Genomic DNA, 55,038 nt, shown 5'->3' on the forward strand with positions numbered 1-55,038 from the left:
AATCAAACCGACATGAACACCCCGGCGCGTCGCAACATGGGCCAGATAAGACCGACGCCCCTGGGCCAAATCAGAGTGACAGAGTCAGACGTTGCTTGCCGACAGCGAGGAGGTGAGTATCCCGAACTGACCGCGGCATCGTCAGAACAGCCAACCCGCACGGTGTCGAGGAACTCCACTAACAAGCGGGACGTCACCCGCGGTACCCCGCGGGTGTCTGTCGAGAGCCGAGACGATAGCCTTCGCTTGAGTAAAACCAATGACGAGGGGCGTTTGCACAGTTGGAGCTTCACAGCCGGGATCAGTTGCTCCACCTTATCCCTGAGCTCGCCGCGCTCCAGGCGGAGACAGGCTGGGTGGAGTTCAAGGTGGGGAACGAAGACCCCGCCACTATCGGACAGAATATGTCCGCCCTCGCGAACTCGGCCCGGCTCGACGATGAACCCTTTGGGTACATAGTTTGGGGCGTCCGTGACGAGGACCACGTAATTGTGGGGACGACTGCGGACCCCGTCAGTCAGAAGATCGGCAATTCCGAGCTAACGAACTGGCTGGCCACTCAGCTCACACCCCCGCTCCACTTCGAGTTCACGACAATCCAGCTCCGCGACATCAGGTTGGTCGTCCTCACGATCGAAGCGGCAAGCTTTCAACCTGTCCAATTCAAGGGCGTCGAGTACATTCGCGTGGGTTCCTACACGAAGCCGCTCAACAAACATCCGGATTACGCAAGGCGTCTGTGGAAGTCATTCGAGCGAGAGCCGTTCGAGCTCGCATCTGCCCGCGACCGGCTCACCGATGATGATGTGCTGGGGCTCCTCGACTACCCAAGCTACTTCGATCTCATGAATCGACCGCTTCCCGACAACAGAGCTGGCATCCTCGAAGCACTCAGCGCGGAGAGCCTCATCCATCGGATGCCCGGAACTGGCTGGCGGATCACGAATCTTGGCGGGCTGCTCCTCGCAAAGTCCCTCGACAGCTTCCCAACGCTGCGACGAAAGGCGCTAAGAGTCATCCAGTATGAAGGCAAGACGAAGGTCAAACTCGTCAAGGAGCAACTCGGTGTGAAGGGTTACGCCAATGGTTTTGAAGGACTCATCGGCTACATCAACGGGGTCCTCCCAGCAAACCCCGTGATCGGGCAGGCGCTTCGAACCACGACACCCGTGTATCCCGAGTTGGCCGTGCGCGAGTTGGTCGCGAACGCTCTCATCCACCAAGACTTCACGACTGGTGGAGCCGGCCCAACAATCGAGATTTTCGGGGATCGGATCGAGATTGCAAATCCCGGCGAGCCAATGGTGCCTGTCGAGCGGTTGGTGGACGCGCCGCCTCGCAGCAGGAACGAGAAGCTCGCATATCTGCTCCGCCGGATGGGTATCTGCGAAGAACAGGGCAGCGGCTGGGACAAGGTTGCGTTTCAAGTTGAGTTCTACCAACTCCCCGCTCCGATCGTCGAAGCGGGCGCCGGAAGCACGCGGATCACCATGCTGTCCCCCCGAGATCTTCCGAAGATGACGCGGGAAGACAGAGTGCGTGCGGTCTACCTTCACGCTTGTCTGCGCTACACCTCGCGCGAACACACGAACAACGCTTCCATCCGCACGCGGTTCGGGATTGCGACGAAAAACAAGGCAACAGCCTCTCGACTGCTCGGCGAGGCAGTCAAAGCGGGCGCCATCGTCCCGTACGACCCAGACGCGCCGCCCAAGCTGATGCGCTACGTGCCGTTCTGGGCTCAAAAAGAATCGGGGCAGACGGACTTCGTTGATGAGTAGTTGATTCGCGAAGCGTTCCGTCCAGGTAATTTGCGAGCTATCCCTCCGGTACCCGCGAAAAGACGCGAGATTTGGTGGTGCTGATTTTGGTTGATGGGTAGTTGATGAGGAACCCGCCGTTTTGGTACGGAAAGAGTCAGACACGCCGCGTCGTCATTAAAATCCCAGCCAAAGATATCGCCAGAGCGCCACGCCAACGCAGAATCTGTCGGCACGGTTAAGGGCGAACCGTCACCGCACAGCAGAGAGCCGACATACTGCTTTCACGACGGTCGCCCAACACACGACGGCAGCCGTGCCCTCGCTGCGAGGCTAGGGCACGGGCCAGCGTTATCGCGACGTAGACGGACACTCCGGGCTTGCCCTGGATGCTGCCGGCGTCGACTTCCGTGCCGTCGACAGTGGTGAGCATCCGGAGCCGGTACGGTGTCTCGTTCGAGCCGGGTCGCTCGTCGAGAATTTAGTGGCCCTTCGCCCCCCGTTCGACGATCGCGCGGGCTTCGCGACTCGCCTTCCCCCGGCGTGCGCGTTCGACGGCGACGGGGAAGTAGTCGGGGTGTTCGGTCGCGGTCTGGGCGGTCGGCGATCACGTCGGGGTCGTCGTCGAACTCGAACAGGATCGCGGCCTGGTCGAGACTGAGGCCGTGCTGGCCGACGAGGATAGTGGCGGTGTCGCTTCCGGACGGTGAGGCCGGTCTTGATGCGGCCGCGTTTGGTTCCGGTCTTGCGGGCGATCGCGGACACCGACAGCCCGGCGAGTTCCATCTGCTTCCACGCTTCGACGCGGTCGCGCCAGCCGAGGATGGGGACGAGGACGCCGTTGGCGCGGATGCTGTCCAGGAATCCCTTGTCGGTGGTGACCTAGGTGCGGATGCTGGGTTCGATGTCGAGCGCCTGCGGGTCGAGGTGTTCGAGTCTTCCAGTGGTCATTTCTCTTCTGCCTGTGTTGTTTGCCGTGAAGGCACATAGTGCCGGAGCAGGGAGGGTGGGCGGAGTGCCAGGGACCGTGGAATACCGGACGAAGCGCCAGCGGAGGAGGATATGCCGCGAAAGCCCTTGCACGCAGCCCGGCCGACCGTACGATGCCGCAGGCTTCACGGCAAACAACAACCGTCGTCAGCGGCTGTCGAGGTGAACCTTCTCACGGGGCTTCGTGAGATGGCCGACATGGACTCCGCACATCAACGCACAACGGATCGGTCGGTCGCTCCCGTGTCCCGATATTCGATTTGGGGTTTTTTCGGGTGACGGTAGACTCGCGCTCGGAGGGAAGATGCGTGCTGCTGTGCCGTCATGGCGTCCGAGTGACGCTGTGGCGTACGACGAGCTGCTCTCCTCGACCCTCGCGGGCTCACCGACCGCTGACGCAGAGTCAGCGTGGGCGCGCGCCGTGCGAACGCGCGGGTTCGACCGTGCGGCTGTGATGGAGGTCGCAGCGACGATTCCATCGTCTTGCCGTGCGCGTGAGCTCGAATCGCTCGATGCGGCGCGGGTACTCGAGGATGAGATTCTGCCCATCGTCTTCGCAAAGGTCGCCACGTCAGATCATCCGCGCTTGACGCTCCTGGGCGGACAGCGAGGGTCCGGAAGATCACGAGCCATCGGGCAACTCATCGACACCTCCCCCGCGGGGACGGCAGTCATAGCGCCTGACGCCCTTCGGCGCTTCCTGCCACAGTCGGACGCCTCGTCGAGCGAGTCTGCGGCGGACCGTGCGGCAGTGGTCGCCGGCTGGTTGAGCGCGTGTCTGCGATATGCGAGAGATCGCCGCCTTTCCGTGTTGGTGGATGCTCCGCTCCGTTCCGCTGAGGCGACTCACGGGCTGCTGGACACATTCGGGTCGCAAGGGTTCGACACGGTTGTCGCCGTTGTGGGGGTGTCGCGTGCGGAGAGCCTCATCGCGGTGGCCTCGTCCGAGTTGCGAGAGAGTGGGACGGGTCGCTCTGGCGTGAACGTCTCCGCTCACGATCAGGAGTTGGTCGAGACGCGTTCGGTGCTCGACGCGATCCGGCAGAACTTGGCAGCGGGACGCGTGATGGTCATCGACCGCAACGGGACGCCCGTGTTGGACCGGACGCGCGATGCGGGACTGGAGGGCGCGGTGGAAGCGTTCGACCGCGCCGTGTCGTCTCCGATGTCGACTCTGCAGGCGACGCAGTGGTTGAGCGAGCGTCGCCGCATCTCCGAGTTCGTTGCTGACCCTGCTTCTCGTCGATCCGATATGGCCGACGCGATGGTCGCGCTGAACGATCTCGCCCTGCGGGAGGTCATTCCCCGGCTCAACGTGCCGTCGGCATCTCCGGTCTCTCGGATGCTGGAGACCCGTATCGCGAGTGAGTTGGCACCCCAGCGGCGCACCCGTCCGCGTCGCGAACCGCAGATCGCGACGGGCCCGGTCGTGACGCCACCGGCACCTGACCGCGGCGGACCGTCACGGTGAGCCGGATCGTCGGCTACACCCGCATACTGGTCGACGACGACACCTCGGCCGAGACCGCGACGCTGCACGGCGCGGGCGCGATCATGGTCTTCACCGATACGTCGACGGACTGGCCGACCTCGACGCCCGAGCTCGACGCCTGTCTCGCCACGCTTTCTGAGGGCGACACTCTGCTCGTCACGTCTGCCGCGCGCCTCGCGCCGTCAGCTACCCGATTCACCCGGACCCTCGCCGGGATGAGTGCACGCGGCATCCGCTTCCGCTCACTCGCGGAGAGATCGCTCTCGACCGACGACGGCCCGCGGGAGCCGGCGGAGGTTTTCGGGGCCTTGGAGGCACTCCGTGTCGAACTCGCGCGCGTGCGAGGCCGCCGGCGGCTTTCGACCGATGGTGCGGAGAGCAGGCCGCGAGGACGACCCTCTGTGGTCACTCCCGAGCGCCTCGCGATCGCGGTCGAGCTCCGCCGCCACGGCCGCTCCCTCGCACACATCGCCGGCGTCCTCGGCGTGAGCACGAGCGCCGTCCAGCGCGCGCTCGCCCCGATCGACGTCGACCGGATCTAGAAGAGCTCGAGCGGCGATCCGGCCGTCCCGATGAAGAGCGCGCTGATCACCGCGAGAGCGGTCATCACCAGCACCGCTTGCGCCAAGCGCGCCGCGCGCAGGATCTGCCCACGCAACCCTGCAAGGACGATGGCGGGCATCACGAGCACGACACCCATGGTGAGGATGACGGTCGCAACCATCGCGACGACCCCGAAGGTCTGGGGGTTCATGACTGTGCCCCACCGGAATCGATCGCCGCTTCGGACAGGGAGTGTGCGAGGGCTTCGCGGTTCGCGGTCGGATCGATGATGGTGTCGCGAACGAGAGCGCGCAGCCGTTCGAACGTGTCGGTGGGGATGCCGCGGAGGGGCTGGATGCACCAGTCGACGTCCTCCTCCACGGTGTATCCCGGCTCGTGCTCTGGTTTGTCGGAACGGTAGGTGAGTGCAGAAACCGCGACACGGTAGGTGACCGCTTCGGTGTGTGCTCGATCGATCATGGTGATCTCCTTGCTTGAGAGTGTGACGGACACCACTGACACGGCGCGAGACATATCGGAAGCGGTCATCGGCTGAGACCTCCGGCATGCGGGGCGGACGGGGACGTGTGCGGTGCGGCGGGGTCGGGAGTGGCGGTTCGGCGTCGTCCCGTCCGCAGTTGGTTGTTGACGCGACGCCCGATCGCATCCATCCGAGCCTCCTCGGAAGCTCGCACCGCGGCATCGACGTCCGCCTTGCGATCACCCAGCACCTGATCGACACTGCGTCGAGATACGTGCAGGTTGAGCTTCACACGCGCACCCGGGTCGATCGCGAGATACTCGGTGGCTCGAGCACGCGCGCAATCCCGCTGCCACCAGGCGATCAGCTCGGGCGGTGTCGGTGGGCCGTTCAGGTTCGCGGTGAGGCGCTCGGGCGTGAGCGGTCGTGCGAAGAACGCGTCGGCTTCCGCCCTGTGCGCGGCCCGATCGGCGGCCGTGGTGCGATGGCGCCGGTAGGGCGGGAGCCCCGCCTCGCGGCGCCGACGCTCGCGCTCGCGATAGCGACGTTGACGTTCCCGAGACGAGTCCGGCGACGCCTCCCGAGCAGCTTTCCGTTGCGCGAGGATCCGTTCGCGATTCGCGGCATAGTAGGCACGCGCCTTCTCTCGTAGCTCTGGGGCATTGTCGCGGTACTGAGCGCGCAGCTTCGCGTTCTCGCGATCCTTATTCTTGTCGCGCCAGCGCTTGTTGCTCTCCCGACGCTGCGCGAGGTACCCCTCAGGATCCTTTAGCTTCTGCTGCCCTCGCCAGGCACGGGTGGCCATCGCGATCCGGTCGCGGTTGGCGACGTAATACTCGCGGGCGTTGACACGCCGACGCTCAGCGAGCTCCTGCTCCTGGCGCCTCTCGGCTGCTCTTCGCCGCATGTACGCGCGGTTGCGGGCGTTCTCGTAGTCGCGGTGCTCCTCGTGATAGCGGCGGTGATACTCGCTGACGTGTTCTTTGTGATTCGCCTGCCACTGCCGCTTGTACTCGCGGATCTCCTCTCCGTGCTTCTCCATCGCCGCACGGCGGTACCCGCGATACCGATCCGGATCACGCCTGTACTTCTCCCTGCGAGCTCGCAGTCGCTCCTCCCGCGCCGTCGGGTCCTCGGTCGAACCCGCGTCGTGCTCAGACATGACGGCGCGCCAGTTGCTCGATTAGATCCGGGCGAAAGCCAGACCAGTGGTGCTGGTAGTCGCCGTTGACCACCACAACGGGAGCCTCGCTGTATCCGAGATCGTCGGTGACGTACTCACGTGCTGCGAGGTTCTCGCGCAGATCGACGACGACGTACTTAAGGCCGAACTTGTCGGCGCACCGGCAGGTGAGCGTGCAGCGCATGCACGCGGGTCCCGTCGAGTACACGATGAGCGAGGGCGGGTCAGTCATCGAACTGACCGCCGTGGGCGCCGTCCTGCACCCACTTCTCGAGCTCATCGAGCGCGTAGACCACCTTCGCGCCGAGCTTTCGGTAGGGCGGTCCCGTGTGCCGATACCGCCACATCGCCAACGTCTGAACCGTCACGCCCGGCAGCATCTCTGCAACGCGCGCGGGGCTGATAAAGATGTGAGACAGGCCAGGGGCGGCCGTGTTGCTCGTGATGGTCATGATCGCCTCCCGTGTGTGAGTTCGTCAGGATTTGACACGAGTGTGTCATTTATTGATACAGTAAGCAAGAGGTAAATCTGAGATTCCCTGACGCGATAAGACAAACTAGGGAGGTGAAGGTCGACGTGAAGACTCTCGAAGGCGCTCCTATGACCGCGGACGCCACCAGCGAGCGAGTCGGATCAGCACTCCGCATCGCGCCAGGATTCATCGCCACGCATGTCAGCGAAGACGGCGGCGTCCAGACGACCATCGAGGCGCACTACATTCGCATCCAAGGGAGATACGTCGTCCGAGCCACCAGCGTTCGCGCACTTTATGACGACGTCGAGGCGAACGGTGACACCCTGCGCCAGGTCAACGTCCAGCGCATTGTGCAGGCCGCCGCACCTCAGTGCATCGCGCTGACGTTGAGCGACGAACCCTCGGCTCAGTGGCTCACGGTGGCTGAGATCAGTTCCGTCGAAGGCCGCCTCATTCCGCAATGGATGGCCGACGAAGCCGTGAAGCGCGGGCGCAACAATGACTCCCGCATGGACATCGTGGAGATCGTCTACGGCGCAGCAGCACTCTCCGCCTCCGCACCGATCAAAGCCGTCGCGCGCGAACTGCGCGTCCCCCACCGGACCGCGGCAGTCTGGGTTGGTCGAGCACGAGACGAAGGTCGCCTCGAAGGAATGAGCTACATCGTCGGCCGACAGGCGGATGGGTAGCATCCACCCCTACAAGACGACTCAGGGGACTCGGTACTACGTCCGGTATCGGAAGCCGGACCATACGCACGCCGCGAAGCGTGGGTTCACGAGCAAACGCGAGGCTCGAGCCTTCCTCGACTCCGTCAGCGTCGCCATGGGCAACAAGACCTACATCGATCCGACGGATGCCCGAATCACTGTGGAAGAGCTCGGCGAAGCGTGGCTGAAGGACCAGGCCGCGGTGCTGAAGCCTTCATCCCACCACCCCCTCGAATCCGCTTGGCGTATCCACGTGGCACCCGCCTGGGGGCGCCGGCGTGTGGGTACGATCACGCACAGCGAAGTCAGGGCGTGGGTCAGCGAGCTCGCCACCACGCGGGGGGCGACCACCGTAATCCGCAGCTACGGCATCCTCGCGGCGATCCTCGATATTGCAATGCGAGATAGACGGATCGCCGATAACCCTGCACGCGGCGTCCGCCTTCCGAAGAAGCGACCGAAGCCACGTGTCTATTTGACCCACACGCAGGTCGCTGATCTCGCTCGACTCTCCACTCACCCGGACGTCGTTCTCTTCCTCGCCTACACCGGCCTGCGCTGGGGGGAGGCGACCGGACTCCGCCTGCGCGACGTGGATCTCAATCGGCGTCGAGTCACCGTCTACGAGAACGCCGTCTTGGTGAACGGACATCTACACGTGGGATCACCGAAGTCACACGCTAGCCGGGCCGTCCGCTATCCAGATTTCATCGACTCGCTCGTGCGCGCGGCATTCGACGGCAAGCATCACGAGGAGCTGCTGTTCGGAGACGGCCAACTCCACATGCGGTTACCAAACTCCCAAGCTGGATGGTTTGCGAAAGCGGTGAAGCGTGCGCAAGCGCAAGATCCGACTTTCCCGCGCGTGACCCCTCACGATCTGCGCCACACAGCTGCCAGTCTCGCGATCAGCGCTGGTGCGAATGTGAAGGCCGTTCAACGCATGCTGGGCCATGCGTCGGCCGCAATGACCCTCGACACCTACGCAGACCTTTTCGACGACGACCTGGATGCCGTCGCGTTCGCTCTCGGACGAGCGCGGCAGCAGTCACTCACCGTCGTCCACGAGACTGGGCCGATAACGGGCCCTGGAGTGACCGGTCAAAACCCTGGCTGGAGCCGCTGAGAACACCCGATGTTCTCAAATTGTTCTCACTTGCCCGATCTGGGCACGGGAGAAGCCCCGCGATCCCAGTGTTTGCAAGGGATCTCGGGGCTTCTGTGGTGGCGGTGACGGTGGGATTTGAACCCACGGTAGGGGGTTACCCTACACAACTTTTCGAGAGTTGCACCTTCGGCCGCTCGGACACGTCACCGTGGGATAGTTTACGACACGCCGACGTATGCCGCGAATCCGCGCGCTCGCGACGCCGACCCGCCTCGAAGGAGCCGCCCCGTGGACCTCGCCCGCGTCGATCCATCCCTGCGCGAGGCGACGCGCCGGGCACCCAGACTCGACCTTGAGAACCCCCTGGTGCTGTGGCTGGTCTCCAGGCTCTCACGCCTCGCCCCGGGCAAGAAGGTCGACGGCGTCGAGCGCCGGATCGTGAACGAGGGCAGTCTTCGCGTCAGGGTCTACACGCCGCCTCACCCGTCCGGGGCCGGCCTTCTCTGGATCCACGGCGGCGGGCTCGTTCTGGGCTCGGCAGCGGTCGACGACCGCATGTGCGGCGAGACCGCCCTGAGCACGGGTGCCACGGTGGTATCCGTCGACTATCGGCTGGCGCCGCGGCATCCCTTTCCGACGCCTCTGGACGACTGCGCCGACGCCTTCACCTGGCTGACGCGGAACGCCGCGGACCTCGGGATCGACCCCGCCCGCATCGCCGTGGGCGGGCAGAGCGCGGGCGGGGGGCTCGCGGCATCCCTCGTCCAGAAGCTCGTCGACGAGGGCACGCCCGTCGCAGCGCAGTGGCTCTTCTGTCCCATGCTCGACGACCGCACGGCGACCGATCGTGCGCTCGACGCGGACCAGCACTTCGTATGGACCAACCGCTCGAACCTCGTCGGCTGGCGGTCGTACCTCGGCGCGCGCATCGGCTCTCCGGAGCTCCCCGCATACGCGGCGGCCGCGCGCCGCGACGACCTCGCAGGCCTGCCGCCGACGTGGATGTACGCCTCGGACATCGAGCTGTTCCACGCGGAGGACCTCGCCTACGCCGAGCGACTGCGGGATGCCGGCGTCGACGTGACCTTCGAGACCGTCGCCGGCGCGCCGCACGCTTTCGAGGCCTGGGCGACCGACACCGTCCTCGCGCAGGAGCTGCTCGCGCGCGCACGCGATTGGCTGCGCGAGCGCGTCTGATCAGTCCGCGGCGATGAAGCCGCGCACCGCCGCATCGAGGTCGTCGCGATCGCGGATCGACGTGGGCCGCGGATAGCTCGTCGTGAGGAAGTGCTGCGCGTAGGGGAAGCAGGCGACCTCGAACGGCACCTCGTCGAGGAACGCCGCACCGAAGGTGTTGACCCTCAGCTCGACGGCGTCGAGCGGGATGCGGATCGCCTCACGCATCTCATCGGGGTCGAAGATGAGACCGAACGGCTCCTCGCCGGGGCTCAGCAGGCGCCCGCCGTAGTCGACCGACAGATTGCCCTCGATCCAGAGCCGTTGATCGAGCGCGCGCCGTTCGCCCGCCGGGACGGATGCCGTGACGGCGAGATGATTCGCGCGCTCGCGGCTGCGCACGTCGACGACCACGTCGCCCCGATGCGACGTCGTGATCACGGCGCGCTCGGTCGTCGCCGCCGAGAAGCCGCCGCCCGGGTCGTAGTTGATCGTGTTCGACTCGTAGTCGCAGATGACCCACGTGAGCATGCCCGTGCGCGTGTTCTCGGCGATGACGTAGAGCTCGACGCGTCCGCCCCAGAAGACCGAGGTGTGCACCGAGAACGCCCCGACGATCCCGATGTACCGCGGCTGCTCGTCATCGAACATGGACGACGGGATGAGGCGGTATCCCGGCGGGAGCTGCCGCTCGGCGGCCGCCTGGTCACGGATCTCGTACGCGAGGAACAGGCAGTAGGGCTCGACGACGAACCCCATGTACTCCTCGCCCTTCGCGTGTGCGACGATCCAGCGCTGCAGGCGCATGGGCATGCGCGCCAGCATCTCCGCCCGACCGTGCAGGGCACCGACGGCCTTGGGAGACACCGTTCCCTCGGTATGCGAGATGAACGCGTGCAGTTCGGCCGACTCCATGAGGTCAGCGTATGCGCGACACCGTCCTACTCGCTCATCGCCTCCGCAAGCAGTTCGACGACGCGCGACGGCTCATCGATGCCGGTCGAGAACACGTAGGTCGTCGTGAAGCCGAGGGCGGCCAGTTCAGCGGTCTGAGCGGTCACCGAGGCTGCGGTCGACGACGGATCCACGCGGATCATCGCGGTCTTCTCGATGTCGTCGTAGTCGCGGCCGACCGCGTCGCAGTGTCCGCGCAGCACGTCGAGCTTGTGCGCGATCTGAGGGGATGCCGCGAGGTTGCAGGCGTCCGCATACTGCGCCACCATCCGCAGCGTCTTCTTCTCACCGCCGCCGCCGATCATGAGGAACGGATGCGGTCGCGCGATGCTCTGGGGTGAGTTCAGCGTGCGCTGCAGCTGCCAGATCGCGCCGTCGTAAGGCTCTTCCGAGTCCGACCACATCCGCAGGCAGATCTGGATCGTCTCCTCGAGCTGCTCGAACCGCTCCGCGACGGGCGGGAAGCGGAAGCCGAGACCGTCCGACTCCTCTTCGTTCCACGCGGCGCCGATGCCGAGGCCGACGCGGCCGCCCGAGAGCACGTCGAGCGTCGTGACCTGCTTCGCCAGGAGCGCGGGATGCCGGTAGATCACACCGGTGACGAGCGTGTGGAGCAGGACCTTCTCGGTGTGCGCGACGATGAACCCGAGAGTCGCGTACGCCTCGAGCATCTCGTGCTCGACGGGACCGATCCCCGGCAGCTGCCAGAAATGGTCCATGACGGTGATGCGCCGGATGCCGGCAGCCTCGGCGTTGCGCACGTGCGCGGCGAGCGCAGGTCCGAGGCCGGCTGCGCCCGACCTCCACGTGAAGTCGGCGATGTGCAGCCCGTAGTCCATGAGCGTCCCCGTCCGGTCGGCGATCGGATGCGGCATCCGTTCCCCTCCAGGCTAGAACTGCCAGGCCGCCCTCGGGCCGCGGAACGGCAGTACGTTGACAGAGTGACCGAGAAGATGACGAGCCAGCAGCGTCTCGTCGTCGCGATCGCGGCGCTCGCCTCGTTCGTGGCGTTCCTCGACGGCACGATCGTCAACGTGGCGCTGCCGGCGATCAGTCGGGAGCTCGGCGGCGGCCTCGTGACGCAGCAGTGGGTGGTGGACGCCTACCTCATCACGCTCAGCGCGCTGATCCTCCTCGCGGGCTCGCTGAGCGACGCGTACGGCCGCATCCTCATCATGCGCATCGGACTGATCGGATTCGGCGTCGCATCCATCGGCATCGCGATCGCACCGAATCCCGAGATCCTCATCGTCGGGCGCGCGCTGCAGGGCGCCGCCGGGGCGTTCCTGGTGCCCAGCTCGCTCGCACTGATCACGTCCACGATGCGGGGAGCGCTGCAGGCCCGGGCCATCGGCATGTGGACGGCACTCACCACCGGCGCGATGGTCGTCGGGCCCGTCATCGGCGGACTGTTCGTCGACTACCTGTCGTGGCGCTTCGCCTTCCTCATCAACGTCCTGCCCATCGCGATCACGCTGTGGCTACTGACGCGGCTGCAGCATCCAGACCGTCCCGACGCCGGCGCGCGCATCGACTGGCTCGGCGCGATCCTGTGCACGCTCGGGCTCGGGCTCGCGGTCTTCGCCCTGATCGAGCAGCCGAACCTCGGATGGGGATCGCCCGCGATCTGGATGCCGCTCGCCGGCGGCATCCTGCTGTTCCTCCTCTTCCTCCTGCGCCAGCGCACGGTGGCGTCGCCGATCCTTCCGCTCGAGCTCTTCCGCGTGCGCAACTTCTCGTCGGGCAACATCACGACCCTCTTCGTGTACGCCGCCCTGTCGCTCAACGGGTTCGTGGTCGCCGTGTACCTGCAGCAGGGCGCCGGACTGTCGGCGACGCTCGCAGGCCTCGCGAGCCTGCCGATCACGATCATGACGATCGTGCTGAGCTCGCGCATGGGCGCCCTCGCAGGGAAGTACGGTCCGCGGCTGTTCATGACCGTCGGTCCGATCATCATGGCGATCGGCGCGCTGCTGCTGCTCACGGTCGGGGAGGACTTCGACTACTGGTGGCAGGTGCTGCCGAGCATGCTCGTGTTCGGTCTCGGGCTCGCGGTGACGGTCTCACCGTTGACCGCCGCGATCCTCGGCTCCGTCGAGACGGAGCATTCGGGCATCGCATCGGCCGTGAACAACGCCGTCGCCCGCGTCGCGGGGCTGCTCATCATCGCGATGCTCGCCCTGGTGACAGGGGGCGCGCTCGATCTCGCCGGCTTCCACCAGGCGAACATCGTCGCAGCGGTGCTGCTCGCGATCGGCGGCGTCGTCTCGTTCGTCGGCATCCGCAACCCCCGCCGCGAAGTCGCTCCGACGGATTCGTGACGACTGCCGGTCGACCCTGGCCGCGGGATCCCAGGCCCTGCCAGACTGGCGACATGGCAGTCATCGAGAACTCGAAAGTCACCATCGTCGGCGCGGGATCCGTCGGCTCGAGCGCGGCCTACGCCGCCCTGATCCGCGGTTCGGCGCGGCACGTCGCCCTCTACGACATCGCGACCGAGAAGGCCGAGGCCGAGGTGCTCGATCTCGCGCACGGCACGCAGTTCACCGGCACGAGCGACATCATCGGCGGCAGCGACATCTCGGTCGTCGAGGGCTCTCAGGTCGTCGTCATCACCGCCGGCGCGAAGCAGAATCCCGGGCAGACGCGCATCGAGCTCGCGGGGGTCAACGCCCGCATCATGAAGTCGATGATGCCGCAGCTGCTCGAGGTCGCCCCCGACGCGATCTATGTCTTGGTCACCAACCCGTGCGACGTGCTCACAGTCCTCGCGCAGGAGGAGACCGGACTGCCGCGCGAGCGGATCTTCGCCTCGGGCACCGTGCTCGACACCTCCCGCCTGCGCTGGAAGCTCGCCGAGCGCGCGGGCGTCTCGACGTCGAGCGTGCACGCCTACATCGTCGGAGAGCACGGCGACACCGAGTTCCCGCTGTGGTCGAAGGCCACGATCGGCACGGTGCCGATCCTCGACTGGGTCACGCCCGCGGGCGACCGCATGACCCCCGAGGAGCTCGACCAGATCGCGATCGACGTACGCGACGCCGCCTACAAGGTCATCCAGGGCAAGGGGGCGACCAACTACGCGATCGGCCTGTCGAGTGCGCGCATCATCGAGGCGATCCTGCGCGACGAGCATGCCGTCATGCCCGTCTCGCCCGTGCTCGAGGACTTCCACGGCGTGAGCGGGGTCGCGCTGTCGGTGCCCTCGATCGTCAGCGCGAAGGGCGCGGTGCCGATCCCCGAGACGCCGTTCGACCACGGCGAGCTCGAGCTGTTCCACAAGTCCGCAGAGGCGCTGCGCGCCGTCGCCGATTCGCTGCGCGACTGACGCAGCCCGCTTCTCCCACCTCGCCCGCCGCTCGCCGCGTGCGGTGCACCCATCCCGAGAGCACTTCCTCTTCACGAGACCGTTCGTCGCACGCGCACGTAGTGAGCGCGCTCGTGCGGATGAAGTGCTTTCAACGAGCAGCGAGGATGGATGCCGCGGGCCGCACGACCGATGTCGGCGCGCCAGATTAGCCTGAGTGCATGGCATCCCGACGCCCCGCGACAGCTGCGCCCTACCGGTGCACCGAATGCGGGTGGACGACGCTCAAGTGGGTCGGGCGGTGCGGCGAATGCCAGCAGTGGGGCACGGTGGTCGAGGCCGCAGAGCAGACCGGCATCACCCGCGGTGTGACCGCGGTCTCTCCCGGCGCGGGGCGCGCGGCTCTTCCGATCACGCACATCGACTCGCGCGACGCGCCGCGGCGCACCACCGGGGTCGGCGAGTTCGACCGGGTACTCGGCGGCGGGCTGGTGCCGGGCGCCGCGATTCTGCTGTCGGGCGAGCCGGGCGTGGGCAAGTCGACACTGCTGCTCGAGGTCGCGGCGAAGTCCGCGAAGGTCGGGCGGCGCGTGCTCTACGCGAGCGCCGAGGAGTCCACGGCGCAGGTGCGCCTGCGGGCCGAGCGCACGGGCGCGCTGCACGACGAGCTCTACCTCGCGGCCGAGACCGATCTCGCGACGATCCTCGGACACGTCGACGAGGTGCAGCCCGAGCTGCTCATCGTCGACTCGGTGCAGACCGTGGCATCCGGTCTCTCCGAGGGCATGGCCGGGCATCCGTCGCAGGTGCGGGAGGTTGCTTCCACCCTCATCCGCGTCGCGAAGGACCGCGGCCTGCCCGTCATCATCGTCGGTCACGTCACGAAGGACGGCTCGATCGCGGGCCCCCGGATCCTCGAGCACCTGGTCGACGTCGTCTGCCACTTCGAGGGCGATCGGCAGACTTCGCTGCGGTTCGTGCGCGCGCTCAAGAACCGCTTCGGCCCGACCGACGAGGTCGGCTGCTTCGACATGACCGGAGCCGGCATCGCCGAGGTGCCCGACCCGAGCGCGCTCTTCCTCGGTCACGGCTCACCCGAGCCCGGCACGTGCGTCGCGATCGCGCTCGAAGGCCGCCGCGCCATGCCGGTGGAGGTGCAGGCGCTCACGATCGCGTCGACATCTCCGAACCCGCGGCGGATCGTCAACGGAGTGGATGCCGCGCGCGTCGCGATGGTGCTCGCCGTCCTCGAGAAGCGCTGCGGCGTCGAGACGTCGAAGCTGGATGTCTACGTCTCGACCGTCGGTGGGGTGCGCTTCACCGAACCCGCCGCCGACCTCGCCATCGCGATCGCCGTCGCCGGCTCGGTGCGCAATGACGCGGTGCCGCGCACGCTCGCGGCGGTCGGCGAGCTGAGCCTCGCGGGGGAAGTGCGTCCCGTCACGCAGGCTGCTCAGCGGCGCTCCGAGGCCGCCCGACTCGGCTACACCGACGTCATCGACAACCGCTCGGGCACGATCAGGGCGGCACTCAACGATGTGCGCGCTCGCGTGAGGTCGCGCCCGGGCGACGACGTCCCCGACTTCTGATCCCGCGACGCCGCGCGCTACGCGTCGAGGGCGGCGATGACGTCGGCCGGTGTCGCCTGCATCGGATGCGGGCCGGCGATGTCGAAGAACACGGTCGTGATCTCATCACCGTGCGTGCCGAGAAAGGCGCGCAGTGCCGGAGGCGACTGCAGTGCGATGGCCGCGGGCAGTGTCGCGGGCTTGAACGTCGCGTCGCTGAAGAGCAGCAGGGCCACCTGGCCGGTGTTCGGATCGCGGTAGGTCCACACCTCGCCGACGTCGAGCGGATTGTCGCGATCACCCGGCGACATGAGCGGCACGACCGTCGGTCCGTGGCGCAGGGCGAAGGCGACCGCGGCGATGTCCTGCGTCTGCAGGGCGTCGCTCAACTGCGGATTGCGGAACTCGAGGGGGTCCTTCTTGCGCTTCTTTCCGGCCACCGTTCCAGCCTAGGCGGCGCGGTTCGTGAGGAGAATCTGCGAATCGAGGGCGCTTCCGCGCCCGCTCGCCCTCTCCGGGCCGGTTCTCCTCACGAGCGGCGCGGCGGACGGCGCGCGGCATCCATCCGAAGGAGGATCCCGCGAGCGAAGGACTCGGTGGCCGGAATCGTCCTTCTCTCGGGCGAATCTCCTTAGCTCAGGTACGGGCGCGGAGGGCCCGGCAGATTCAGCCGAGCATCACGCGAGGAAGCCCCGCAGGAGCGCCTCGGAGCCGGCGAGGTGGTCGAGGACGGCCGACTCGGCGGCGTCGGCCCGCCCGGCGAGGATCGCGGTCACGATGCGCTCGTGCTGCTCGTTCGAGTGCTCGATGTTGCGTGGCAGCAGGGGGAAGGTGTCGAGCCATGCGTTGACGCGCGCACGGTTCTCGGCGGCGAGGTTCACGAGCGACGGGATGCCCGACATCTCGGCGATCGTGAGGTGCAGCAGTGTGTCGAGTCGGCGGTAGTCGCCCTCGCTCGCCGTCGACGTGGCCTCGAAGCGCGCCCAGAGCTCTTCGCGCACGGGCTGGTCGAGGGTCCGCTCGGCCGCGGCGCGGGCGGCACCGGCTTCGAGCACGCGGCGCAGGCCGAGGATGTCGTCCAGCTCCGCGGCATCCACTTTTCCCGGATCCGGTGGCTGGGGCAGGGGATCTGCGACGAACGTGCCGCCGTACCGACCGCGCCGCGGCACGAGGAACCCGGCGTCCGCAAGCTCGCGGATCGCTTCGCGGACCGTGTCGCGGCTCACGGCGTAGCGCAGGGCGAGTTCGCGTTCAGGCGGGAGCGACTCCCCCGGTGCGACGACCCCGAGCCGGATCGTCTGCACGAGCCGCGCGACGGTGTCCTCGAGGGCGTTGCCCTCGCGCACGGGCCGGTACACGGCCCGGCGCACCTCGCGCAGCGGCTCGTCGGTCATGTCCCCGTCCGCCGCACCGTGCACAACGTCGGCAGATCCGCGCGATGCGATCTGGCAGAACGGCGTGTCGTCCGGCGACGACCACCGATTGCCGACGTTGTGCCCATGCGCATGCTCACAGCGGGGTGACGTAGGCGTTGGTGATGCCGCCGTCGACGACGAACGCCGTCGCGGTGATGAAGGATGCGTCGTCCGACGCGAGGAAGGCGACCGCCGCCGCCATCTCGGACGGATCGGCGAAGCGGCCCATCGGCACGTGCACGAGTCGGCGCTGCGCGCGCTCGGGATCCTTCGCGAAGAGCTCCTGCAGGAGCGGCGTGTTGACCGGACCGGGGCACAGCGCGTTGACCCGGATGCCCTGCCGCGCGAACTGCACACCGAGCTCACGGGTCATCGCGAGCACGCCGCCCTTCGACGCCGTGTAGGAGATCTGCGACGTCGCCGAGCCGAGCAGGGCGACGAACGATGCCGTGTTGATGATCGAGCCGCGCTCGGCGGGCACCATGTGCCGCAGGGCGGCGCGGGAGCAGAGGTAGACGCTCTTGAGGTTGACGTCCTGCACGCGATCCCAGGCCGGAAGCTCGGTCGTCTCGATCGAATCGTCGTCGGCGGGCGAGATGCCCGCGTTGTTGAAAGCGATGTCGAGTCGGCCGAACTGATCGGCGACGCCGTCGAAGAGCGCATCGACGGATGCCTCGTCCGCCACGTCGACATGCCGATACACGCCGCCGACCTCGGCCGCGGCGGCCTCGCCGGTCGTGGGATCGAGATCGGCGATCACGACGATCGCGCCCTCCGCGGCGAGCCGTCTGGCGGTCGCGAATCCGATGCCCCCCGTTCCGCCGGTGATGATGGCGACACGGTCCTTGAGTCGCTGTGTGAGGTCGATCATCCGACCCGTCCTTCCTGCGGGAGCGTGTCCCACTCTGACTCGGAATGGCCTCGGGATAGCGGCACGTCGTGGGACACGAGGCGCGAGAGATGGGACACTGATGCCGGGGTCACGAGGCATCCGTCGCGAAGAAGACGTTCTTGGTCTCGGTGAAGTGCTCGGCCGCGTCGGGTCCGAGCTCGCGGCCGAGGCCGGATGCCTTCATGCCGCCGAACGGGGTCCAGTACCGCACCGAGGAGTGCGAGTTGACCGACAGCACCCCGCTCTTCACACCGCGCGAGACGCGCACGGCGCGGCCGAGGTTCTCCGTCCAGATGGAGCCGGCCAGGCCGTACGCGGTGTCGTTCGCGAGGGCGATCGCGTCGGCTTCGTCGTCGAACGGCAGCACCGCGACGACGGGACCGAAGACCTCTTCCCGGGCGATGCGGTCCTCACGACCGGCCAGCACGACGGTGGGAGCGAACCAGAATCCATCGCCCTCGGGTGCGCTTCCGCGGAACGCGACGTCCGCCCCGTCGAGGAACGACGAGACCGTCGAGCGGTGCGCGGCCGAGATGAGCGGCCCCATCTCGGTCGACTCGAGCGATGGATCGCCGACGCGCCACGCGGTGACGGCGGGCTCGAGGAGTTCGAGGAACCTGTCGTACACCGAGCGCTCGACGAGGATGCGGCTGCGCGCGCAGCAGTCCTGACCCGCATTGTCGAACACGGCGCCGGGCGCTGCGGCCGCGGCCTTCTCGAGATCCGCGTCGGCGAAGACGATGTTGGCGCTCTTGCCGCCGAGCTCGAGGGTCACGGGCTTGAGCGCGCGCGCGCAGCCGGCGGCGACCTCGACACCGACGGAGGTGGAGCCCGTGAAGACGACCTTGCGGACGTCGGGATGCGACACGAATCGCTGCCCGACGACCGAACCCGATCCGGTGACGACCGTGAAGAGCCCCTCCGGCAGGCCGGCGAGCAGAGCGAGCTCGCCGAGACGCACCGCTGTCAGCGGGGTGAGCTCGGCGGGCTTCAGCACGACGGCATTGCCGGCGGCGAGCGCCGGCGCGAACCCCCACGACGCGATCGTCATGGGGAAGTTCCACGGGACGATGATGCCGACGACGCCGTAGGGTTCGTGGATCGTCACGTCGAGTCCGCCGGCGACCGGGATCTGCTGCCCGCTCAGTCGCTCGGGGGCGCCGGCGGAGAAGTTCAAGACCTGGGCGACGTGGGATGCCTCCCACCGCGCAGAGCCGATGGGATGCCCCGAGTTGAGCACTTCCAGCTGCGCGAGCTCCTCGACGTGCTCTTCGACGACGCGGGCGAAGGAGCGCAGGGCGTCGGCGCGCGCGACCGGCGCCAGGGCGGCCCACGACCGCTGTGCCACGACGGCGCGGGCGATCGCGGCATCCACCTCCTCCACGTCGGCGCGAGGCATCTCGCGGAAGGGTGCCCCCGTCGTCGGGTTGATCAGAGTGAACGTCATGCGCTGACCGCCTCGTTTCGGCCGGCCGAGTAGGCGGACGCCTGCGCCACGAGCCCGGCGAAGAGACGGCGGTCCTCGGCGTTCTCTTCGGGATGCCACTGCACGCCGACGAGGTAGCCGCCGTCGTCGGATTCGATCGCCTGCACGAGTCCGTCGTCCGTCCGCGCCGTCGCGATGAGGCCGTGTCCGAGCCGATCGATGCCCTGGTGGTGGTAGCTGTGCACCTCGACGTCGCCCGCGCCGACGAGCCCCGCCAGACGCGAGTCGGCGTCGACGGTGACGGTGTTGGTCGCGAAGACACCACCGCCGATCCGGAACCGCTCGGTGCCGAGCGCCTCGGGAAGGTGCTGGTGCAGCGTGCCCCCACGTGCGACGTTCACGAGCTGCAGCCCGCGGCAGATCGCCAGGACGGGCAGTCGGCGCTCTTCGGCACCGCGGTACAGGGCGAGCTCCCACTCGTCGCGATCCGGGCGCGCCGGGTCGGTCAGCGGGTGGCGCTCGGCGCCGTACAGCTCGGGCTGCACATCGAGGCCGCCGGTGAGGATGAGCCCGTCGAGCCCGTCGAGCACGGGGCCCGCGGCTTCGCTCGCGAACGGCTGGGGCGGGAGCAGCACCGCGATGCCCCCCGACGCCGTCACGGCGTCGAAGTACTGCTGCGGCAGGAAGGCCGCTCGCACGTCCCACACACCCTGCTTGGCCTGCTCGAGATAGGTGGTCAGGCCGATCACCGGCCGGCGCTCAGAGACGTTCGAAGCCACGCACCCGCTCCCAGTCCGTCACGGCCGCGTCGTAGGCCTCGACCTCGATGCGCGCCTGATTGAGGTAGTGCTCGACCACGTCGTCGCCGAAGGCGGCGCGCGCGATCGTCGACTGCTCGAACAGCGCGGCGGCCTCGCGCAGCGTCGTCGGCAGGTGATCGACCTCGGACGAGTAGGCGTTGCCGGCGAGCGGGTCGGGCATCGGAAGCTCGTTCTCGACGCCGTACAGCCCTCCGGCGATGATCGCCGAGATCGCGAGGTACGGGTTGACATCGCCCCCGGGCACGCGGTTCTCAGGGCGCAGCGACTGGCCGTGACCGATCACGCGGAGGGCGCACGTGCGGTTGTCGAGACCCCACGCGACGCCGGTCGGCGCGAACGTGCCCTTCTGGAACCGCTTGTACGAGTTGATCGTCGGCGCGTAGAGGAGCGTGAACTCCCGGAGGGTTGCGAGGATGCCGGCGACCCAGTGCTCCATGAACGGGCTGAACCCGTACGCGCCGTCGCCCGCCATGACCGGCTCGCCGCCCTCACCGCGGACCGAGAGGTGGATGTGACAGCTGTTGCCCTCGCGCTCGTTGAACTTCGCCATGAAGGTCAGCGACTTGCCGTGGTTCTCGGCGATCGCCTTCGCGCCGCTCTTGTAGATCGTGTGCTGGTCGGCCGTCTCGAGCACCTCGGCGTAGCGGAACGCGATCTCCTGCTGACCGAGGTTGCACTCGCCCTTGACGCCCTCGGTGTACAGACCCGCTCCGTCCATGGAGAGCCGGATGTCGCGCAGCAGCGGTTCGAGACGCCCTGACGCGAGCAGGTCGTAGTCGACGTTGTAGTCGGTCGACGGCGTGAGCTCGCGATAGCCCTTGGCCCAGGCATCCCGATACGTGTCGTCGAAGACGATGAACTCGAGCTCGGTGCCCGCGTAGGCGGTGAGGCCCCGTTCGGCGAGGCGTTCGCGCTGGCGCTGCAGGATCGCCCGCGGTGACTGCGCGACCGGGTCGCCGTTCTCCCACCCGAGGTCGGCGATGACGAGGGCGGAACCCGGCTGCCACGGCACGCGGCGGAGGGTCGCGGGGTCGGAGACGAGCATCATGTCGCCGTAGCCCTTCTCCCAGCTCGACATCGTGTACCCGTCGACGGTGTTCATGTCGACGTCGACCGAGAGCAGGTAGTTGCAGGCCTCCGCACCGTGGGGCAGTACCTCCTCCTGGAAGAGCCGCGCCGAGACGCGCTTGCCGACGAGCCGGCCCTGCGCATCGGCGAAGGCGACGATGACGGTGTCGATCTCGCCCGCGGCGATCGCGGCATCCAGTTCGGCGACGCTGAGGTTGCCCGGCATGCGTCCCTCCTCGAGGCTCCGGAACGCGACCCGGCGCCGCGCTCCGGCATCCACTGTAATCACGAAATCCGCGCCAAAGGTAGACACAGCCGACCAATAGGCTCCACAATCGTCGGCAAGGCGCTTCCCGGGCACCAACCGACTCCCACGGAGGATCGATGTCGCAGTCGAGCAATGAATCGGCGAAGGTCGCCGGCGCGACCTATACGCGCGCAGGCAAGGAGTATTTCGAGAAGCGAGGGCTGAAGCGTTCGGCCGGCATCTGGGGCCTGTGGGGCCTCGCGGTCGCCGCCGTCATCTCGGGCGACTTCTCGGGATGGAACTTCGGCATCGACTTCGCCGGATTCGGCGGCATGCTGATCGCTTTCGTGATCCTCGTGGTCATGTACTACGGCATGATCTTCTCGATCGGCGAGATGGCCGCCGCCATGCCGCACACGGGCGGGGCGTACTCGTTCGCCAGATCCGCCATGGGACCGTGGGGCGGTCTCATCACGGGTGCCGCCGAGACGATCGAATACGTCGCGACCACGGCGGTGATCGTCTACTTCTCGGCGTCGTACGCCGACGCGATCACCAGCGAGCTGCTGAACTTCTCGATGCCGACGTGGGTGTGGTGGATCATCCTGTACGTCGTCTTCATCGCGCTGAACTCGGCGGGCGCCGCGATCTCCTTCAAGTTCGCGATCGTCGTGTCGATCATCTCGATCGGCATCATCGTGGTCTTCTCGGTCATGGCGCTGGCGTCGGGCGCGTTCCAGTGGGCGAACCTGTGGGACATGGTGCCTGACCCGGGTCAGACGGAGTTCCTGCCGCACGGCGTGCTCCCGATCCTGTTCGCGCTGCCCTTCGCGATGTGGTTCTTCCTCGGCATCGAGGAACTCCCGCTCGCCGCGGAGGAGTCGCACAACCCCGTGCGCGACATCCCCAAGGCGGGCTTCTGGGCTCGCGGCACGCTCATCGTCACCGGCCTCCTCGTGCTGTTCCTCAACACGGGCGTCATCGGCGCCGAGGCGACGGGGCTCGCGGCAGAGCCGCTTCTCGACGGCTTCCGCGCGATCGTGGGCGACCAGCTGGCAGCGCTCCTCGCGCTCTTCGCCCTCGTCGGTCTGCTGGCATCGCTGCAGGGGATCATGTTCGCGTACGGACGCAACATGTACTCCCTGTCGCGCGCGGGCTACTACCCGCGGTTCCTGTCGCTGACGGGCAAGCGCCAGACCCCGTGGGTCGCACTCACGATCGGAGCGGTGATCGGCTTCATCGCACTGGTCGTACTCGACACGGTGGCCGCGCTGAACGAAGGCGCCGGCGCCGTCGCCGGGGCGATCGTGCTCAACATCGCAGTCTGGGGAGCCGTGCTCGCCTACCTGCTGCAGATGATCTCGTTCGTCATCCTCCGCAGAAAGCTGCCGAACGTCGAGCGCCCCTACCGCAGCCCATGGGGCGTCCCCGGCGCGGTGATCGCGGCGGTCATCGCTGCTCTGATCTTCGTCGGCTTCCTTCTCAACCCGACCTTCGTGCCCGCCATCGTCGCGATCGCGATCGTCTACGTCGTCATCCTGATCGGCTTCGCCCTCTTCTTCCGCCATCGCCTCGTGCTCTCGCCCGAGGAGGAGTACGCCCTTTCGGGCGGGCAGCACGGGGATCCGCAGGCCGAGGGGTACGACGCGATGGAGAAGGACGTCTTCGGCGACAAGTCCTAGCAGGGGGAGAAGCGGGGTCGAAGCCATCCGGGGGGATGCTTCGACCCCGCTCATCTGCGTCGGCGAACTTGCCGGAAAAGATGGTGGCCCTCCCGGTCCGGTCTGGCTGACCGGGCCCGAGAGGGCCGAACGCTCTCCGATTCTGGCAATGCGCCGCGGGTTATCTCGCTGGGGAACGAGCCCACTGCTGGGGACAGGGGTGTGATCCGCGTCGCTACGGGAGCTGATATCAGGCTACGCCAGGCGTTTCCTACCGTCTGTCCCCTCTTCGGCGGACAATTCCTGTGAATACGCCACGGGTGGTGAGGGGCTTTTTTCGAACGTTTCAAGGCAAAATCCGCGGAACCACGCGGTTTTCGGTCGACCGTAACGATTCCGGCGGTCAGTAGAGCAAGAACTGCTTGGACTGGGTGGAGCCGATTCCGCCGATCGAGACGCTCAGATGATACGACGCGCCACCTGCCGGCGCGGCCGGGCGGTTCGCGTCGGCGCAGCTGCCGACTTCCGAACGCGTGCGGTCCCATGTGACGGGCGTGGCGCTCGAGACGGTCTGGCCGGCAGCGAGCAGCACGATCATGTCGCTCGGCTCGCTCTGGCAGTCCGTCGAGCGCCACCACGTATCGGCACCGCTGGTGATGGCGAAGACCTGCGTCGTCGTGCCGACGTTGAGCGAGCACGCCGGACCGTTGTTCGTGAGCGTGATGGAGAGCCCGGGATTCTGTCCGGCTCCGTACGTGTCGGCATCCGTCACGGCCTCGACGACGATGTCTCCCGCATCGCACGCCTTGGCAGTGGGGGTGCCGGATGCCGCGGGCTCGGGCGTCTCGGCGGCGGGCGTCTCACCCGTCGCCGCTTCCGAGCCGTCGGTCACCGCGGGCAGCTCGGTCGCCGCGACATCGACCGCGTCGGTTTCCGGCGGGGACGATGTGGATGCCTGGCCCCGCCACGGGGGCGCGACCACGAGCCACACGATGACGGCGACGACCAGCACCAGACCGCCGAGCAGCACCAGTCGGCGACGGCGGTAGACCGCCGGCGAGTGCCGTCTGCGCGGTGTCGTGCCGGTCATGCGGCCATGGTAAGCACGCGGCGGCGCCCAGCCCGGGCGGCGCGCGGCGCACGGGCGCCGCGGGCGCCGGAGAGCGCTGGTCAGCGCGTGCGGAGTCCGTCGAGCGCGACGGTCATGACGTCGGAGGCGAGGTCGGCGGCGGACTCGGATCCTGCGGGCCGGTACCACTCGACGATCGAGTTGACCATGCCGAAGATGAGCCTCGTCGCGACCGAGGCGTCGATGTCGGCGCGCACCGAGCCCTCGGTCTGCGCGGCGCGCACGAGCCCCGTCACCTCGTGATCGAAGGCGCGGCGCCGCTCGAGGGCGCGTCGCTCGACGTCGCTGTTGCCCCGCACCCGGAGCAGCAGCGTGACGTACGGCAGCTTCTCCACGAGAACACGCACCGCCCGCTCGAGGACGTATCCGAGCCGCTCACCGGCGGTCGCCCGAGACGCCCCGCTCTCGCGGAGAACGCCTTCGAGTGCGCCGAGAGCCTCGTCGAGCGCGACGCTGAGCAGCTCCTCCTTCGAGGCGAAGTGGTGGTAGAGCGCCGACTTCGACAGCCCGAGACGCTCGGCCAGTGCCGCGACGGACGTCGCGTCGTAACCCAGCTCGATGAAGACCTCGACGGCGACCCCCAGGATCTGGTCACGGTCGTAGCCCGGTCGACCGCGGCGCGGCGCCGGCGCGGAAGCCTCGAGGTCTGACACGGGCTCAGTCTGGCACGACGGGGTGCGTTTGCCGTGCGGCATCCCATCCGTCATACTGATTTCCTGAACGTTCGGTTGGTAATTCAGGAGTACGTCATGGTCGACGCCTCGCCTTCGGCACACGGGCGCGCGGAGGATGCCCCGTGATCGTCGAGCGACGACACGACCGCGTCATCGCGACGCTCGATCGCCCCGAGCGACGCAATGCGATCGACCAGGAGACGATCTCCGCGCTCCATGACCTGTGCGCCGAGCTCGAGGCCGAGCCGCGCACGCTCATCGTGACGGGGTCGGGCGGCGTCTTCGCATCCGGCGCCGACATCGCCGAACTCCGCGAGCGCACGGCCGAGGACGCCCGGCGCGGCATCAACGCGACGGCATTCATCCGTGTCAGGGAGCTGCCGATGCCCGTCATCGCGGCACTCGACGGCTACGCGCTCGGCGGCGGTGCCGAGCTCGCACTGGCCGCAGACCTGCGCATCGCGACGCCTCGACTGCGCTTCGGCAACCCCGAGACCGGGCTCGGCATCATGCCCGCCGCGGGCGCGACGTGGCGCCTGCGCGAGATCGTGGGCGAAGCCCGCGCGGGCGAGCTGCTGCTCACGGGGCGCATCCTCGACGCCGATGACGCTCTCGACTGGGGCATCGTCGCCTCGCTGCACGACCCCGACGCTCTGCTCGACGCCGCGCACGGGCTCGCCGACCGCATCGCCGCGAACGACCCGCTCGCCACGATGCACACGAAGCGCGCCCTGCACGCCCCCCGCGACCAGCACCCGGCCATCGAGCTCGAGCTGCAGGCCGAGCTGTTCGAGAGCCCCGAGAAGCACCGCCGCATGACGGCGTTCCTCGAGAGGCGGGCATCCCGATGACCGCGCCGCAGCGGGTCGGCGTGCTGGGCGGCGGTCGCATGGGTGCCGGCATCGCGCACGCGTTCCTGCTCGCGGGCTCGCGCGTTCACGTCGTCGAGCGCGACGCCACGGCGATGGATGCCGCATCCGCCCGCATCCGCGCCGGTCTCCGCCACTCGATCGAGCGCGGCACGACCTCCGTCGCCGAGTTCGACCTGCTCGAGGCTCTGTCGCTGGGCACCGAGATCGCCGCCTTCGCGGACGCCGACCTCGTCATCGAAGCCGTTCCCGAGGATCGCGCGCTGAAGACCGAGGCCCTGACTCGCGCCGAAGCGGTGATGGCTGCGGCATCCATCCTCGCCTCCAACACCTCCTCGATCTCGATCGACGACCTCGCGATCGGGCTTCGACGGCCGGAGCGCTTCATCGGGATGCACTTCTTCAACCCCGTGCCGGCGTCGTCGCTCGTCGAGATCGTGGTCGGCACCGCGACGCACGGTCCCGTCGTCGAGTGCGTCGAGGACTGGGTGGCGTCCCTCGGCAAGTCGCCGACCACGGTGCGCGACTCCCCCGGCTTCGCCTCGAGCCGCCTCGGCGTCGCGCTCGGACTCGAGGCGATCCGCATGCTCGACGAGGGTGTCGCGTCGGCCGAGGACATCGACGCCGCGATGGTGCTCGGATACCGGCATCCGGTCGGCCCCCTCCGCACGACCGACATCGTCGGACTCGACGTGCGTCTCGGGATCGCCGAAGAACTGCACGATCGTCTCGGACCGCGCTTCGAACCGCCCGCTCTGCTGCGCCGCATGGTCGCCGAGGGACGACTGGGCCGAAAGAGCGGACGAGGCTTCTACGAATGGGAGAACGACTCGTGACCGAGATCCTGCCGAGCTACCTCCAGGGCGCGTGGTGGTCGCCTGCCGACACGACGGACGCGAGCGAGGTGCGGGATGCCTCGACCGGCGACCCTGTGACGCTCGTGAGCACGGCGGGCATCGACCTCGAAGGTGCGCTCGCGTACGCCCGTGACGTCGGTCAGCGCGGTCTCGGTGGCCTGACATTCCACCAGCGGGCGGTGCGGCTCAAGCAGTTCGCGCTCGCGCTCACGGAGCGCAAGGAGGAGCTGTACGCCCTGTCGTCCCGCACGGGTGCCACGAAACAGGACTCGTGGGTCGACATCGACGGCGGGATCGGCGTCCTGTTCTCGTACTCGGGCAAAGGCCGCCGCGAGCTGCCGAACGCGAAGGTGTACGTCGACGGGCCCGTCGAGCCGCTGTCGAAGGACGGCTCGTTCCTCGGCCGCCACATCTACACGCGGCTCCCCGGCGTCGCGGTGCAGATCAACGCCTTCAACTTCCCCGTCTGGGGCGCGCTCGAGAAGTTCGCCCCCGCCTTCCTCGCGGGCGTGCCGACCATCGTCAAGCCGGCGACCCCGACGGCCTACCTGGCCGAGGCGTTCGTGCGGATCCTGGTGGAGTCCGGGCTGTTGCCGGACGGCTCGCTCCAGCTCGTGAGCGGCGCGGTCCCCGGACTGTTCGACCATCTCGGGCTCGGCGACCTCGTGGGGTTCACGGGGAGCGCGTCGACGGCCGAGAAGCTGCGCGCGCAGGCGGCCGACGGCGTGCGCTTCACGAGCGAGACCGACTCGATCAACGCCTCGATCCTCGGACCCGACGCGACGCCGGGCACCCCCGAGTTCGATGCCTACGTGCGCCAGCTCGTGACCGAGATGACGACGAAGGCGGGCCAGAAGTGCACCGCGATCCGCCGGGCGCTCGTGCCCGCGGCATCCGTCGACGCCGTCATCGACGCCGTGCGCGCCCGTATCGACGAGCGTGTCGTCGTCGGCGACCCGCGCACCGAGGGCGTCACGATGGGTCCCCTCGCCTCGATCGCCCAGCGCGACGAGGTGCTGCGCCAGGTCTCGCGACTGGTCGACGCCGGCGGCGAGATCGTGGTGGGCTCGACGGGCGGCGAGGGGGCGTTCGTCTCGCCGATGCTGGTGAGATTCCGGGATGCCGCCACCCCCGCCGCGCACGAGGTCGAGGCCTTCGGGCCCGTGGCTTCGGTTCTGCCCTACGACACGGTCGGAGAGGCGGCGGAGCTCGTCGCCCGTGGCGGCGGATCGCTCGTCACGAGCATCGCGACGCACGACCCCGAGATCGCGGTCGAGCTCACGACACGCATCTCGGCCTTCAACGGCCGCGTGCTGCTGCTCGACCGCGATGACGCCCGCTCCTCGACGGGGCACGGCTCTCCGCTGCCCAACCTCGTGCACGGCGGCCCCGGCCGTGCAGGCGGCGGCGAGGAGCTCGGCGGCATCCGTGCGGTGCTGCACCACATGCAGCGCACCGCCGTGCAGGGCTCGCCCGAGATGCTCACGGCCCTGACGGGGGTCTGGCACGCGGGGGCGACCGCGCGGCCCGACGGGCGCCATCCGTTCCGCAAGTCGCTCGCCGAGCTGCGGATCGGCGACCAGGTGGCGTCGGCATCCCGCGAGGTCACGCTCGACGACATCGAGACGTTCGCGCACTTCACGGGCGACACGTTCTACGCGCACATGGACGAGGAGTCCGCCGCCGCGAACCCGTTCTTCCCGGGCCGTGTCGCACACGGCTACCTGCTCGTGTCGTGGGCCGCGGGTCTCTTCGTCGACCCCGACCCAGGCCCGGTGCTCGCCAACTACGGCCTCGAGAACCTGCGCTTCATCACCCCCGTGTCCCCCGGCGACGAGATCCGCGTCGACCTGACGGCGAAGCAGATCACACCGCGCGAGACCGACGAGTACGGCGAAGTCCGGTGGGATGCCGTCATCCGGAATCAGGACGACGAGACCGTCGCGACCTACGACGTGCTGACGCTGGTGGCGAAGTCGTGAGCGTCGACCCCGCGGAATGGTTCGCCGGGGAGCGCCGGATGCTCCTCGCCGATCGCGCATCGGCGGCTCTCGGCATGGCCGTCGAGCTCGACGAGCCCCATCACGCGATCGTGTCGATGCCCGTGCGGGACGACATGACGAACGGATTCGGGCTGACCCATGGCGGCATGGTGTTCTCGCTCGCCGACACGGCGTTCGCGATGGCCTGCAACGACGGCGACCGGGTCACCGTCGCCGCGGGCGCCGACATCGCCTTCCTGGCGCCGACGCGGCCGGGTCAGACCCTCACGGCAGAGGCGAGACTGCGCGCCGGCGGCGGCAGATCGCGGCTCTACGACGTCACCGTCACCGACGAGACGGGAGCGGTGGTCGCCGAGTTCCGTGGGCGATCCGTCACGACCCGTGACCAGCTCGCCTGACGGAGCCCCGGTCGGACGGCTGCCCGTGACGGTCAGGCGGTGATGCGCGCCTTGTCGTAGGTGTCCGAGCCGAAGCCGAGGATGAGGAATCCGATCGCCGAGAGCAGCCAGATCAGGAAGATCGAGAACGCCGCTCCCTTTCCGAAGCCCTTGCCGATGCGGAGCGACACGATGATGTGGAAGACGATGTTGACGATGGGGATGAGGTAGAGCAGCCCCAGCCAGGCCGAGAATCCGGCCACCTTCACCAGGACGAAGGTGTTCACGATCGGGATGATGGCGAGCCATCCCGGGTAGCCGGCCTTGGTGAAGACCTTCCACAGTGCCACGACGAGAAGGACGTACCAGGCGAGCCCGATCACGATCCAGACGGTGTGCAGGGGGGAGTACTCGATGGGCGTGACGACGGAGGCGAGGGCGTTCATGGCTCACAGCATACTGTCAGGTTCGGCAGCATCCACTCTCTCCTCCCGCGGCGGCGCGCCGATCTGGCATAATAACTAAACGATCGTTCTGTAAAGACCTGGAGTCGAGGATGACCACGGAGAACACCGACGAGCAGACCCGGTTCGACGACCTCATCGCCGCCGACTCGCGCATCGAGCCACGGGACTGGATGCCGGAGGCCTATCGCAAGACGCTGATCCGGCAGATCTCGCAGCACGGGCACTCCGAGATCATCGGCATGCAGCCCGAGGGCAACTGGATCACCCGCGCGCCGAGCCTCAAGCGCAAAGCCATCCTGATGGCGAAGGTGCAGGATGAGGCGGGCCACGGACTCTACCTCTACTCCGCCGCGCAGACCCTCGGCATCACGCGCGACGAGATGACCGACCAGCTGATCTCGGGCAAGGCGAAGTACTCGTCGATCTTCAACTATCCGACCCCGACCTGGGCCGACATGGGCGCGATCGGGTGGCTCGTCGACGGCGCGGCCATCTGCAACCAGGTGCCGCTGTGCCGCGCGTCGTACGGACCATACGGCCGAGCGATGGTGCGCATCTGCAAAGAGGAGTCGTTCCACCAGCGCCAGGGCTTCGAGATCCTGCTGACCCTCATGCAGGGCACCTCCGCGCAGCGCGCGATGGCGCAGGACGCCGTGAACCGCTGGTACTGGCCGAGCCTCATGATGTTCGGACCGCCCGACGACCAGTCCCCGAACTCGGCGCAGTCGACGGCGTGGAAGATCAAGCGCTTCTCGAACGACGAGCTGCGTCAGCGATTCCTCGGGATGCTCGTGCCCCAGGCCGAGATCCTCGGGGTCACGCTCCCCGACGAGAACCTGCGCTGGAACGAGGAGGCGGGGCGGTACGACATGAGCGAGATCGACTGGACCGAGTTCTTCGAGGTGCTCGCGGGCCGCGGACCCATGAACGCCGAGCGCCTGCGTGCGCGCCGCGAAGCCCACGAGAACGGCGCGTGGGTGCGCGAAGCGGCCGCCGAGTACGCGCGCAAGCAGGCGGCCAGGGCGGTGGCGGCGTGACGACTCCCGGAGCTCGCCCCGAAGAGCAGTGGCCCCTGTGGGAGGTCTTCGTCCGCGCGAATCGCGGCCTCAGCCACGTCCACGTCGGCTCGCTGCACGCGCCGGACGCCGACCTCGCCGTGCGCAATGCGCGCGATCTGTACACGCGCCGCGGCGAGGGCGTCTCCATCTGGGTCGTGCCGGCCGACGCGATCACGACGAGCGACCCCGATGCCAAGGGCGCGTACTTCGAGAGCCCCGCGGGCAAGAACTACCGCCACGCCGTGTACTACACGGCGTCCGAGGGGGTGCCGCACCTGTGACAGACCACGATGTCCACGTGTCCGTCGACGCCCTCGACCTCGCCGACGAGTTCGTCGAGGCGATGGATGCCACGGCCTCCCCCGACGTCGCCGAGTACGCCCTCTGGCTCGGCGATGACGCGCTCATCCTGTCGCAGCAGCTCGGATGGTGGATCGCTCGGGCCCCCGAGCTCGAGGAGGACGTCGCACTCGGCAACATCGCGCTCGACCTGCTCGGTCACGCGCGCTCGCTGCTCCGCTACGCCGGGACGGCCGACGGCCGGACCGAGGACGACCTCGCCTACCTCCGGGACGAGTCCGAGTTCCGCTCGGCCTGGGTCGTGGAGCAGCCCAACGGCGACTTCGCGCAGACGATCGCGCGCCAGCTCATCGTCTCGACGTACATGTTCGAGCTGTACTCGGCCCTGCGCCATTCCGGCGATGCGACGCTCTCGGCGATCGCCGAGAAGTCGCTCAAAGAGGTCGACTACCACCGCGACCACGCGGTGCAGTGGACCCTGCGACTCGCGGGCGGCACCGAGGAGTCGCGGGAACGGATGCTGCGCGCGGTCGCCGCGACGTGGCCCTATGTCGACGAGCTCTTCCGCGACGAGCCGCTCACCGGCCGTCTCGACGGCATCGCCGCGCGACCCTCCTCGCTGCGCGCCGGCTTCGACGCCGTCATCGACGCGGTCTTCGCCGAAGCCGAGATCACCGTGCCCGCAGGATTCGTGTCGGCCGGCGGTGGTCGCGACGGCCGCCACTTCGCGACCATGGGCTACCTCCTCGCCGAGATGCAGGTGCTCGCACGACAGCATCCGGGTGCGACGTGGTGACGCGCACCGAGGCGTGGGCCGTCGCCGCGTCGGTGACCGACCCGGAGGTCCCCGTGCTCACGATCGAGGACCTCGGCGTGCTCCGCGACGTCGAGGTCGACGGAGATCGTGTGATCGTGACGCTCACGCCCACCTACAGCGGCTGCCCGGCGCTCGAGACGATGCGCGACGACGTCGTGCTCGCGCTCACGCACGCGGGATATGAGCGGGTCGACGTGCGCACGACCCTCTCCCCCGCGTGGACGACGGACTGGATGACGGATGCCGGCAAGCGCAAGCTCACCGAGTACGGCATCGCTCCGCCCTCCGGCCGCTCGGCCGTCGGCCAGGGTCCGATCCGGCTGCGCCTGGCCGTGAAGTGCCCGCGGTGCGGGTCGCTCGACACCGTCGAGATCGCCCGGTTCGGATCGACGTCGTGCAAGGCGCTGTACGAGTGCCGTGGATGCCTCGAGCCCTTCGACCACTTCAAGGTGCTGTGATGGCCACCGCCGCGCGCGAACGCGCGCTCTCCGACAAGCCGCAGCGCCGGCGGGCGCGCTTCCACGAACTCGAGATCTCGGGCATCCGCCCCCTCACGGCCGAGAGCATCGAGGTGACGTTCGCGGTGCCGCCGGAGCTGCACGGCGAGTACGACTACCTGCCGGGGCAGTACGTCGCCCTCCGCGCGCACGTCGACGGCCGCGAGGTGCGGCGCAGCTACTCGATCTGCCGGCCGCCCGCACCGGGGTCGATCAGCGTCGGCATCAAACGCGACCTGGGCGGGCTGTTCTCGGTCTGGGCGCACGAGAACCTCGCCGTCGGCGACCGCATCGACGTCATGAGCCCCGAGGGCGCCTTCACGTCGAACCTTCCCGACCTCGATGGAGCCCACCTCGCCGGCATCGCCGCGGGGTCCGGCATCACACCGATGATGTCGCTCGCGGCATCCGTCCTCGCCGCGTCGCCCACCGCCCGCTTCACGCTCGTCTATACCAACCGCGCGACGCAGGACGTCATGTTCCTCGAGGACCTCGCCGACCTCAAAGACCGCTACCCCGCACGGCTCGCACTGCACCACGTGCTCTCGCGCGAGCAGCGCGCGGCGCCGCTCCTCTCGGGCCGCATCGACGGCGAGAAGCTCGACGCGATCCTCGACCGCCTCCTGCCCCCGACGTCCGTCACGGAGTGGTTCCTCTGCGGACCGTTCGAGCTCGTGGCGCTCTGCCGCGAGACGCTCGAGCGACACGGGGTGGCGGCGTCCGACATCCGCTTCGAGCTCTTCACGACGGACGCCGACGGCCCGCGTGTCGATCGCGGCCGCCCTGTCGAGGTGCGCGTCGGCGATGAGATGCGCACGATCGAGTTCCGGCTCGACGGCCTGTCGTCGACCGTCGAGACGCCCGTCGCCGCCGACGAGGCGATCCTCGACGCGGCGCTGCGCGTGCGCGGCGACGTGCCGTTCGCGTGCGCCGGCGGCGTCTGCGGCACGTGCCGGGCCCGCGTCGTCGACGGCTCTGTGCGCATGACCCAGAACTTCGCGCTCGAACCCGAGGAGCTCGATCGCGGCTACGTGCTCACCTGCCAGTCCCACCCGACGACCGAACGGGTCGTCGTCGACTACGACGTCTAGGAGCATCATGATCGACCTCGCCATCGACGGCGCCGTCGCCCACGTGACGCTGAACGCCCCCGAGAAGCTCAACGCACTCGACGAGACGGCCCTCGTCGAGCTGTCGGCGGCGTACGCCGAGGCCGAGGCATCCGGAGTCCGCGCTCTCGTGCTCACGGGCGAAGGCCGCGCCTTCTGCGCCGGACGCGACATCTCGCACGTCGACCCGCGCGACGACGACGTCATGGGCTACCTCGATGGTCTCGTGACACCCCTTCTGCGCCGGATGGCCGCCTTCCCCGCCCCGACGTTCGCCGCCGCACAGGGGGCGTGCCTCGGCGTCGGGCTCGGCCTGCTCGTCGCGACCGACGTCGTGTACGTCGCCGACACCGCGAAGATCGGCTCGCCGTTCGCCGCGCTGGGCGCGACCCTCGACTCGGGCGGCCACTCCCTGTTCGCCGAACGTCTCGGCATGCACCGCACGCTCGACCTCATCTATACGGGCAGGCTCATGTCGGGAGCCGAAGCCGTGGCATCCGGTCTGTTCTCCCGCGTCTTCCCCGCCGACGAGCTGCGGCAGCAGACGATGGATGCCGCGGCCCGCGCGGCATCCGGACCCACGGCCGCGTTCATCGCGAGCAAGAGGCTGCTGGCGCGCCAGCGCGACGAGAAGCTCACCATGTGGCAGTCGATCGAGCTCGAGAACGCCGCGCAGACGGCGCTGTGCGACACCGACGACTACCGCGAGGGCTTCGCCGCGTTCCAGGAGAAGCGGACGCCGACGTTCAGAGGCGCTTGAGCATGCGCGTGTTGCCGAGCGTGTTCGGCTTGACGTGCGCGAGATCGAGGAACTCGGCGATGCCCTCGTCGGGGCTGCGCACCAGCTGCGAGTAGACGTCGGGATCGACGACCTGCTCGCCGATCGGCGAGAAGCCCCGGCGCTGGAAGAACTCGACCTCGAACGTCAGGCAGAACAGCCGGCTGAGTCCGAGGGCGCGGGCGTTCGCCTCGAGGCCCTCGACGACGGCACGGCCGACGCCGCGGTGCAGCCAGTCGTCGGCGACGATGAGCGTGCGCACCTCGCCGAGGTCCTCCCACATGACGTGGAGGGCGCCGCAGGCGATGAGGCGGCCGTTCTCGTCCTCGGCGACGAGGAACTGCTGGACGGCCTCGTAGAGCACGACGAGGTCTTTTCCGAGCAGGATCCGGCGCTGCACGAACGGCTCGAGGAGCGTCTGGATGCCGCGCACGTCGGCGCTGCGCGCCGCCCGCACGATGTATCCGCTCACGGGTCCAGCCTAGAGCCGGGAACGACGAAGGGCGGATGCCGAAGCATCCGCCCTTCGCGTGTTCTGAGGTTACGCGATCGCGATGTCGGGGGTCGCGGCGATCTCGCCGGCGACGGCACCGATCGCGACCTTGTCGCCGCGCGGGCCGTTCTCGAAGACGAACTCGCCGCCCTCGACGTCGACCTTCACGTGATCGCCCGCATTCAGCTCGCCGTGCAGGATCTTCTCGGACAGGCGGTCCTCGACCTCTCGCTGCATCGCGCGACGCAGCGGACGCGCACCGAGGGCCGGGTCGAACCCGATCTCGATGAGGCGCTCCTTCGCCGACTGCGACAGCTCGATCGTCATGTCGCGGTCGAGCAGACGGTCGCCGAGGCGCTTCGTGAACAGGTCGACGATCTGCACGAGCTCGGGCTTGGACAGCTGAGGGAAGACGATGATGTCGTCGACACGGTTGAGGAACTCGGGCTTGAAGTGCCGCTTGAGCTCCTCCTGCACCTTGCCCTTCATGCGGTCGTACGACGTCGCGTTGTCACCCTCGACCTGGAACCCGACCGGCCCGCCCGCGATGTCGCGAGCGCCGAGGTTGGTCGTCATGATGATGACGGTGTTCTTGAAGTCGACGACCCGGCCCTGACCGTCGGTCAGTCGACCTTCTTCGAGGATCTGCAGGAGCGAGTTGAAGATGTCGGGGTGAGCCTTCTCGATCTCGTCGAAGAGCACGACCGAGAACGGCTTGCGGCGCACCTTCTCGGTGAGCTGGCCGCCCTCTTCGAATCCGACGAATCCCGGGGGGGCACCGAACAGGCGCGAGACCGTGTGCTTCTCACCGAACTCCGACATGTCGAGCGAGATGAGCGCGGCCTCGTCGTCGAAGAGGAACTCGGCGAGCGCCTTGGCGAGCTCGGTCTTGCCGACTCCGGTGGGTCCGGCGAAGATGAACGATCCCGAGGGACGCTTCGGGTCCTTGAGCCCCGCGCGCTGACGACGGATCGTCTTCGACAGGGCTGCGATCGCCTCTTCCTGGCCGATGACGCGCTGGTGCAGCGCCTTCTCCATGAAGACGAGGCGGCTGGACTCCTCCTCCGTGAGCTTGAAGACCGGGATGCCGGTCGCCTGTGCGAGCACCTCGGCGATCAGGCCCTCGTCGACGACGGCGTGCGTCGCGACATCCCCGCTCTTCCACTGCTTCTCGAGACGCAGGCGCTCAGCGAGCAGCGACTTCTCCTCGTCGCGGAGGGCGGCGGCCTTCTCGAAGTCCTGGTCCTCCGACGCCTGCTCCTTCTGGCGGCGGACTTCGGCGATCTTCTCGTCGAACTCGCGCAGCTCGGGCGGGCTCGAGAGGATCGACAGGCGCAGGCGGGCGCCGGCCTCGTCGATCAGGTCGATCGCCTTGTCGGGAAGGAAGCGGTCCGAGATGTAGCGGTCGGCGAGGTTCGCCGCGGCGACGATCGCGCCGTCCGTGATCTGCACCTTGTGGTGCGCCTCGTAGCGATCGCGCAGGCCCTTCAGGATGTTGATCGCGTGGGGCAGGCTCGGCTCGGCGACCTGGATCGGCTGGAAGCGGCGCTCGAGGGCGGCATCCTTCTCGAAGTGCTTGCGGTACTCGTCGAGCGTCGTGGCGCCGATCGTCTGCAGCTCACCGCGAGCGAGGAGCGGCTTGAGGATGGATGCCGCGTCGATGGCACCCTCGGCGGCACCGGCACCCACGAGCGTGTGGATCTCGTCGATGAAGACGATGATGTCGCCGCGCGTGCGGATCTCCTTGGTGACCTTCTTGAGCCGCTCTTCGAAGTCACCGCGGTAGCGGGACCCGGCGATGAGCGAACCGAGGTCGAGGGAGTAGACCTGCTTGTCCTTGAGCGTCTCGGGCACGTCGTTCTTGACGATCGCCTGGGCGAGGCCCTCGACGACGGCGGTCTTGCCGACGCCGGGCTCGCCGATGAGGACGGGGTTGTTCTTGGAGCGGCGCGAGAGGATCTGCATGACCCGCTCGATCTCCTTCTCGCGACCGATCACGGGATCGAGCTTGTTGTCGCGCGCGGCCTGCGTGAGGTTGCGGCCGAACTGGTCGAGCACTGCAGAGCCACCCTGGGCAGCCTGGGTCGACTCGCTCGCGGCGCCGCTGACGGCGGCGGGCTCCTTGCCCTGGTAACCCGAGAGCAGCTGGATGACCTGCTGGCGCACCTTGTTGAGGTCGGCGCCGAGCTTGACGAGGACCTGGGCGGCAACGCCCTCGCCCTCGCGGATCAGACCGAGCAGGATGTGCTCCGTGCCGATGTAGTTGTGGCCGAGCTGCAGCGCTTCGCGCAGCGACAGCTCGAGCACCTTCTTGGCGCGCGGCGTGAACGGGATGTGACCCGTCGGCTGCTGCTGCCCCTGGCCGATGATGTCCTGCACCTGCTCGCGCACGGCGTCGAGCGAGATGCCCAGGGACTCGAGCGCCTTGGCGGCGACCCCCTCGCCCTCGTGGATCAGACCGAGCAGGATGTGCTCGGTACCGATGTAGTTGTGGTTGAGCATCTTCGCCTCTTCTTGGGCGAGGACGACGACACGACGGGCACGATCCGTGAATCTCTCGAACATCATTCAAACCTCCGGCACAGGGGCCACGCGGCGCGATCTCGCGCCTTGTAAAGAGGGTAACGAGGCGATGGATGCCGGGTGCCCGTGTTCGCCGTCGGCATAGCGCGCCGCGGACATCGCGCCGTCCGGTCGGAGGATCACGCAGGAGTCGGACGACCAGCGCACAATCCTCCGACTGAGGCGCGATCCTCCGACCGAACGAATGAGGGGTTGACGCGCAGCATCCGTCGCCATATCGTTTTTCGATAACAACGACTATCGATATGGAGAACTCGTGCTCACATCCCTCGTCGGGTGGCACACCGCCATCCTGCTCCTCATGGTGGGTGTGCCCGTCGTCCTCGCGGTCATCCTCTACCGACGCGCTCGGCGAGCGCGAGCGACGGGAGACCCCGCCCCCGTCGTGAGTCTCACCCTCACGATCGCCGCGTTCTACGGTGCGCTCTGTCTCATCGGAGCGGTGATCGGGCTGGTCGTGAACCTCGCCGGCGACACCGTGCTCATGACGGTGCCGACCTCGTCGTACTGGCCCTTGCCCCTCCCCGGCGTCACGATCGACACGGGCTCCACGAGCGTCGTGGGCGGAGGATTCACCGAGGCCGAACTGTCGATCGCGGGCGCCCCACCCGCGGCGCGCGTGCTGTGGGCGATCGGCCAGTTCATCGGTCTCCTGGTCCCGACCGCCATCGCCGGACTCATCGCGCTCGTGTGCTTCCAGCTCCTGCGTGGCTCCGCGTTCGCACCCGTCGTCGCGCGCGCCTCGATGATCACGGCTGTCGTCGTCCTCCTCGGCGGGCTCGGCACCCAGCTCCTGTGCGGATGGGCCGGCTCGATCGCTTCGGACGCCGCGCTGCGGTGGCAGTCGGCCGACATCGTGGGCTACCCCGAGGGCGTCACTCCCGACCTTCTGCTGCCCAGCCCCGCCTTCAACCTGACGATCGACTTCTGGCCGATCGGGGCGGCCCTCGCCTTCGCCGCCCTGGCGGCGGTGTTCCGGTACGGCTTCTCTCTGCAACGCGAAACGGAAGGACTCGTCTGATGACCGTTCCCCGCACGCCCGTCACGATCTCGCACGGCATGGAGCGCGGCATCCTGATCCTCTTCATGGCGGCCGCCGGTGTCGTCGGTCTCGCCGTGCTGCTCCCGCCTCTGCGCCGACTGGGAGCGCTGATCGGCGGCGAGACCACGCTGTCGATGCTCACCCGGGCCGATCTGCCGCACTCCGGATCCACCGAGACCGGAGCATCCATCGCCGCCGCCACCTACGAGTCCGCGTGGGTGACGGCGACCGGCCTCAGTGACGCCGCGCGCTGGATGATCGGGCTCGGCATCGCGCTCGGAGCCCTCACTGCCGCGGTGACCGTCGGCGCGATCGTCTACTTCCTGTTCCTGCTGATGTGGAAGCGGCCCTTCCACCGATCCCTCATCGTCGCGACGCAGATCGCCGGCGCAGCGCTGCTGATCGGCAGCCTCCTGGCCGGCGGACTGGGCGGTCTCGGACGCATGATGGCGGCGGACGAGCTCAACCCGGTCGCGAACGATGTCTTCGTCGTCGGGTTCTCGTTCGAGCCCGGCGTGCTGCTCGCCGGCATCGCAGTGCTCGCCCTGTCGCTCGTGTTCAGCTACGGCACGAAGCTGAAGCGCGACACGGAAGGGCTTGTGTGATGGATGCGGCGGCCCTCCGCGACCGCGACGCCGTCGAACCGGTGCTCGTGTGACGCCCGCGGACGACGATGAGCCGACCGGCGTCCATTGCCGACTGGACGAGCTCCTCGAGGCGCGGGGGATGACCCTGACACGCCTGTCGGAGCTCGTCGGCGTCTCGGTCGTGAACCTGTCGATCCTCAAGAACGACCGGGCGAGGGCCATCCGTTACTCGACGCTGTCGGCCATCTGCCGGGCACTGGACTGCGAGATCGGAGACCTGCTCGTCCGTGCCGACTGACGGGAGCGTCAGAGCGCCGGCTGATTGATTCCGAGGATCGGGATGACGACCTCGCCGGACGTGCTCGTCAAGGTCAGCTCGACATCCGGCACACCGGCCAGGCCGTCGGCGTAGGCGAGCATGGCGCTCGGCGCCATGTCGGCCGTGCACACCTTGTCGGCCGGGACGCCGGAGAGGGATGCCGTCACCGCGGCGTCACCGGTCACCTCGGTGCTCGTGATGTACTCCGGGCAGGTCGAGGAGCCCCACAGCAGCACGACGAACGTGCCGTCGAGGTCCGTCCACCCGGCGCTCGGCATCATCTCGGACGGCCCGTCGACGGTGAGACCATCGATCCCCGCGAGATCGACGCTCCCGTCGACTCCCGCGCCCGTGACCGTGATGGCGAGGTCCTTCGAGGGGTCCACGCCCTCCGGCAGCTGGACGGGTGTCACGCGCGGTACGTAGTCCATCGTGCACGGGGTCTCGGGGTCGAGCTCGGCCAGGGCGACCGAGAGCGAGCCGTCGCTCTCGACGGTCGCATCCTCGGCCTCGGGCACGCAGGTCGAGGAGCCCTGTGTCACGACACCGATCATGCGTCCGCCATCGATCCACGCCGCGTCGATCATGGTCTCTTCGGATCCGCCGCCGCCGTCGCCGTCGCCGCTCGAGCCTGCGGACATCGGCGCTCCGCTCGCACACGCGGCCAGCGACGCGACGATCAGCGCGGCGAAGCCCAGGGAGGCGAACGAGCGAAGCGATCGGGACGTCATGGCATGGGCTTTCAGTTGGAGCCGACGATCGGGATGCGGACGTTGTCGAACTCCCCGCCCGTGAGGATCGCGAAGACGCCGTCGTCCTCCTCCGGACCGTCGACGGCGATGACCTGACCTCGCGGGGCCATGTCCATCGTGCAGACCTGATCGGCCGGCGGGGTCTGGAACGTCAAGGTCACTTCCGCCGCGCCGGTGGCCTCGGCGTTCTCCAGGACCGGGAGGCACGTGGACGATCCCCACGTCAGCAGCACGAACTCCCCGTCGGTGTCCGTCCATCCCGCGCTCGGCAGGTAGTCGGTCTCGCCGCCGGCGGCGAGGTCCGCGACGCCCTCGAGGTCGGTCTCGCCGTAGGTCCCTTCGCCGGTGACCCAGATGTCGAGATCCTGCGTGGGGTCCACGCCCTCGGGTACCTGGACGAGCGTGACGCGCGAGACGAGGTCCTTCGTGCAGGGCGTGTCAGCTGCGGGCTCCTCGAGGACGACCTCGAGCGACCCATCGCTGAGTGTGACGTCGCCGGCCGTGGGGATGCACGTGGAGCTGCCCTGGGTCACGAGACCGATCATGCGGCCACCGTCGAGCCACGCGGCGTCGACCTCGATCTCGGTCCCCGTGTCGGAGTCGGTGGGCGTCGGTGCACCGGCGCTGCCGGCGGGAGTCGCGCAGCCGGCGAGGAGTGCGACGAGAGCGATCGCGCCGAGCGCGACCGGGACGGAACGGTTCATGAGACCCCCTGAGAGCATGCTTGAACACCGCGACCCGCGGCATCCACACCCATATGGTGTCGCAACCACCGCGGATGTCTCAGGTGAACCGGGAAGTCGTCACGAAATCGCGACTATTGCAAGGCCGACGTGAGACGCGCGAGGTTGTCGAGCACGGTCGAGCGCAGCGGCTGCCGCTCCCACTCGTCGAGGGTGAGCTCGCGGCTGAGGTCGCGGTACTGCTGTTCGACCGTCCGCATCTCGCGGATGAACTCCTCGCCGCGCACGAGCATCGAGATCTCCATGTTGAGACCGAAGGAGCGCATGTCCATGTTGCTCGACCCGATGATCGCCACTTCGTCGTCGATCGTCATGGACTTCGAGTGGAGGATGTACGGCTTCTGGTACATCCAGATCTTCACACCCGCGCGCAGCAGAGCCTCGTAGTAGCTGCGCTGCGCGTGATAGACGAGGGCCTGGTCGCCTTCCTCCGACACGAAGAGCTCGACGTGCAGGCCCCGCTGGCACGCGGTCGTGATGGCGAGCAGCAGCGCCTCGTCGGGTACGAAGTACGGACTCACGACGATGATCTTGCGCTGCGCGGCATACAGCAGCCCGGCGAACAGCTTGAGGTTGTTCTGGAACTCGAACCCCGGACCCGAGGGGATGATCTGGCAATCGAGGTCACCGGGGCCCGACGAGACGTCGAACAAGTCGATCTCGTCGGTGAGCACTTCGTCGGTCTCGCTGTACCAGTCCGAGAGGAAGACAGCGTTGATGGATGCCACGATCGGCCCCTCGACGCGCACCATGAGATCCACCCAGTGCAGTCCGCGCTTGATGTTCTTCTTCAGGTTGTACGTCGAATCGGTGACGTTCTGCGAACCCATGAACGCCGCCGAGCCATCGACGACGAGCAGCTTGCGGTGGTTGCGGAGATCCGGCCGCTGGTACTTGCCCTTGAGGGGCTGGACAGGGAGCATGAGGTGCCACTGGGCGCCCATCGCGTCGAGACGCTTGAGCGTCTTCTTGAAGAAGGGCTTGCCGCGGTTGGCCCAGTGATCCAGCAGCACCCGGACCGTCACGCCGCGCGCCGCGACCTCTTCCAGCGCACGGAACAGATTGTCGGTCGCGGCATCCGTCTGCAGGATGTAGAACTCGACGTGCACGTATCGCTCGGCCTTGCGGATCTCCTCCGCCATCGCGTCGAGACTCTGCTGATAGTCCGAGATGAGATGCGCCGCGTTGTCGCCGGCGAGCGGCATGGCACCGAGATTGCGGTTGAGCGTGACGAGAGACGTGAACCACTCGGGCGCGTGCGGCCGCAGCGTGCCGAAGTCGAGATGCTCGCTTGTGTCGTGGATGTAGGTGTTGATCTGCTCCTGCATGCGCCGGCGCTTGCGCGGCAGGCGCGGGTTGCCGATCAACAGGAACAGCAGCACGCCGATGAACGGGATGAAGTAGATGGCCAGCAGCCAGGCCATCGCCGCCGTGGGGCGACGGTTGCGCGGCACGATGATCACGGCGGCGACGCGGATCACGAGATCCACGATGAAGACGACGAAGACCCACCATGTCCAGTCGAACGTGATGCTGATCACTCGCCGATGCCTTTCCCCCGCGTCGAAGACGTGAGCCCCAGCGTAGTGCGCGAGTGGATCAGCGACCGGTCGCGGGAGTGGATGCCTCGTCCTGCGCCGCGATGGCGGCTGGCTGTGGAGGAAGCCCGAGCCTCGCGCGCTCCTCCGCTTCGATGCGCGCGTACTGCCGGCGCTCGTTGCGGTCGGCGCGGATGACGCTGCGGAGCACCCAGAAGAACAGCGCGCTCACCACGACCGTGGGGAGGAGCGACCACAGCACCGCGGCCCAATAGCTGTCCATGCCTAACAGGATACGCGGGGTTTCGGAGCAGGCCCTCTCCGGTCGGCGTCCTCTCCTCCCCGGCGCCGGCCGCACGCCCGGATTCCGGCGTGTCGCCCGAGCCGACTTCTCCGCCGTTCCGCGCGGACCAGGCTCTCGGCATGACCACCATCATCAAGGCGGACAACCCGGCCGACTTCCTCACCCTCGTCCCTCGCATGCTCGGCTTCCGACCCGCACGCAGCCTCGTCGCGATCCCGTTCGCGGGCACGCGCAGCCTCGGCGCCATGCGGTTCGACCTTCCACAGAGCGATGTCGAGGCCGCTGCTGCGACCTGCCTCGGCCTCGTATGCCGCATCCCGGACGCCTCGGCCGTCGCGTGGGTCGTCTACACGGACGAGCCTTTCGCGCCGCACCGGGATGACGGGCTGCCGCATCGCGATCTGATCGCCGCGATCGAACGGTGCTCCGATGCCTGCGGCATCCGGCTCCACGACGCACTCTGCGTCGCGCCGGATGCCTGGGGCTCCTATCTCGATTCCGCCTGCCCTCAGGCCGGATGGTCACTCGCCGAGCTCGGAGATCCGGACGAGGAGATCGACGACCACCCCCTGGTCGCCGCGCTGCCGGCCGTCGACCCGGCCGATGTCTCGACGCTCGCGACCGCCCTGACCTCACTCGATGCCGCCATCCGCGTGCTCTGCGGCGGACTGCCGGAGTCGGGCTTCGGCCGGGCGGCTTCCGAAGCCGCGGTCGCGCGCGTCGATCCGCAGGCACTTGCAGCGGCGACCGCGCTCGACGATCTTCCGATGTTCTTCGAAGAGGCGCTCCGCGACGATGACGGATCCTTCCGCCCCTACGATTCCGCGCTGCTCGCCTGGTGCTTCGCGCGTCCGATGCTGCGCGATGTCGCCCTCTCGCAGTGGTGTCTCGGATTCGACGCAGGAGACGATGTGCTGGATGCGCAGCTGCGCTCGCAGGGCGGCGAGGAGTATCCGTCGCATCTCGCGCTCCACATGTGGGGCGAAGGCGAGCGACCCGACCCGGATCGTCTGCGTGCCGCCATCACGACGGTGACGCGGGTCGCGTCGCTCACGACGGGCGAGGCCCGTGCGGGCGCACTCGCGACCGCAGCGTGGATGTCGTGGGCACTCGGCCGCTCGACGCTCGCCGCTTCGTATGCGCGCCTGGCGGTCGACGCGGTTCCGGCGTACGGCCTCGCTGAGATCGTGCTGGCCTTCACGCAGGCAGGTCACCTGCCCGACTGGGCCTTCCGGCGCAGCCCCGCGTGAGGGCTCTACTTGACGAGCGGGAAGAGGATCGTCTCGCGGATGCCGAGGCCCGTGATCGCCATCAGAAGACGGTCGATCCCCATGCCCATGCCGCCCATGGGGGGCATGCCGTGTTCCATCGCGCGCAGGAACTCCTCATCGATGGTCATCGCCTCGGCGTCGCCGCGCGCCGCGAGCTTCGCCTGCTCGACGAACCGCTCGCGCTGGATGACGGGGTCGACGAGCTCCGAGTAGCCGGTCGCGAGCTCGAAGCCGCGCACGTAGAGATCCCACTTCTCGACGACACCCGGGATCGAGCGATGCTCGCGCACGAGCGGGCTGGTGTCGACGGGGAAGTCCATCACGAACGTCGGCTTGGTGAAGGAGTCGAGGACGAAGTGCTCCCACAGCTCCTCGACCCACTTGCCGTGGGTCGCGTGCGGCGGCGCCTCGACGCCCGCCTTCGCGCCGAGCGCGGCGAGATCGGCGACCGATGTCTCGGGGGTGATCGTCTGACCCGAGGCTTCGGAGAGCGAGCCGTACATCGATACGCGGTCCCAGTCGCCGCCCAGGTCGAACTGCGTTCCGTCGGCCCACGTGACCGTCGTCGAGCCGGCGACTGCGATCGCGGCGTTCTGGATGAGCTCCTGCGTCAGATCGGCGATGCCGTTGTAGTCGGAGTACGTCTGGTAGGCCTCGAGCATCGCGAACTCGGGGCTGTGGGTGGAGTCTGCGCCCTCGTTGCGGAAGTCGCGATTGATCTCGTACACGCGCTCGATGCCGCCGACGACGGCGCGCTTGAGGAACAGCTCGGTCGCGATGCGCAGATAGAGCTCGGTGTCGAAGGCGTTGGACTTCGTCACGAACGGACGGGCACTCGCACCGCCGGGCTGGACCTGGAGGATCGGCGTCTCGACCTCGACGAAGCCGTGGCCGTCGAGGGTGTTGCGGATGCTCGTGTTGACCTTCGCGCGCGCGCGAACGGTGTGACGCGCCTGATCGCGCACGATGAGATCGAGGAAGCGCGAGCGCACGCGGCTCTCCTCGCTGAGGTCCGTGTACATGTTCGGCAGCGGCAGGAGCGCCTTCGAGGCGATGCTCCACTCCGAGACCATGACCGAGAGTTCGCCGCGACGGCTCGAGATGACCTCGCCCGAGACGAAGACGTGGTCGCCGAGGTCGACGAGCTCCTTCCACGACTGCAGGGACTCCTCGCCGACACCGGCGAGCGAGACCATCGCCTGGATGCGGCTGCCGTCGCCCGCCTGGAGCGTCGCGAAGCAGAGCTTGCCCGTATTGCGGCTGAACACGACGCGGCCCGCGATCGCGGCCGTGACGCCGGTCTCGGCCCCGGCCTCGAGATCGCCGAAGCGCTCGCGCAGCGCCGGGATCGTGTCGGTGATCGGAAGGCTCACGGGGTACGCGCCGCCCGCGGCATCCTTGCGCTCCGCGATGAGCCGCTCGCGCTTGGCGAGACGCACGGCCTTCTGCTCGAAGATGTCCTCTTCGGTGGGCTCGGGCGAATCGGGCTGTTCGGTCATGACGGGGCTCCTTGCAAAGTCGCCGCCAAGTCTATCGGCGCGGACCTGGACGACTGCGGGGGCAGGACTCCGCCCGCCGGCCGGCCGATCCCGACGGGTCAGGAGTCGCCCGCGGCGCGATCCCCGTCGATCGGAGGCAGGGGGGCGACGAGGGCATCGTCGATCGTCGCGTGCACGAGCGCCGACAGATACGCGCCGGGGTTCTCGACGCCGACGCCCGACAGCAGCTCTCTCGCCTGCGCGACGATGGAACGCGAGAACGTCGTGGCCGTCGCGATCGCCTCGGCGTACGACGCCCGATCCGCTTCCGCGACCACGACGGGCTCGCAGCCCATCTCGACGGCGAGCGCCTGCGCGATCGGCAGGACGGGAGCGGGCGCCGTGACCGCCGCGTACGAGTCCGCGAGGCGACGCAGATCGATCGACGTGCCGGTGAACGCGATCGCCGGGTGCACGGCCAAGGGGATCGCCCCCTTGCCTGCGGCGGGAGACAGGATGCCGGTTCCCTCGGCGGGATCCGTGTGCAGCACCAGCTGCCCCACCTGCCAGGCGCCGACGTCGGCGAGACCGGCGACGAGTGGGCCGAGCTGGTCGTGGGGCACGGCGATCACCACGAGCTCGCTGCGGCGCACGACCTCCAGCGGATCGAGCAGCGGAACGCCGGGGAGCATCCCTTCGACCCGCTCGTCGTCCGACCCGTGGGTGATGCCGACGACCGCATGGCCCGCCCCGGCGAGCGCGAGTGCGACGACGGGGCCCACCCGCCCCGCTCCGATCACCCCGACGCCGAGGCGACCGTCACGCGTCACGGCGCACGTCCGGATCGGGTGCGCTCGACTCCGCGGCGACGGACCGTGCCGGGTCGACGGGCGGCGACACCGAGCCATCGGGCGCCCCGAGATCCTCGGTCGTCGCGGCCGGGCTCTCTTGCACTGCAGGGGCGGCGTCCCGCGGCGAGTCCGATTGCTCGCCCGCCCAGCGGTGGCTGCGGTCGCCCGCCGTGGCGAGGACGACACCCGCTTCGGTCGCCTCGAAGACGCGGAGCGCGGCATCCCGATCGACGATTCCGAGGGTCCCCGACACCGGCCCGGTGATCGTGTGCGCGTGCAGGTTCGCGACCCCGAGCGCGCGGTCGACGGGGCCCTGCGCGATCTGGATGCTCTGGAGCCGCGCGAGCGGGAACACCGCGAGGCGACGCCAGATGAGTCCCCTTCGCAGCAGCAGCGCGTCGGGCGTGAGGTCGAAACCGTTGCGCCGCCACGAGAGGGGACGCAGCAGCCGCGCGCGGCGCGGCGTGTTGGTGTACGGGTCGTCAGCCACCGGCCCCAAGACGCCGTGCTCGAAGACGAGAGGCCATTCGGACTCGGGCAGATGCGGAAGCACGAGGCGCAGAACGCGCTCCACATCGGCGCGCGTGCCGACGGGCAGGACTGTCGTGAACTGATCCGTGGACGTGTCCGCCATCCCGCGTCCCGACAGCCGGTTGACGGTGATCGTCCACCACCCGAAACCGCGCCACAGGATCGACTGCGAGATCTGGACGGCGTGCACGCGCCCCGGCGGAACGGTCTCGGTGACCGTTGTGAAGAGCCCGAACGTGATGCGCACCCCGCTGGGCGTCGGAGCGATCGAGTACCGGAGGGACTTCGTGATGCTGCGCACCCAGTACGCGCCGAAACCGATGACGGCGGGCACCATGCCGAAGAGGATCCAGGGCGTTCCCACGATCGATCCGACGATGATCGCGACGATGGCCACCAGCAGGCCGATCGTCGATCCGCTCAGCAGGTGCGACGCGATCAGTCGACCGACGGGGATGTGCACGACCGATTCCGGTTCGGCGACGGGTTCTTCGGCGCCGTCGATGATGCCCGAGATGCCGGCGGTCACGATGGATGCGGCCGCCGAGACCCGCGATCCGCCGGCAGGCGCGGCATCCGTCCCCGCCTCACCCAGTCGCACGCCCGACGCGAGGCGCAGGATGTCGGCGCGCACGGCTTCGGCGCTCGCGGTCGAGAGATACTCCAGCTTGACGTTCGAGTCCAGGCCGGCACCGACGACCTCGAGCTTCGCGAGCCCGACGAGCCGAGCGACCATCGGGCGGGTGAGGTTGACCCCCTGCACGCGGTCGAGCGGGGCTCGACGATGCGTGCGGAAGAGCACCCCGCTGCGCACCTCGACGTCATCGCCCGTGATCCGGAAGGTGTGGAACCGCCACGACACGTAGAACAGCGCGATGAGCACGACCACGACGCCCAGCACAGCGAGCAGGGCGACGAGGATGAGGTTGTTGTCGATGACGAAGTCGACGGGATCCTCGGGCAGCTCGCCGTCGAGTTCGTCCGGGAGGAACAGGTAGATCAGCCGGTCGCGGAAGTTCGCGATGATGATGCCGGCCACGACGACGAGGGCGAATCCCCCGCGGAACAGCGGGGTCAGCGGGTGCATCCGGTGCCACTCGCCATCGCTGAGAGGGGAGCGCACGAGCGCCCGCGGCGGCGCGGGGGCCGACGGCGCCGGGATGGCCGACCCCGCGGACGGGTCGCCCGGTGTCACCGCGTCCGCTGTCGACGGTGCAGACGGCCGGTGCGGCGCGGCATCCGAGGCCGCCGGCACGGAGGGGTCGGAGCTCACAGGCCGGTCCGGCGGGTCTCGGCGACCTCGATCAGCGTGTCGCGCAGGCGCTCGGCGGCCTCCTGCGGGAGTCCGGGGATCGTGACACCGGTGGATGCCGCGGCGGTCACGAGCTTGAGCTGCGCGATGCCGAATCCGCGGTCGAGCGGCCCGTGAGTGATGTCGACGAGCTGCATGCGGCCGTACGGCACGGCGACGACGCGCTGCCACAGGATGCCGCGACGGAAGACGAGGTCATCGGTGCGCAGCTGGTATCCGTACGACCGCGCCTGCCGCGGAGTGATCAGGATGCCCCACAGCATGAAGGCGAGCATCACTCCTCCGACGAACCACGCCCACGTCCATCCGAGGAAGAGGGTCGCGAAGAGCGTCGCGGCGAGGACGATCAGCAGGACGATCCCGTTCGCGATGAGCTGCACCCAGACGTACTGCTTCGCGAGCTGGTGCCACGTGCCGTCGCCGAGCGGAAGCCGGGCCGCGCCGCGAGGTTCGCGCACGCGTGCGAAGGTGCCGGCATCGAGCACCGCGTCACGGGGGGCGGTGCCGTTCCCCACTCCGGCCGGAGCCGGCGCCACCGTCTCCGCGCCGGGCGCGGGCGTCACCGTCTCCGCAGGCGCGGCCGCGGCCGGCGCCGTGAGGGCGCCGTCAGTGGCTGTGGAACTCGAGTCCGGGGTCGTCGCCTCCGGGCTGCTGGTCATCGTCGTCCTTCCGGATGGTGCACAGATGTTCGGCCACGAGGCCCGCCGCAACGAGCGCGGCGCCGCACACGGCCGTCGCGATGACGGCTCCCAACGAGCCTAGCGACGGCTCGGCCGGCCGGGTCAGCAGGAAGACGAGCAGCCCGATGCCGAACCCGCCGAGGGCGGCGCCCACGATGCTCGAGGCCTTCGCCAGCATCGCCGTGCGCAGCGCCCGGAACGGATTCACGATCGTGGCGCCGCGCCCGCGCGTCGCGCGCCGGATCGGGATCGCGAGAGCGATCACGAGACCGCCGAGGAGCACGAGCAGGAGCGGCAGCGACACCGCCGGAGTGAAGGTCGGGCGGCCTGAGCTCGTGAGCACCTGATCGAGCACGAACCCCGCGACGGCGCCCAGCACGGCGGCGGCGATCAGCGTCCCGGGTCCGGTGCGTCTCACGAGGCATCCTGGATCCGCGCGAGCAGGTCTTCGACGCGGCCGGCGCCGGGGATCTCGGCATCCGCGTCGATCGCGAGCCAGGGGAGCAGGACGAACTCGCGCGTCGCGGCGCGCGGGTGGGGCAGCGCGAGGAGGGGATCGTCGCTCATCACATCGCCGTACGTGATGAGGTCGAGGTCCAGCGTCCGATCGCCCCACCGCTCGCGACGTTCGCGACCGTGACGGGCCTCGATCGCGTGCAGATAGCCCAGCAGCACCGAAGGGGCGAGCCGGGTCGCGACGATCGCGACGGCGTTGAGGTAGGCCGGGGCCGCGGCATCCCGCCCCTCCGGCTTCTCGGCGACCGTCTCGACCGGCGGTGACGCGACGACCTCGCCGGTGAGGGGCAGCCGCCGCAGCTCCTCGACCGCCTCGGCGAGGGTCGCCGCCCGGTCGCCCAGGTTCGCGCCGAGCGCGACCACGGCGCGAACGGGAGGGCTGGATGCGGCGGGCGCCGCCGGATCGCCGAGCCCCTGTGCCAGTCGACGGCTCACGGTGCGGTCATCCACGCGGGCGGCTCCTCGGGCTTGCCGCGACGGATCGTCACGGAGACATCCTTGAACGGCACGGTGATCGGCGCCTTGGGCTTGTGCACCGTCACCGCCACCATGCGCACGAGCTCTCGCTCGAGCAGCGCATCGGCGATCCGCGCCGCGAGCGCCTCGATCAGATTCACCGACGTGCCCTCGACGATCGAGACGATCTGCTCGGCGACCTCGCCGTAGTGGACGGTGTCCACGACGTCGTCGGTCTCGGCCGCTCGCTTCGTACTGACGTACAGCGTCGCGTCGACGAAGAAGTACTGGCCGTCGCGCTTCTCGTCGTCGTACACCCCGTGCCTCCCGAAGGCGCGCACGCCCTTGAGAGTGATCTCATCTACGAAGTCCATCGATCCACCCCTTCCCAGTGCTGCGCGACCACGAGGGCGTCCCGCGTCGCCGCGACGTCGTGCACGCGCACCGCCCATACTCCCGACTGCGCGGCGAGCGCGCTCGTGACCGCGGTCGCGAGATCGCGTCGCTCGTTCGGGACGTCGCCGCCGCCGAGCGCCTGCGCGAGGAATCCCTTACGGCTCGTGCCGAGCAGCACGCGGTGGCCCGCTGCGACGATCCGCGGCAGCTGGCGGAGCACCGCCCAGTTCTGCGTGGGCTGTTTGCCGAACCCGATCCCGGGGTCGACGACGACCCGGTGAGGGGGGATGCCGGCCGTGGCCGCAGCATCCACCCGCTCCGACAACTCCGCGAGCACGTCGGCGACGACGTCGCCGTACTCCGCGCGTGCGTACATGTCCGAAGACGGCCCGCGCCAGTGCCCGAGCGCGATCTCGGCGTCGGTGCCGGCGACCGTCTCGAGCATGTCGGGATCGGCGAGACCGCCCGAGACGTCGTTGACGAGGCGCGCACCCGCGTCGACCGCGGCGCGCGCCGTCGCGGCGTTCATGGTGTCGATGCTGACGGTGGCGCCCGCCTCGGCGAGCGCCGCGACGACGGGCACGACCCGGTCGCGCTCGATCTCCCACGGCACGCGCGCGGCTCCCGGTCGGGTCGATTCGCCGCCGACGTCGACGAAGTGCGCGCCCTCGGCGACCATGCGCAGGCCGTGCGCGATCGCGGCGTCCGTCGCGAGGTACCGCCCGCCGTCGCTGAACGAATCGGGCGTGACGTTGACGATCCCCATGATGAGCGTCATGCGCGGGTCGCGTCTCGTCTCAGACGCTCCGCGTCCGGCCGGCGGTGCTCGACCCTCATGAGCGGGGTGTCCCCAGGAGCACCATGAGCTCGGCGCGCGCGACCGGGTCGACGAACTCGCCGCGCGCCGCGATGGTCACGGTCGAGGCACCCGTCTGGCGCTCCCCGCGCATCGTGACGCATTCATGGGATGCCTCGAGCACGACGAGCACGCCACGCGCGTCGAGCGAGCCCGCGATGGTGTCGGCGATCTGCTCGCCGAGGCGCTCCTGCACCTGCGGACGCGACGCCAGGATGTCGACGACCTTCGGCAGAGCGCCGAGGCCCACCACCTGCTCGCCCGGCAGATAGGCGATGTGCGCGTGGCCGCGGAACGGCAGCAGGTGGTGCTCGCACACCGAGCGGAAGCGGATGTCACGCAGCATCACCGCACCCGAGGGAAGCGTGTCGGGCGCAGGGCCCCGCGTGATCGAGATGGTGTGGGCGAGGGGGGCCGCGGCATCCGTCCCCACACCCGCGAAGAACTCGCCGTACGCGTCCGCGACGCGCTGCGGGGTCAGCCGAAGGCCCGGGCGCTCGGGGTCCTCCCCGATCGCCTCGAGCAGCTCACGTACGAGCGCTGCGACACGCTCCCGATCGACGGCCACGCGCCGAGCCTACGCGGTCGCGGGTCGTGCCTGACCGCTCGGACGACGCTTGGCCGCCTTCTCGGCGGCGGGGAGCTCCGCTTCGACGGACGCGGCGAGTCCGGCCTCCTCGCGACGCTGCGGCACCTCGACCGGCGGACGCTCGGAAACGGGCCGGCCGTCGCTCGAGAGCCACTGCGGACGCGGAGGCAGGCGCTTGACGTCCTTGAAGATCTCCTCGAGCTCGAGGTGGTCGAGGGTCTCCTTCTCGAGCAGCTCGAGCGCGAGCTTGTCGAGCACGTCGCGGTTCGCGTTGATGACCTCGTACGCCTCGTTGTGCGCCTGCTCGATGAGCGCGCGCACCTCGGCGTCCACCCGCTCGGCCACGCGCTCGGAGTACTCGCGGCCGTGACCCATGTCACGGCCCATGAAGACCTCGCCCGAGGACTGGCCCAGCTTGATGGGACCGACCTCCATCGTCATGCCGTACTCGGTGACCATCTTGCGGGCGATGCTCGTCGCCTTCTCGATGTCGTTCGAGGCACCCGTCGTCGGGTCGTGGAACACGATCTCCTCGGCGACGCGACCGCCCATGGCGTAGGCCAGCTGGTCCTGGAGCTCGTTGCGGGTGACGGAGTACTTGTCGTCGAGCGGGAGGACCATGGTGTAGCCGAGGGCCTTGCCGCGCGGCAGGATCGTCACCTTCGTCACGGGATCGGTGAAGTTCATGGATGCCGCCGCGAGCGCGTGTCCGCCCTCGTGATAGGCCGTGATGAGCTTCTCTTTGTCCTTCATGACGCGCGTGCGACGCTGCGGACCGGCGATGACCCGATCGATCGCCTCGTCGAGGGCGCGGTTGTCGATGAGCTGCGCGTTGCTGCGGGCCGTGAGGAGCGCGGCCTCGTTCAGGACGTTCGCCAGGTCGGCGCCCGTGAAGCCAGGGGTCTTGCGCGCGACGACCTCGAGGTCGACGCCGTCGGCGAGCGGCTTGCCGCGGCCGTGCACCTCGAGGATCTGCTTGCGGCCCTTGAGGTCGGGGGCGTCGACGCCGATCTGGCGGTCGAAGCGGCCCGGGCGCAGGAGCGCGGGGTCGAGGATGTCGGGGCGGTTCGTCGCGGCGATGACGATGACGTTCGCCTTCGGGTCGAAGCCGTCCATCTCGACGAGCATCTGGTTGAGCGTCTGCTCGCGCTCGTCGTGGCCGCCGCCCATGCCGGCGCCGCGATGGCGACCGACCGCGTCGATCTCGTCGATGAAGATGATCGCGGGTGCGGTCTCCTTCGCCTGGTTGAAGAGGTCGCGCACGCGGGATGCGCCGACACCGACGAACATCTCCACGAAGTCCGATCCGGAGATCGAGTAGAAGGGCACGCCGGCCTCGCCCGCGACGGCGCGCGCGAGGAGCGTCTTGCCGGTTCCGGGAGGACCGTACAGCAGCACGCCCTTCGGGATGCGGGCGCCGACCGCCTGGAACCGCGTCGGGTCCTTCAGGAAGTCCTTGATCTCCTGCATCTCCTCGATGGCCTCGTCGGAGCCCGCGACATCGGCGAAGGTCACCTGCGGCATCTCCTTCGTCACGAGCTTGGCCCGGGACTTGCCGAACTGCATGACCTTGCTGCCGCCGCCCTGCGCGCTGGACATGAGGAACCAGAACAGCAGACCCAGGAGCAGGATCGGCAGCAGGAGCGAGAGGAATCCGTCGAACCACGAGGCCTTCGGGACGACGTCGTTGAAGCCGTCGGTCGGGTTCGCCGTGTTGATCGCGTCGACGACCTCGGCCGCGCGCGCCGTGACGTAGTAGAACTGCACGTCGGTCGCGCCTTCGTACGCCTTGGACAGCGTCATGTCGACGCGGTTGTCGCCGTTCGTGTTGACGACCTCGGTGACGGTGTCGCCCTTGAGCAGCTGCAGACCCTCTTGGGTCGAGATCTGCTTCGCGCCCCCCAGGCTCGAGATGAGCATGAAGCCCACGATGAGCAGCACGCCGATGAGCACGACGTACACGAGCGGGTTGCGCGTGATCTTCTTGAAGTCCATGGTGGCGGCGGACGCCGCATCCCTTCGTCGAACGAGCCGTTCACGAGCTCAGACGCGCGAAACGGTGCGATCAGGGTATCGCGGGCACCCTATGGCCAGTCTGTGCATTCGCCCACGGCGTACAGCGTGCCGGTCAGGAGTAGACGTGGGGCGCGAGCACGGCCACGTCGCGCAGATTGCGGTAGTTCTCGGCGTAGTCCAGTCCGTAGCCGACGACGAACTCGTTCGGGATGTCGAAGCCGACGTACTTGCAGTCGACCTGGACCTTCGCGGCGTCCGGCTTGCGAAGGAGGGCGAAGACCTCGATGGATGCCGCGCCGCGCGACGCGAAGTTCTCGAGCAGCCAGCTCAGCGTGAGGCCCGAGTCGATGATGTCCTCGACGATGAGGACGTGCTTGTCGTGCAGGTCGGTGTCGAGGTCCTTGCGGATCTGCACCACGCCGCTCGACTTGGTGCCGGCGCCGTAGGACGACACCGCCATCCAGTCCAAGGGGGCGCTCGTGGGCAGGGCGCGGGCGAAATCGGCCATCACCATGACCGCGCCCTTGAGCACGCCCACGAGGAGGAGGTCCTTGCCCTCGTAGTCGACGGCCACCCGTGCCGCGATCTCCTCGAGCTTCGCGAGGATCTGCTCCTCGGTGACCAGGACATTGGTGAGTTCGCTCTGGATGTCGGCCGCGCGCATGCTCCGAGTCTAGATGCGGGCCGTGAACTCGATGAGGCCCCCGTTGCGCCGCGCACGGCATCCCGGCAGATCGATGGGGCCCTGGCCCGACCAGTCCGTCACCAGTCGGGCGACTTCGAGCGTCTGATCCCGCGTGAGCGAGACGTGGAACTCGCTCGCGACGACGTGCCGGATGACGCGGTTCCGCAGCGCCGCCGGATTCGCAGCGAGAGCACCGACCGACACCGAGATCCCCGCCTCGACGTGCTCGACGATGTCCTCGATCGTCTCGGCGATCATCTCGTCGAAGGCGTCGGCGTCCTCCCGGAGCTGTTCGGCGGTGCGGGCGAGCGCTTCGGCGATCCCCGGACCGAGCTCCGTCTCGAGCACGGGCAGCACCGCGCGGCGCACCCGGACGCGCGCATAGCGCTGGTCGAGATTGTGCGGGTCGTCCCATGGCGCGAGGCCCTCCGCGTCGCAGGCCGCGCGGGCCGTCGATCGCCGCACGCCCAGGAGGGGACGAAGGAGACGGATGCCGTCGAGGTCCGCCCCTGCCCGCGCTCCTGACGCCGCTGCCGCGTCGCGCGGAGCCACCGCGGGCAGGGGCCCCGCGGCGGCCATGCCCTGAAGGCTGGCCGCGCCCGATCCGCGGGCGAGCCCGAGGAGCACGGTCTCGGCCTGGTCGTCGAGCGTGTGACCGACCAGGATCGCGACGGCCCCGGCATCCCGAGCCGCACTCCGCAGCGCGGCGTAGCGGGCGTTCCGTGCAGAGCTTTCGGGCCCGCCCTCGGTCCCGACGTGCACCCTCACCACCAGCGCGGGAAGGCCCAGGGCCTCAGCCTTCGCGGCGGCGGAGGCGGCGGCATCCC

General features: G+C 68.7%; 59 protein-coding genes and 1 tRNA gene (1 of these 60 only partly in view). 25 read left to right on the forward strand and 35 right to left on the reverse strand.

From position 1 onward, the window contains the following. Window positions 1-356: 356 nt before the first annotated feature. From ACTIFV_RS18080 to ACTIFV_RS18095, 4 genes are all read left to right on the forward strand, one after another. On the forward strand, window positions 357-1,781 hold the full coding sequence (locus ACTIFV_RS18080) for an ATP-binding protein (RefSeq protein WP_439594199.1): 1,425 nt from the start codon (window positions 357-359) through the stop codon (window positions 1,779-1,781). 669 nt (window positions 1,782-2,450) lie between these two features. Continuing rightward, a complete protein-coding gene (locus tag ACTIFV_RS18085; protein ID WP_439594200.1) occupies window positions 2,451-2,750 on the forward strand; it encodes a hypothetical protein in 300 nt (99 codons plus the stop codon). Window positions 2,751-3,204: 454 nt separating this feature from the next. Beyond that, the gene (locus tag ACTIFV_RS18090) at window positions 3,205-4,221 is read left to right on the forward strand and encodes a zeta toxin family protein (protein WP_439594260.1); all 1,017 of its coding nucleotides are present in this window, start codon (window positions 3,205-3,207) and stop codon (window positions 4,219-4,221) included. Next, window positions 4,218-4,784 carry a recombinase family protein gene (locus ACTIFV_RS18095; RefSeq protein WP_439594201.1) on the forward strand — a complete coding sequence of 189 codons (567 nt, stop codon included), beginning with the start codon at window positions 4,218-4,220 and terminating at the stop codon, window positions 4,782-4,784. The genes ACTIFV_RS18090 and ACTIFV_RS18095 overlap by 4 nt, the downstream gene beginning before the upstream one ends. On the opposite strand, the gene ACTIFV_RS18100 is transcribed toward ACTIFV_RS18095, so the two are convergent. The 5 genes from ACTIFV_RS18100 to ACTIFV_RS18120 all read right to left on the reverse strand — a co-directional run bounded on the left by ACTIFV_RS18100 (window position 4,781) and on the right by ACTIFV_RS18120 (window position 6,901). Then, a complete protein-coding gene (locus ACTIFV_RS18100) occupies window positions 4,781-4,996 on the reverse strand; it encodes a hypothetical protein (RefSeq protein WP_439594202.1) in 216 nt (71 codons plus the stop codon). The genes ACTIFV_RS18095 and ACTIFV_RS18100 overlap by 4 nt on opposite strands. After that, window positions 4,993-5,265: a hypothetical protein gene (locus ACTIFV_RS18105; RefSeq protein ID WP_439594203.1), complete on the reverse strand. Its 273-nt coding sequence runs from the start codon at window positions 5,263-5,265 to the stop codon at window positions 4,993-4,995. The genes ACTIFV_RS18100 and ACTIFV_RS18105 overlap by 4 nt, the downstream gene beginning before the upstream one ends. 65 nt (window positions 5,266-5,330) lie before the next feature. Next, complete coding sequence (locus ACTIFV_RS18110; RefSeq protein WP_439594204.1) at window positions 5,331-6,428, reverse strand: hypothetical protein; 1,098 nt, start codon at window positions 6,426-6,428, stop codon at window positions 5,331-5,333. Further along, complete coding sequence (locus ACTIFV_RS18115) at window positions 6,421-6,681, reverse strand: glutaredoxin family protein (protein WP_439594205.1); 261 nt, start codon at window positions 6,679-6,681, stop codon at window positions 6,421-6,423. The genes ACTIFV_RS18110 and ACTIFV_RS18115 overlap by 8 nt, the downstream gene beginning before the upstream one ends. After that, window positions 6,674-6,901, reverse strand: coding sequence for a helix-turn-helix transcriptional regulator (locus ACTIFV_RS18120; protein ID WP_439594206.1), 228 nt, complete (start codon window positions 6,899-6,901; stop codon window positions 6,674-6,676). The genes ACTIFV_RS18115 and ACTIFV_RS18120 overlap by 8 nt, the downstream gene beginning before the upstream one ends. Before the next feature lie 113 nt (window positions 6,902-7,014). Here ACTIFV_RS18120 and ACTIFV_RS18125 point away from each other — a divergent pair, with 113 nt between their 5' ends. Further along, on the forward strand, window positions 7,015-7,614 hold the full coding sequence (locus ACTIFV_RS18125; RefSeq protein WP_439594207.1) for a hypothetical protein: 600 nt from the start codon (window positions 7,015-7,017) through the stop codon (window positions 7,612-7,614). A 136-nt stretch (window positions 7,615-7,750) separates the two neighbouring features. Then, entirely contained in the window at window positions 7,751-8,761 is a 1,011-nt protein-coding gene (locus tag ACTIFV_RS18130) for a tyrosine-type recombinase/integrase (protein WP_439594208.1), read from the forward strand. 99 nt (window positions 8,762-8,860) lie between these two features. On the opposite strand, the gene ACTIFV_RS18135 is transcribed toward ACTIFV_RS18130, so the two are convergent. Beyond that, a tRNA-Ser gene (locus ACTIFV_RS18135) sits at window positions 8,861-8,951 on the reverse strand. An 80-nt stretch (window positions 8,952-9,031) separates the two neighbouring features. Between ACTIFV_RS18135 and ACTIFV_RS18140 the strand changes: the two genes are divergently transcribed. Beyond that, window positions 9,032-9,940, forward strand: coding sequence for an alpha/beta hydrolase (locus ACTIFV_RS18140; RefSeq protein WP_439594209.1), 909 nt, complete (start codon window positions 9,032-9,034; stop codon window positions 9,938-9,940). On the opposite strand, the gene ACTIFV_RS18145 is transcribed toward ACTIFV_RS18140, so the two are convergent. Both ACTIFV_RS18145 and ACTIFV_RS18150 read right to left on the reverse strand, forming a co-directional pair. After that, on the reverse strand, window positions 9,941-10,834 hold the full coding sequence (locus tag ACTIFV_RS18145) for a hypothetical protein (RefSeq protein WP_439594210.1): 894 nt from the start codon (window positions 10,832-10,834) through the stop codon (window positions 9,941-9,943). A 26-nt stretch (window positions 10,835-10,860) separates the two neighbouring features. Continuing rightward, on the reverse strand, window positions 10,861-11,748 hold the full coding sequence (locus ACTIFV_RS18150) for an LLM class F420-dependent oxidoreductase (RefSeq protein ID WP_439594211.1): 888 nt from the start codon (window positions 11,746-11,748) through the stop codon (window positions 10,861-10,863). Window positions 11,749-11,826: 78 nt separating this feature from the next. Here ACTIFV_RS18150 and ACTIFV_RS18155 point away from each other — a divergent pair, with 78 nt between their 5' ends. The 3 genes from ACTIFV_RS18155 to radA all read left to right on the forward strand — a co-directional run bounded on the left by ACTIFV_RS18155 (window position 11,827) and on the right by radA (window position 15,769). Continuing rightward, complete coding sequence (locus ACTIFV_RS18155; RefSeq protein ID WP_439594261.1) at window positions 11,827-13,194, forward strand: MFS transporter; 1,368 nt, start codon at window positions 11,827-11,829, stop codon at window positions 13,192-13,194. A 53-nt stretch (window positions 13,195-13,247) separates the two neighbouring features. Continuing rightward, window positions 13,248-14,201, forward strand: coding sequence for an L-lactate dehydrogenase (locus tag ACTIFV_RS18160; RefSeq protein ID WP_439594212.1), 954 nt, complete (start codon window positions 13,248-13,250; stop codon window positions 14,199-14,201). A 200-nt stretch (window positions 14,202-14,401) separates the two neighbouring features. Next, complete coding sequence (gene radA, locus ACTIFV_RS18165; protein ID WP_439594213.1) at window positions 14,402-15,769, forward strand: DNA repair protein RadA; 1,368 nt, start codon at window positions 14,402-14,404, stop codon at window positions 15,767-15,769. Window positions 15,770-15,786: 17 nt separating this feature from the next. Here the strand turns inward: radA and ACTIFV_RS18170 are convergent, their stop codons facing one another. From ACTIFV_RS18170 to ACTIFV_RS18195, 6 genes are all read right to left on the reverse strand, one after another. Next, window positions 15,787-16,188 carry a dehydrogenase gene (locus tag ACTIFV_RS18170; protein WP_439594214.1) on the reverse strand — a complete coding sequence of 134 codons (402 nt, stop codon included), beginning with the start codon at window positions 16,186-16,188 and terminating at the stop codon, window positions 15,787-15,789. 237 nt (window positions 16,189-16,425) lie between these two features. After that, window positions 16,426-17,142 (reverse strand): FadR/GntR family transcriptional regulator, encoded by a 717-nt coding sequence (locus ACTIFV_RS18175; RefSeq protein ID WP_439594215.1) that lies wholly within the window; start codon window positions 17,140-17,142, stop codon window positions 16,426-16,428. Window positions 17,143-17,257: 115 nt separating this feature from the next. Next, complete coding sequence (locus ACTIFV_RS18180; protein WP_439594216.1) at window positions 17,258-18,034, reverse strand: 3-oxoacyl-ACP reductase; 777 nt, start codon at window positions 18,032-18,034, stop codon at window positions 17,258-17,260. 109 nt (window positions 18,035-18,143) lie between these two features. Further along, a complete protein-coding gene (locus ACTIFV_RS18185) occupies window positions 18,144-19,502 on the reverse strand; it encodes an aldehyde dehydrogenase family protein (RefSeq protein ID WP_439594217.1) in 1,359 nt (452 codons plus the stop codon). Next, window positions 19,499-20,260 carry a gamma-glutamyl-gamma-aminobutyrate hydrolase family protein gene (locus ACTIFV_RS18190; protein ID WP_439594218.1) on the reverse strand — a complete coding sequence of 254 codons (762 nt, stop codon included), beginning with the start codon at window positions 20,258-20,260 and terminating at the stop codon, window positions 19,499-19,501. Before ACTIFV_RS18190 ends, ACTIFV_RS18185 begins: the two co-directional genes overlap by 4 nt. Next, window positions 20,241-21,596, reverse strand: a complete 1,356-nt coding sequence (locus tag ACTIFV_RS18195) for a glutamine synthetase family protein (RefSeq protein WP_439594219.1) — start codon at window positions 21,594-21,596, stop codon at window positions 20,241-20,243. Before ACTIFV_RS18195 ends, ACTIFV_RS18190 begins: the two co-directional genes overlap by 20 nt. Window positions 21,597-21,754: 158 nt before the next feature. Between ACTIFV_RS18195 and ACTIFV_RS18200 the strand changes: the two genes are divergently transcribed. After that, complete coding sequence (locus tag ACTIFV_RS18200) at window positions 21,755-23,299, forward strand: amino acid permease (RefSeq protein WP_439594220.1); 1,545 nt, start codon at window positions 21,755-21,757, stop codon at window positions 23,297-23,299. A gap of 382 nt (window positions 23,300-23,681) precedes the next feature. Here the strand turns inward: ACTIFV_RS18200 and ACTIFV_RS18205 are convergent, their stop codons facing one another. Both ACTIFV_RS18205 and ACTIFV_RS18210 read right to left on the reverse strand, forming a co-directional pair. Next, window positions 23,682-24,368: a hypothetical protein gene (locus ACTIFV_RS18205; RefSeq protein ID WP_439594221.1), complete on the reverse strand. Its 687-nt coding sequence runs from the start codon at window positions 24,366-24,368 to the stop codon at window positions 23,682-23,684. An 80-nt stretch (window positions 24,369-24,448) separates the two neighbouring features. Further along, on the reverse strand, window positions 24,449-25,060 hold the full coding sequence (locus ACTIFV_RS18210; protein ID WP_439594222.1) for a TetR/AcrR family transcriptional regulator: 612 nt from the start codon (window positions 25,058-25,060) through the stop codon (window positions 24,449-24,451). Window positions 25,061-25,203: 143 nt separating this feature from the next. Here ACTIFV_RS18210 and ACTIFV_RS18215 point away from each other — a divergent pair, with 143 nt between their 5' ends. The 4 genes from ACTIFV_RS18215 to paaI are packed head-to-tail and all read left to right on the forward strand — an operon-like array spanning window position 25,204 to window position 29,208. Next, a complete protein-coding gene (locus ACTIFV_RS18215; protein WP_439594223.1) occupies window positions 25,204-25,932 on the forward strand; it encodes an enoyl-CoA hydratase/isomerase family protein in 729 nt (242 codons plus the stop codon). Further along, window positions 25,929-26,786, forward strand: a complete 858-nt coding sequence (locus ACTIFV_RS18220) for a 3-hydroxyacyl-CoA dehydrogenase family protein (RefSeq protein ID WP_439594224.1) — start codon at window positions 25,929-25,931, stop codon at window positions 26,784-26,786. The genes ACTIFV_RS18215 and ACTIFV_RS18220 overlap by 4 nt, the downstream gene beginning before the upstream one ends. Then, a complete protein-coding gene (gene paaZ, locus ACTIFV_RS18225; protein ID WP_439594225.1) occupies window positions 26,768-28,789 on the forward strand; it encodes a phenylacetic acid degradation bifunctional protein PaaZ in 2,022 nt (673 codons plus the stop codon). The genes ACTIFV_RS18220 and paaZ overlap by 19 nt, the downstream gene beginning before the upstream one ends. Before the next feature lie 38 nt (window positions 28,790-28,827). Then, complete coding sequence (gene paaI / locus ACTIFV_RS18230; protein ID WP_439594262.1) at window positions 28,828-29,208, forward strand: hydroxyphenylacetyl-CoA thioesterase PaaI; 381 nt, start codon at window positions 28,828-28,830, stop codon at window positions 29,206-29,208. Window positions 29,209-29,240: 32 nt separating this feature from the next. On the opposite strand, the gene ACTIFV_RS18235 is transcribed toward paaI, so the two are convergent. Next, window positions 29,241-29,633, reverse strand: coding sequence for a DUF5684 domain-containing protein (locus tag ACTIFV_RS18235; RefSeq protein ID WP_439594226.1), 393 nt, complete (start codon window positions 29,631-29,633; stop codon window positions 29,241-29,243). A gap of 110 nt (window positions 29,634-29,743) precedes the next feature. Between ACTIFV_RS18235 and paaA the strand changes: the two genes are divergently transcribed. From paaA to ACTIFV_RS18265, 6 genes are all read left to right on the forward strand, one after another. Then, on the forward strand, window positions 29,744-30,691 hold the full coding sequence (paaA, locus tag ACTIFV_RS18240) for a 1,2-phenylacetyl-CoA epoxidase subunit PaaA (RefSeq protein ID WP_439594227.1): 948 nt from the start codon (window positions 29,744-29,746) through the stop codon (window positions 30,689-30,691). Beyond that, entirely contained in the window at window positions 30,688-30,993 is a 306-nt protein-coding gene (gene paaB, locus ACTIFV_RS18245; protein WP_439594228.1) for a 1,2-phenylacetyl-CoA epoxidase subunit PaaB, read from the forward strand. The genes paaA and paaB overlap by 4 nt, the downstream gene beginning before the upstream one ends. A gap of 62 nt (window positions 30,994-31,055) precedes the next feature. Next, window positions 31,056-31,808 (forward strand): 1,2-phenylacetyl-CoA epoxidase subunit PaaC, encoded by a 753-nt coding sequence (gene paaC, locus ACTIFV_RS18250; protein ID WP_439594263.1) that lies wholly within the window; start codon window positions 31,056-31,058, stop codon window positions 31,806-31,808. Beyond that, window positions 31,802-32,287: a 1,2-phenylacetyl-CoA epoxidase subunit PaaD gene (gene paaD / locus ACTIFV_RS18255; protein WP_439594229.1), complete on the forward strand. Its 486-nt coding sequence runs from the start codon at window positions 31,802-31,804 to the stop codon at window positions 32,285-32,287. The genes paaC and paaD overlap by 7 nt, the downstream gene beginning before the upstream one ends. Beyond that, window positions 32,287-33,417 carry a 1,2-phenylacetyl-CoA epoxidase subunit PaaE gene (gene paaE, locus ACTIFV_RS18260; RefSeq protein WP_439594230.1) on the forward strand — a complete coding sequence of 377 codons (1,131 nt, stop codon included), beginning with the start codon at window positions 32,287-32,289 and terminating at the stop codon, window positions 33,415-33,417. Before paaD ends, paaE begins: the two co-directional genes overlap by 1 nt. A 7-nt stretch (window positions 33,418-33,424) precedes the next feature. Then, window positions 33,425-34,195 (forward strand): enoyl-CoA hydratase/isomerase family protein, encoded by a 771-nt coding sequence (locus ACTIFV_RS18265; RefSeq protein ID WP_439594231.1) that lies wholly within the window; start codon window positions 33,425-33,427, stop codon window positions 34,193-34,195. Here the strand turns inward: ACTIFV_RS18265 and ACTIFV_RS18270 are convergent. Continuing rightward, a complete protein-coding gene (locus ACTIFV_RS18270; protein ID WP_439594232.1) occupies window positions 34,182-34,685 on the reverse strand; it encodes an amino-acid N-acetyltransferase in 504 nt (167 codons plus the stop codon). The two genes, ACTIFV_RS18265 and ACTIFV_RS18270, sit on opposite strands and share 14 nt — an antisense overlap. Window positions 34,686-34,754: 69 nt before the next feature. Continuing rightward, window positions 34,755-37,271 (reverse strand): ATP-dependent Clp protease ATP-binding subunit, encoded by a 2,517-nt coding sequence (locus ACTIFV_RS18275; RefSeq protein ID WP_439594264.1) that lies wholly within the window; start codon window positions 37,269-37,271, stop codon window positions 34,755-34,757. Between the two features lie 274 nt (window positions 37,272-37,545). Between ACTIFV_RS18275 and ACTIFV_RS18280 the strand changes: the two genes are divergently transcribed. Genes ACTIFV_RS18280 through ACTIFV_RS18290 form a run of 3 tightly spaced genes read left to right on the forward strand, consistent with a single transcriptional unit; the run spans window position 37,546 to window position 39,216 of the window. After that, window positions 37,546-38,310 carry a hypothetical protein gene (locus tag ACTIFV_RS18280; protein WP_439594233.1) on the forward strand — a complete coding sequence of 255 codons (765 nt, stop codon included), beginning with the start codon at window positions 37,546-37,548 and terminating at the stop codon, window positions 38,308-38,310. Continuing rightward, entirely contained in the window at window positions 38,310-38,936 is a 627-nt protein-coding gene (locus ACTIFV_RS18285) for a hypothetical protein (protein WP_439594234.1), read from the forward strand. The genes ACTIFV_RS18280 and ACTIFV_RS18285 overlap by 1 nt, the downstream gene beginning before the upstream one ends. Window positions 38,937-38,985: 49 nt before the next feature. After that, a complete protein-coding gene (locus ACTIFV_RS18290) occupies window positions 38,986-39,216 on the forward strand; it encodes a helix-turn-helix domain-containing protein (protein ID WP_439594235.1) in 231 nt (76 codons plus the stop codon). 8 nt (window positions 39,217-39,224) lie between these two features. Here the strand turns inward: ACTIFV_RS18290 and ACTIFV_RS18295 are convergent, their stop codons facing one another. From ACTIFV_RS18295 to ACTIFV_RS18310, 4 genes are all read right to left on the reverse strand, one after another. After that, on the reverse strand, window positions 39,225-39,968 hold the full coding sequence (locus ACTIFV_RS18295; RefSeq protein WP_439594236.1) for a hypothetical protein: 744 nt from the start codon (window positions 39,966-39,968) through the stop codon (window positions 39,225-39,227). 11 nt (window positions 39,969-39,979) lie between these two features. Next, window positions 39,980-40,693, reverse strand: a complete 714-nt coding sequence (locus ACTIFV_RS18300; protein ID WP_439594237.1) for a hypothetical protein — start codon at window positions 40,691-40,693, stop codon at window positions 39,980-39,982. A 113-nt stretch (window positions 40,694-40,806) separates the two neighbouring features. After that, window positions 40,807-42,273: a cardiolipin synthase gene (gene cls, locus ACTIFV_RS18305; protein ID WP_439594238.1), complete on the reverse strand. Its 1,467-nt coding sequence runs from the start codon at window positions 42,271-42,273 to the stop codon at window positions 40,807-40,809. Window positions 42,274-42,331: 58 nt separating this feature from the next. After that, window positions 42,332-42,553 (reverse strand): hypothetical protein, encoded by a 222-nt coding sequence (locus ACTIFV_RS18310; protein WP_439594239.1) that lies wholly within the window; start codon window positions 42,551-42,553, stop codon window positions 42,332-42,334. A gap of 140 nt (window positions 42,554-42,693) precedes the next feature. Here ACTIFV_RS18310 and ACTIFV_RS18315 point away from each other — a divergent pair, with 140 nt between their 5' ends. Next, entirely contained in the window at window positions 42,694-43,824 is a 1,131-nt protein-coding gene (locus ACTIFV_RS18315; protein ID WP_439594240.1) for a DUF4192 family protein, read from the forward strand. Between the two features lie 5 nt (window positions 43,825-43,829). On the opposite strand, the gene lysS is transcribed toward ACTIFV_RS18315, so the two are convergent. The 12 genes from lysS to tilS all read right to left on the reverse strand — a co-directional run. Then, entirely contained in the window at window positions 43,830-45,344 is a 1,515-nt protein-coding gene (gene lysS / locus ACTIFV_RS18320; RefSeq protein WP_439594241.1) for a lysine--tRNA ligase, read from the reverse strand. A 98-nt stretch (window positions 45,345-45,442) separates the two neighbouring features. Further along, window positions 45,443-46,153 carry a DUF2520 domain-containing protein gene (locus ACTIFV_RS18325; protein ID WP_439594242.1) on the reverse strand — a complete coding sequence of 237 codons (711 nt, stop codon included), beginning with the start codon at window positions 46,151-46,153 and terminating at the stop codon, window positions 45,443-45,445. Continuing rightward, on the reverse strand, window positions 46,143-47,978 hold the full coding sequence (locus ACTIFV_RS18330; RefSeq protein ID WP_439594243.1) for a PH domain-containing protein: 1,836 nt from the start codon (window positions 47,976-47,978) through the stop codon (window positions 46,143-46,145). Before ACTIFV_RS18330 ends, ACTIFV_RS18325 begins: the two co-directional genes overlap by 11 nt. Next, complete coding sequence (locus tag ACTIFV_RS18335) at window positions 47,975-48,676, reverse strand: PH domain-containing protein (RefSeq protein ID WP_439594244.1); 702 nt, start codon at window positions 48,674-48,676, stop codon at window positions 47,975-47,977. Before ACTIFV_RS18335 ends, ACTIFV_RS18330 begins: the two co-directional genes overlap by 4 nt. Next, the gene (locus ACTIFV_RS18340) at window positions 48,624-49,115 is read right to left on the reverse strand and encodes a DUF3180 domain-containing protein (protein ID WP_439594245.1); all 492 of its coding nucleotides are present in this window, start codon (window positions 49,113-49,115) and stop codon (window positions 48,624-48,626) included. The genes ACTIFV_RS18335 and ACTIFV_RS18340 overlap by 53 nt, the downstream gene beginning before the upstream one ends. After that, entirely contained in the window at window positions 49,112-49,648 is a 537-nt protein-coding gene (folK, locus tag ACTIFV_RS18345) for a 2-amino-4-hydroxy-6-hydroxymethyldihydropteridine diphosphokinase (protein ID WP_439594265.1), read from the reverse strand. Before folK ends, ACTIFV_RS18340 begins: the two co-directional genes overlap by 4 nt. Further along, a complete protein-coding gene (folB, locus tag ACTIFV_RS18350) occupies window positions 49,645-50,043 on the reverse strand; it encodes a dihydroneopterin aldolase (RefSeq protein ID WP_439594246.1) in 399 nt (132 codons plus the stop codon). Before folB ends, folK begins: the two co-directional genes overlap by 4 nt. Then, window positions 50,031-50,843 (reverse strand): dihydropteroate synthase, encoded by an 813-nt coding sequence (gene folP / locus ACTIFV_RS18355; RefSeq protein WP_439594247.1) that lies wholly within the window; start codon window positions 50,841-50,843, stop codon window positions 50,031-50,033. Before folP ends, folB begins: the two co-directional genes overlap by 13 nt. A gap of 55 nt (window positions 50,844-50,898) precedes the next feature. After that, complete coding sequence (gene folE / locus ACTIFV_RS18360; protein ID WP_439594248.1) at window positions 50,899-51,489, reverse strand: GTP cyclohydrolase I; 591 nt, start codon at window positions 51,487-51,489, stop codon at window positions 50,899-50,901. A gap of 9 nt (window positions 51,490-51,498) precedes the next feature. Beyond that, window positions 51,499-53,505, reverse strand: coding sequence for an ATP-dependent zinc metalloprotease FtsH (gene ftsH / locus ACTIFV_RS18365; protein ID WP_439594249.1), 2,007 nt, complete (start codon window positions 53,503-53,505; stop codon window positions 51,499-51,501). A 133-nt stretch (window positions 53,506-53,638) separates the two neighbouring features. After that, window positions 53,639-54,190, reverse strand: coding sequence for a hypoxanthine phosphoribosyltransferase (gene hpt, locus ACTIFV_RS18370; RefSeq protein ID WP_439594250.1), 552 nt, complete (start codon window positions 54,188-54,190; stop codon window positions 53,639-53,641). Between the two features lie 9 nt (window positions 54,191-54,199). Beyond that, window positions 54,200-55,038 carry the 3' portion of a tRNA lysidine(34) synthetase TilS gene (gene tilS, locus ACTIFV_RS18375; protein WP_439594251.1) on the reverse strand. It continues 220 nt past the right edge of the window, so the window shows 839 of its 1,059 coding nt (coding positions 221-1,059); its start codon lies off the right edge, out of view; its stop codon occupies window positions 54,200-54,202.

The organism is Microbacterium sp., from assembly GCF_051860965.1.
Taxonomy (GTDB): Bacteria; Actinomycetota; Actinomycetes; order Actinomycetales; family Microbacteriaceae; genus Microbacterium.

Bases quoted from the DNA above. Each gene is read 5' to 3' on its own strand.
- ACTIFV_RS18090 (WP_439594260.1), top strand. From the start codon at position 3,205: ATGGAGGTCGCAGCGACGATTCCATCGTCTTGCCGTGCGCGTGAGCTC.
- ACTIFV_RS18100 (WP_439594202.1), bottom strand. From the start codon at position 4,996: ATGAACCCCCAGACCTTCGGGGTCGTCGCGATGGTTGCGACCGTCATC.
- ACTIFV_RS18105 (WP_439594203.1), bottom strand. From the start codon at position 5,265: ATGATCGATCGAGCACACACCGAAGCGGTCACCTACCGTGTCGCGGTT.
- ACTIFV_RS18110 (WP_439594204.1), bottom strand. From the start codon at position 6,428: ATGTCTGAGCACGACGCGGGTTCGACCGAGGACCCGACGGCGCGGGAG.
- ACTIFV_RS18115 (WP_439594205.1), bottom strand. From the start codon at position 6,681: ATGACTGACCCGCCCTCGCTCATCGTGTACTCGACGGGACCCGCGTGC.
- ACTIFV_RS18120 (WP_439594206.1), bottom strand. From the start codon at position 6,901: ATGACCATCACGAGCAACACGGCCGCCCCTGGCCTGTCTCACATCTTT.
- ACTIFV_RS18130 (WP_439594208.1), top strand. From the start codon at position 7,751: ATGGGCAACAAGACCTACATCGATCCGACGGATGCCCGAATCACTGTG.
- ACTIFV_RS18145 (WP_439594210.1), bottom strand. From the start codon at position 10,834: ATGGAGTCGGCCGAACTGCACGCGTTCATCTCGCATACCGAGGGAACG.
- ACTIFV_RS18150 (WP_439594211.1), bottom strand. From the start codon at position 11,748: ATGCCGCATCCGATCGCCGACCGGACGGGGACGCTCATGGACTACGGG.
- ACTIFV_RS18155 (WP_439594261.1), top strand. From the start codon at position 11,827: ATGACGAGCCAGCAGCGTCTCGTCGTCGCGATCGCGGCGCTCGCCTCG.
- ACTIFV_RS18160 (WP_439594212.1), top strand. From the start codon at position 13,248: ATGGCAGTCATCGAGAACTCGAAAGTCACCATCGTCGGCGCGGGATCC.
- radA (WP_439594213.1), top strand. From the start codon at position 14,402: ATGGCATCCCGACGCCCCGCGACAGCTGCGCCCTACCGGTGCACCGAA.
- ACTIFV_RS18175 (WP_439594215.1), bottom strand. From the start codon at position 17,142: ATGACCGACGAGCCGCTGCGCGAGGTGCGCCGGGCCGTGTACCGGCCC.
- ACTIFV_RS18180 (WP_439594216.1), bottom strand. From the start codon at position 18,034: ATGATCGACCTCACACAGCGACTCAAGGACCGTGTCGCCATCATCACC.
- ACTIFV_RS18185 (WP_439594217.1), bottom strand. From the start codon at position 19,502: ATGACGTTCACTCTGATCAACCCGACGACGGGGGCACCCTTCCGCGAG.
- ACTIFV_RS18195 (WP_439594219.1), bottom strand. From the start codon at position 21,596: ATGCCGGGCAACCTCAGCGTCGCCGAACTGGATGCCGCGATCGCCGCG.
- ACTIFV_RS18200 (WP_439594220.1), top strand. From the start codon at position 21,755: ATGTCGCAGTCGAGCAATGAATCGGCGAAGGTCGCCGGCGCGACCTAT.
- ACTIFV_RS18205 (WP_439594221.1), bottom strand. From the start codon at position 24,368: ATGACCGGCACGACACCGCGCAGACGGCACTCGCCGGCGGTCTACCGC.
- ACTIFV_RS18220 (WP_439594224.1), top strand. From the start codon at position 25,929: ATGACCGCGCCGCAGCGGGTCGGCGTGCTGGGCGGCGGTCGCATGGGT.
- paaZ (WP_439594225.1), top strand. From the start codon at position 26,768: ATGGGAGAACGACTCGTGACCGAGATCCTGCCGAGCTACCTCCAGGGC.
- paaI (WP_439594262.1), top strand. From the start codon at position 28,828: ATGCTCCTCGCCGATCGCGCATCGGCGGCTCTCGGCATGGCCGTCGAG.
- ACTIFV_RS18235 (WP_439594226.1), bottom strand. From the start codon at position 29,633: ATGAACGCCCTCGCCTCCGTCGTCACGCCCATCGAGTACTCCCCCCTG.
- paaA (WP_439594227.1), top strand. From the start codon at position 29,744: ATGACCACGGAGAACACCGACGAGCAGACCCGGTTCGACGACCTCATC.
- paaC (WP_439594263.1), top strand. From the start codon at position 31,056: ATGGATGCCACGGCCTCCCCCGACGTCGCCGAGTACGCCCTCTGGCTC.
- paaE (WP_439594230.1), top strand. From the start codon at position 32,287: ATGGCCACCGCCGCGCGCGAACGCGCGCTCTCCGACAAGCCGCAGCGC.
- ACTIFV_RS18265 (WP_439594231.1), top strand. From the start codon at position 33,425: ATGATCGACCTCGCCATCGACGGCGCCGTCGCCCACGTGACGCTGAAC.
- ACTIFV_RS18275 (WP_439594264.1), bottom strand. From the start codon at position 37,271: ATGTTCGAGAGATTCACGGATCGTGCCCGTCGTGTCGTCGTCCTCGCC.
- ACTIFV_RS18285 (WP_439594234.1), top strand. From the start codon at position 38,310: ATGACCGTTCCCCGCACGCCCGTCACGATCTCGCACGGCATGGAGCGC.
- ACTIFV_RS18295 (WP_439594236.1), bottom strand. From the start codon at position 39,968: ATGACGTCCCGATCGCTTCGCTCGTTCGCCTCCCTGGGCTTCGCCGCG.
- ACTIFV_RS18300 (WP_439594237.1), bottom strand. From the start codon at position 40,693: ATGAACCGTTCCGTCCCGGTCGCGCTCGGCGCGATCGCTCTCGTCGCA.
- ACTIFV_RS18310 (WP_439594239.1), bottom strand. From the start codon at position 42,553: ATGGACAGCTATTGGGCCGCGGTGCTGTGGTCGCTCCTCCCCACGGTC.
- ACTIFV_RS18315 (WP_439594240.1), top strand. From the start codon at position 42,694: ATGACCACCATCATCAAGGCGGACAACCCGGCCGACTTCCTCACCCTC.
- lysS (WP_439594241.1), bottom strand. From the start codon at position 45,344: ATGACCGAACAGCCCGATTCGCCCGAGCCCACCGAAGAGGACATCTTC.
- ACTIFV_RS18335 (WP_439594244.1), bottom strand. From the start codon at position 48,676: ATGACCAGCAGCCCGGAGGCGACGACCCCGGACTCGAGTTCCACAGCC.
- folB (WP_439594246.1), bottom strand. From the start codon at position 50,043: ATGGACTTCGTAGATGAGATCACTCTCAAGGGCGTGCGCGCCTTCGGG.
- folP (WP_439594247.1), bottom strand. From the start codon at position 50,843: ATGACGCTCATCATGGGGATCGTCAACGTCACGCCCGATTCGTTCAGC.
- ftsH (WP_439594249.1), bottom strand. From the start codon at position 53,505: ATGGACTTCAAGAAGATCACGCGCAACCCGCTCGTGTACGTCGTGCTC.
- hpt (WP_439594250.1), bottom strand. From the start codon at position 54,190: ATGCGCGCGGCCGACATCCAGAGCGAACTCACCAATGTCCTGGTCACC.